54 protein-coding genes (2 of these 54 only partly in view) are annotated in these 56,068 nt (G+C 73.7%); 23 read left to right on the forward strand and 31 right to left on the reverse strand.

Annotated features, from left to right (window positions below):
- Window positions 1–261 carry the end of an alpha/beta hydrolase gene (locus FH608_RS14540; RefSeq protein WP_139631040.1) on the forward strand. 621 nt of this gene lie to the left of the window's left edge, so the window shows 261 of its 882 coding nt (coding positions 622–882); the start codon falls outside the window, past its left edge; its stop codon occupies window positions 259–261.
- A gap of 143 nt (window positions 262–404) precedes the next feature.
- Window positions 405–611 carry a hypothetical protein gene (locus FH608_RS14545; RefSeq protein WP_226899530.1) on the forward strand — a complete coding sequence of 69 codons (207 nt, stop codon included), beginning with the start codon at window positions 405–407 and terminating at the stop codon, window positions 609–611.
- Between the two features lie 232 nt (window positions 612–843).
- Here FH608_RS14545 and FH608_RS14550 read toward each other — a convergent pair whose 3' ends face one another.
- Window positions 844–1,653: a DUF4352 domain-containing protein gene (locus tag FH608_RS14550; protein ID WP_139631041.1), complete on the reverse strand. Its 810-nt coding sequence runs from the start codon at window positions 1,651–1,653 to the stop codon at window positions 844–846.
- A gap of 249 nt (window positions 1,654–1,902) precedes the next feature.
- Here FH608_RS14550 and FH608_RS51455 point away from each other — a divergent pair, with 249 nt between their 5' ends.
- The 8 genes from FH608_RS51455 to FH608_RS14585 all read left to right on the forward strand — a co-directional run bounded on the left by FH608_RS51455 (window position 1,903) and on the right by FH608_RS14585 (window position 13,305).
- Window positions 1,903–3,834 carry a S9 family peptidase gene (locus tag FH608_RS51455; protein WP_193318420.1) on the forward strand — a complete coding sequence of 644 codons (1,932 nt, stop codon included), beginning with the start codon at window positions 1,903–1,905 and terminating at the stop codon, window positions 3,832–3,834.
- Window positions 3,810–5,111, forward strand: coding sequence for a serine hydrolase (locus FH608_RS51460; protein ID WP_193318421.1), 1,302 nt, complete (start codon window positions 3,810–3,812; stop codon window positions 5,109–5,111). The genes FH608_RS51455 and FH608_RS51460 overlap by 25 nt, the downstream gene beginning before the upstream one ends.
- 82 nt (window positions 5,112–5,193) lie before the next feature.
- On the forward strand, window positions 5,194–6,501 hold the full coding sequence (locus FH608_RS14560; protein ID WP_139631042.1) for a serine hydrolase domain-containing protein: 1,308 nt from the start codon (window positions 5,194–5,196) through the stop codon (window positions 6,499–6,501).
- Window positions 6,502–6,592: 91 nt separating this feature from the next.
- Complete coding sequence (locus FH608_RS14565) at window positions 6,593–8,179, forward strand: PucR family transcriptional regulator (protein WP_139631043.1); 1,587 nt, start codon at window positions 6,593–6,595, stop codon at window positions 8,177–8,179.
- Window positions 8,180–8,276: 97 nt separating this feature from the next.
- Window positions 8,277–9,845: an ABC transporter substrate-binding protein gene (locus FH608_RS14570; protein WP_139631044.1), complete on the forward strand. Its 1,569-nt coding sequence runs from the start codon at window positions 8,277–8,279 to the stop codon at window positions 9,843–9,845.
- Window positions 9,846–10,790, forward strand: a complete 945-nt coding sequence (locus FH608_RS14575) for an ABC transporter permease (RefSeq protein ID WP_139631045.1) — start codon at window positions 9,846–9,848, stop codon at window positions 10,788–10,790.
- The gene (locus tag FH608_RS14580; RefSeq protein WP_139631046.1) at window positions 10,787–12,625 is read left to right on the forward strand and encodes a dipeptide/oligopeptide/nickel ABC transporter permease/ATP-binding protein; all 1,839 of its coding nucleotides are present in this window, start codon (window positions 10,787–10,789) and stop codon (window positions 12,623–12,625) included. Before FH608_RS14575 ends, FH608_RS14580 begins: the two co-directional genes overlap by 4 nt.
- Entirely contained in the window at window positions 12,622–13,305 is a 684-nt protein-coding gene (locus tag FH608_RS14585; protein ID WP_139631047.1) for an ABC transporter ATP-binding protein, read from the forward strand. The genes FH608_RS14580 and FH608_RS14585 overlap by 4 nt, the downstream gene beginning before the upstream one ends.
- On the opposite strand, the gene menC is transcribed toward FH608_RS14585, so the two are convergent.
- The 8 genes from menC to FH608_RS14625 form a co-directional block, all read right to left on the reverse strand.
- On the reverse strand, window positions 13,295–14,395 hold the full coding sequence (menC, locus tag FH608_RS14590; RefSeq protein ID WP_193318423.1) for an o-succinylbenzoate synthase: 1,101 nt from the start codon (window positions 14,393–14,395) through the stop codon (window positions 13,295–13,297). The genes FH608_RS14585 and menC overlap by 11 nt on opposite strands.
- A complete protein-coding gene (locus FH608_RS14595; protein WP_317135562.1) occupies window positions 14,392–15,189 on the reverse strand; it encodes a GNAT family N-acetyltransferase in 798 nt (265 codons plus the stop codon). The genes menC and FH608_RS14595 overlap by 4 nt, the downstream gene beginning before the upstream one ends.
- Before the next feature lie 105 nt (window positions 15,190–15,294).
- Entirely contained in the window at window positions 15,295–16,332 is a 1,038-nt protein-coding gene (locus FH608_RS14600) for a M24 family metallopeptidase (RefSeq protein ID WP_226899531.1), read from the reverse strand.
- Window positions 16,329–17,249, reverse strand: a complete 921-nt coding sequence (locus tag FH608_RS14605) for an ABC transporter ATP-binding protein (RefSeq protein WP_139631048.1) — start codon at window positions 17,247–17,249, stop codon at window positions 16,329–16,331. The genes FH608_RS14600 and FH608_RS14605 overlap by 4 nt, the downstream gene beginning before the upstream one ends.
- Window positions 17,246–18,022: an ABC transporter ATP-binding protein gene (locus FH608_RS14610; protein WP_139631049.1), complete on the reverse strand. Its 777-nt coding sequence runs from the start codon at window positions 18,020–18,022 to the stop codon at window positions 17,246–17,248. The genes FH608_RS14605 and FH608_RS14610 overlap by 4 nt, the downstream gene beginning before the upstream one ends.
- Window positions 18,019–18,867, reverse strand: a complete 849-nt coding sequence (locus FH608_RS14615) for an ABC transporter permease (RefSeq protein WP_139631050.1) — start codon at window positions 18,865–18,867, stop codon at window positions 18,019–18,021. Before FH608_RS14615 ends, FH608_RS14610 begins: the two co-directional genes overlap by 4 nt.
- Window positions 18,864–19,931 (reverse strand): ABC transporter permease, encoded by a 1,068-nt coding sequence (locus FH608_RS14620; RefSeq protein ID WP_139631051.1) that lies wholly within the window; start codon window positions 19,929–19,931, stop codon window positions 18,864–18,866. Before FH608_RS14620 ends, FH608_RS14615 begins: the two co-directional genes overlap by 4 nt.
- Window positions 19,932–19,944: 13 nt before the next feature.
- Window positions 19,945–21,522, reverse strand: a complete 1,578-nt coding sequence (locus FH608_RS14625) for an ABC transporter substrate-binding protein (RefSeq protein ID WP_139631052.1) — start codon at window positions 21,520–21,522, stop codon at window positions 19,945–19,947.
- A 110-nt stretch (window positions 21,523–21,632) separates the two neighbouring features.
- On the opposite strand from FH608_RS14625, the gene FH608_RS14630 reads away from it, so the two are divergent.
- Entirely contained in the window at window positions 21,633–22,280 is a 648-nt protein-coding gene (locus FH608_RS14630) for an Lrp/AsnC family transcriptional regulator (RefSeq protein WP_139631053.1), read from the forward strand.
- A gap of 67 nt (window positions 22,281–22,347) precedes the next feature.
- On the opposite strand, the gene FH608_RS14635 is transcribed toward FH608_RS14630, so the two are convergent.
- The gene (locus FH608_RS14635) at window positions 22,348–22,683 is read right to left on the reverse strand and encodes a hypothetical protein (protein ID WP_226899533.1); all 336 of its coding nucleotides are present in this window, start codon (window positions 22,681–22,683) and stop codon (window positions 22,348–22,350) included.
- A gap of 129 nt (window positions 22,684–22,812) precedes the next feature.
- Window positions 22,813–23,181, reverse strand: coding sequence for a YciI family protein (locus tag FH608_RS14640; RefSeq protein WP_139631054.1), 369 nt, complete (start codon window positions 23,179–23,181; stop codon window positions 22,813–22,815).
- Window positions 23,182–23,448: 267 nt separating this feature from the next.
- Between FH608_RS14640 and FH608_RS14645 the strand changes: the two genes are divergently transcribed.
- The 5 genes from FH608_RS14645 (at window position 23,449) to FH608_RS14665 (ending at window position 28,681) form a co-directional block, all read left to right on the forward strand.
- On the forward strand, window positions 23,449–24,216 hold the full coding sequence (locus FH608_RS14645) for a bestrophin-like domain (protein ID WP_139631055.1): 768 nt from the start codon (window positions 23,449–23,451) through the stop codon (window positions 24,214–24,216).
- 2 nt (window positions 24,217–24,218) lie between these two features.
- Window positions 24,219–24,779: a hypothetical protein gene (locus tag FH608_RS14650; RefSeq protein WP_139631056.1), complete on the forward strand. Its 561-nt coding sequence runs from the start codon at window positions 24,219–24,221 to the stop codon at window positions 24,777–24,779.
- Window positions 24,780–24,991: 212 nt separating this feature from the next.
- Complete coding sequence (locus FH608_RS14655; RefSeq protein ID WP_139631057.1) at window positions 24,992–25,777, forward strand: phosphotransferase; 786 nt, start codon at window positions 24,992–24,994, stop codon at window positions 25,775–25,777.
- A gap of 51 nt (window positions 25,778–25,828) precedes the next feature.
- Window positions 25,829–26,920: an NAD(P)-binding domain-containing protein gene (locus FH608_RS14660; RefSeq protein WP_226899534.1), complete on the forward strand. Its 1,092-nt coding sequence runs from the start codon at window positions 25,829–25,831 to the stop codon at window positions 26,918–26,920.
- Between the two features lie 111 nt (window positions 26,921–27,031).
- Window positions 27,032–28,681, forward strand: a complete 1,650-nt coding sequence (locus tag FH608_RS14665; RefSeq protein WP_139631059.1) for a serine/threonine-protein kinase — start codon at window positions 27,032–27,034, stop codon at window positions 28,679–28,681.
- Window positions 28,682–28,825: 144 nt separating this feature from the next.
- On the opposite strand, the gene FH608_RS14670 is transcribed toward FH608_RS14665, so the two are convergent.
- Together FH608_RS14670 and FH608_RS14675 are read right to left on the reverse strand one after the other, a co-directional pair.
- On the reverse strand, window positions 28,826–29,947 hold the full coding sequence (locus FH608_RS14670) for an MBL fold metallo-hydrolase (RefSeq protein ID WP_193318424.1): 1,122 nt from the start codon (window positions 29,945–29,947) through the stop codon (window positions 28,826–28,828).
- Window positions 29,948–30,310: 363 nt separating this feature from the next.
- A complete protein-coding gene (locus tag FH608_RS14675; protein ID WP_139631060.1) occupies window positions 30,311–31,753 on the reverse strand; it encodes an NAD(P)/FAD-dependent oxidoreductase in 1,443 nt (480 codons plus the stop codon).
- A gap of 139 nt (window positions 31,754–31,892) precedes the next feature.
- Between FH608_RS14675 and FH608_RS14680 the strand changes: the two genes are divergently transcribed.
- Window positions 31,893–32,963 (forward strand): hypothetical protein, encoded by a 1,071-nt coding sequence (locus FH608_RS14680; protein ID WP_139631061.1) that lies wholly within the window; start codon window positions 31,893–31,895, stop codon window positions 32,961–32,963.
- 96 nt (window positions 32,964–33,059) lie between these two features.
- The gene (locus FH608_RS14685; protein ID WP_139631062.1) at window positions 33,060–34,070 is read left to right on the forward strand and encodes a LacI family DNA-binding transcriptional regulator; all 1,011 of its coding nucleotides are present in this window, start codon (window positions 33,060–33,062) and stop codon (window positions 34,068–34,070) included.
- A gap of 39 nt (window positions 34,071–34,109) precedes the next feature.
- On the opposite strand, the gene FH608_RS14690 is transcribed toward FH608_RS14685, so the two are convergent.
- The 4 genes from FH608_RS14690 to FH608_RS14710 form a co-directional block, all read right to left on the reverse strand.
- Window positions 34,110–34,541, reverse strand: coding sequence for a type II toxin-antitoxin system PemK/MazF family toxin (locus tag FH608_RS14690; RefSeq protein WP_139631063.1), 432 nt, complete (start codon window positions 34,539–34,541; stop codon window positions 34,110–34,112).
- Window positions 34,542–34,583: 42 nt separating this feature from the next.
- Entirely contained in the window at window positions 34,584–35,888 is a 1,305-nt protein-coding gene (locus FH608_RS52675; RefSeq protein ID WP_226899535.1) for a helix-turn-helix domain-containing protein, read from the reverse strand.
- A 118-nt stretch (window positions 35,889–36,006) separates the two neighbouring features.
- Window positions 36,007–36,777 (reverse strand): acyl-CoA thioesterase domain-containing protein, encoded by a 771-nt coding sequence (locus FH608_RS14705; RefSeq protein WP_226899536.1) that lies wholly within the window; start codon window positions 36,775–36,777, stop codon window positions 36,007–36,009.
- 4 nt (window positions 36,778–36,781) lie between these two features.
- Window positions 36,782–37,726: a helix-turn-helix transcriptional regulator gene (locus FH608_RS14710; RefSeq protein WP_139631064.1), complete on the reverse strand. Its 945-nt coding sequence runs from the start codon at window positions 37,724–37,726 to the stop codon at window positions 36,782–36,784.
- Between the two features lie 50 nt (window positions 37,727–37,776).
- Here FH608_RS14710 and FH608_RS14715 point away from each other — a divergent pair, with 50 nt between their 5' ends.
- Window positions 37,777–38,856, forward strand: coding sequence for an epoxide hydrolase family protein (locus FH608_RS14715; protein WP_139631065.1), 1,080 nt, complete (start codon window positions 37,777–37,779; stop codon window positions 38,854–38,856).
- Here the strand turns inward: FH608_RS14715 and FH608_RS14720 are convergent.
- Together FH608_RS14720 and gndA are read right to left on the reverse strand one after the other, a co-directional pair.
- The gene (locus FH608_RS14720; RefSeq protein WP_226899537.1) at window positions 38,843–39,340 is read right to left on the reverse strand and encodes a VOC family protein; all 498 of its coding nucleotides are present in this window, start codon (window positions 39,338–39,340) and stop codon (window positions 38,843–38,845) included. The two genes, FH608_RS14715 and FH608_RS14720, sit on opposite strands and share 14 nt — an antisense overlap.
- A 49-nt stretch (window positions 39,341–39,389) precedes the next feature.
- On the reverse strand, window positions 39,390–40,814 hold the full coding sequence (gene gndA / locus FH608_RS14725) for an NADP-dependent phosphogluconate dehydrogenase (protein WP_139631066.1): 1,425 nt from the start codon (window positions 40,812–40,814) through the stop codon (window positions 39,390–39,392).
- A 136-nt stretch (window positions 40,815–40,950) separates the two neighbouring features.
- Here gndA and FH608_RS14730 point away from each other — a divergent pair, with 136 nt between their 5' ends.
- From FH608_RS14730 to FH608_RS14740, 3 genes are all read left to right on the forward strand, one after another.
- On the forward strand, window positions 40,951–41,592 hold the full coding sequence (locus tag FH608_RS14730; RefSeq protein ID WP_139631067.1) for an SDR family oxidoreductase: 642 nt from the start codon (window positions 40,951–40,953) through the stop codon (window positions 41,590–41,592).
- A gap of 5 nt (window positions 41,593–41,597) precedes the next feature.
- Window positions 41,598–42,632: an aldo/keto reductase gene (locus FH608_RS14735; protein ID WP_226899538.1), complete on the forward strand. Its 1,035-nt coding sequence runs from the start codon at window positions 41,598–41,600 to the stop codon at window positions 42,630–42,632.
- 90 nt (window positions 42,633–42,722) lie between these two features.
- Window positions 42,723–45,212 (forward strand): ATP-dependent Clp protease ATP-binding subunit, encoded by a 2,490-nt coding sequence (locus FH608_RS14740; protein ID WP_139631068.1) that lies wholly within the window; start codon window positions 42,723–42,725, stop codon window positions 45,210–45,212.
- A 58-nt stretch (window positions 45,213–45,270) separates the two neighbouring features.
- On the opposite strand, the gene ptsP is transcribed toward FH608_RS14740, so the two are convergent.
- Genes ptsP through FH608_RS14775 form a run of 8 tightly spaced genes read right to left on the reverse strand, consistent with a single transcriptional unit; the run spans window position 45,271 to window position 52,117 of the window.
- Window positions 45,271–47,211, reverse strand: coding sequence for a phosphoenolpyruvate--protein phosphotransferase (gene ptsP / locus FH608_RS14745; protein ID WP_226899539.1), 1,941 nt, complete (start codon window positions 47,209–47,211; stop codon window positions 45,271–45,273).
- Complete coding sequence (locus FH608_RS14750; protein WP_139631069.1) at window positions 47,204–47,485, reverse strand: HPr family phosphocarrier protein; 282 nt, start codon at window positions 47,483–47,485, stop codon at window positions 47,204–47,206. The genes ptsP and FH608_RS14750 overlap by 8 nt, the downstream gene beginning before the upstream one ends.
- 12 nt (window positions 47,486–47,497) lie before the next feature.
- Complete coding sequence (locus FH608_RS14755) at window positions 47,498–48,502, reverse strand: zinc-dependent dehydrogenase (RefSeq protein ID WP_139631070.1); 1,005 nt, start codon at window positions 48,500–48,502, stop codon at window positions 47,498–47,500.
- On the reverse strand, window positions 48,499–48,924 hold the full coding sequence (locus tag FH608_RS14760) for a PTS sugar transporter subunit IIA (RefSeq protein ID WP_139631071.1): 426 nt from the start codon (window positions 48,922–48,924) through the stop codon (window positions 48,499–48,501). The genes FH608_RS14755 and FH608_RS14760 overlap by 4 nt, the downstream gene beginning before the upstream one ends.
- The gene (locus tag FH608_RS52680; RefSeq protein WP_226899540.1) at window positions 48,917–49,225 is read right to left on the reverse strand and encodes a PTS lactose transporter subunit IIB; all 309 of its coding nucleotides are present in this window, start codon (window positions 49,223–49,225) and stop codon (window positions 48,917–48,919) included. The genes FH608_RS14760 and FH608_RS52680 overlap by 8 nt, the downstream gene beginning before the upstream one ends.
- 3 nt (window positions 49,226–49,228) lie before the next feature.
- Window positions 49,229–50,350, reverse strand: coding sequence for a PTS mannitol transporter subunit IICB (gene mtlA, locus FH608_RS14765; protein ID WP_226899541.1), 1,122 nt, complete (start codon window positions 50,348–50,350; stop codon window positions 49,229–49,231).
- Between the two features lie 31 nt (window positions 50,351–50,381).
- Entirely contained in the window at window positions 50,382–51,359 is a 978-nt protein-coding gene (gene pfkB, locus FH608_RS14770; RefSeq protein WP_139631072.1) for a 1-phosphofructokinase, read from the reverse strand.
- Entirely contained in the window at window positions 51,356–52,117 is a 762-nt protein-coding gene (locus FH608_RS14775) for a DeoR/GlpR family DNA-binding transcription regulator (RefSeq protein ID WP_139631073.1), read from the reverse strand. Before FH608_RS14775 ends, pfkB begins: the two co-directional genes overlap by 4 nt.
- A gap of 88 nt (window positions 52,118–52,205) precedes the next feature.
- Here FH608_RS14775 and FH608_RS14780 point away from each other — a divergent pair, with 88 nt between their 5' ends.
- Complete coding sequence (locus FH608_RS14780; RefSeq protein ID WP_139631074.1) at window positions 52,206–53,084, forward strand: D-alanyl-D-alanine carboxypeptidase family protein; 879 nt, start codon at window positions 52,206–52,208, stop codon at window positions 53,082–53,084.
- Between the two features lie 129 nt (window positions 53,085–53,213).
- Here FH608_RS14780 and FH608_RS14785 read toward each other — a convergent pair whose 3' ends face one another.
- The 4 genes from FH608_RS14785 to FH608_RS14800 all read right to left on the reverse strand — a co-directional run.
- Window positions 53,214–53,816: an SAM-dependent methyltransferase gene (locus FH608_RS14785; protein WP_139631075.1), complete on the reverse strand. Its 603-nt coding sequence runs from the start codon at window positions 53,814–53,816 to the stop codon at window positions 53,214–53,216.
- 43 nt (window positions 53,817–53,859) lie between these two features.
- Window positions 53,860–54,207, reverse strand: coding sequence for an MmcQ/YjbR family DNA-binding protein (locus FH608_RS14790; RefSeq protein WP_139631076.1), 348 nt, complete (start codon window positions 54,205–54,207; stop codon window positions 53,860–53,862).
- Window positions 54,208–54,229: 22 nt separating this feature from the next.
- Window positions 54,230–54,646, reverse strand: coding sequence for a CBS domain-containing protein (locus FH608_RS14795; RefSeq protein ID WP_139631077.1), 417 nt, complete (start codon window positions 54,644–54,646; stop codon window positions 54,230–54,232).
- A gap of 87 nt (window positions 54,647–54,733) precedes the next feature.
- A protein-coding gene (locus tag FH608_RS14800) for a pyridoxal phosphate-dependent decarboxylase family protein (RefSeq protein ID WP_139631078.1) crosses the window boundary here: on the reverse strand, window positions 54,734–56,068 show its 3' portion. The gene runs 111 nt beyond the window's last position; only the last 1,335 of its 1,446 coding nucleotides appear in the window; its start codon lies beyond the right edge, outside the window — the gene reads right to left on this strand; the stop codon is at window positions 54,734–54,736.

Genomic DNA, 56,068 nt, shown 5'->3' on the forward strand with positions numbered 1-56,068 from the left:
ACCGCGCTGTCGGTGCTCCAGGAACTGACCCTCGACGTCGACGCCTACTTGCCGCTCGTCGGCGCGCCGACGCTCATCGTGCACGGCCGCGGCGACCAGGCGATCCCCGTGACAGACGCCAAGGCCGCCTTCGAGAAGCTGCCAGGACACAAGGAACTGCTCCTCCTCGACACCACCGACCACATCGAGCTGTACGACGACGACCGCTACGTGACCCCCGCCGTCGACCGCGCTGTCGCTTTCTTCACGGCACACACGTAGGAGCCGAGCGAGGCCGGCCGGGTGGCAACGAACACGCCGACCACCGGTCGGCTTCCCTGCGCACGTACGGCCGGGGACGCGCCGACCGCCTTGCCGATCGCCGCCGCAACAGCGAGATCCGGTACGGCGATGAGCACATCGTCATGAGCGTGTTCCGGTTCGACACGGAGATGCTCGTCACGCCCCATCTGGCCAAGTTCGTCGGTCATGATTCGCCGATGCCGCACCTGCGTCGGTACCAGGATGACGAGCTGTTCGATCGGTTCGCGTACCACGCCTCTGAGCTGTGGGGCAACGGCCGTGACGTGTGGCAGCAGCCCCAGCCCGCCGGCCAGATGCTGGGTGACTGACCGGGGGCACTGATCGGCCCGTACGAACCCGGACTTCAGAACGCCGCCACCTCAGGCGGCGGTGGTGGTTCCGTGGCCGGTGCATCCGGCATGACGTCCGCGCTTCGCCTGCCGCGGCACGGGCCGGCCACTCGCGATTCAAGGGCTGCGTTGTGGATCAATCGGCTGCGTGTGTTCCACTTGCTGGAGAGGTTCGCCATGCCACGATCAAGGAGCGTCTGAGCGCGCGGCGTCACCTAAGCGACCACTCGCCCTTCTGGTCGGCGAACCCGCTGTTCAGGCCGAACTGGAACTTGGCCGGCCGCATCGACTCCGGCACCTCGAACACGATCATCCCCTTGCGGGTGTCCCCGGTGTTGACCGTCGCGCTCCCGCCGAACGACGGGCCTTCCCGCACGTCGAAGACGGTGGAGCGGTACTGCTGGCCCTCCCGGTCGATCAGCCAGGCCCCGTTCGTCGGGGAGTCGCTGTAGACGGCCCGGCCCGCGTTGGCGAGCGTGACCTGCACGGCGACGAGCTTGTTACCGGTCTTCGGCTTGAGATACTCCGAGGCCGGCTGGGCGGGGTCGACCAGCCGGTTCACCGTCACGGTCATCTTCAGGCCGGGATCCATGCCCTCGAGGGTGATGGCGCCGCCGATCGCCGCGACGGACTGCTCCGCGGGCGGGTTTCCGGTCGGCTCGGCGCTCGGCTCGTCGGACGGCCCGTCGGACGGCCCGTCGGACGGCTGGGTGGTCGGCTCATCCGCGGGCTGGGCGCTCGACGCGGGCTCGCGGGTGGGGAGGACCAGGTTCGGCGAGTCGGCCCCGGTGACGACGGCGTCCCTGCCGGCGTCGGCCAGGACCAGGACGATCGCGGAGCAGCCGCCCAGGAGCAGCAGCGGAATGCCGACCGCGAGCAGCACGATCAGGGTGACGTTGCGGCGCGGGGGAGGCGGCGGCCCGGTGGGCGGCTGGTATCCGTACTGGGGTGGCTGGGCGTTGTAGCCGTGGGGCGGGGGTTGCCTGCCGTACGGGTCTTGCGGCTGGGACGGATAGCCCATGGAGCGGCTCCTGAGACTCGGGACGCGACGCTGTGGGACGTTCCGATCGTCCTCCAGGTTGGCCCGGATCGGGTGTCCAGATGCGGACACGTGGACACCACCGCCGGGCCGGCGTTCGGGCGTAGGGACCTTGTCCGCGCCTGCGAGGGCGGCCGGGGCGGCTCCGTGTTGGTGGCGAGCACAACGGAAGGGGCCGTGTTCGTCGTGACGACCGAAGAGGGCCGGGTGAGGGTGGCTTACGGTGCCGGTATGGCGCGTCTCACCCTGGATGATCTCTACCGCTTCGCCGTGCCCTCCGATCCGCACTTACGTCCCGACGGCGGCGCTGTCGCGTACACGCTGACGACCGTCGACCGGGACGCCGACGAGAACCGTACGGAGGTCTGGCTGGCCGAGCCGGGCGGGTCGCCGCGGCGGCTGGCGGCCGGCAGCGCGGCACGGTGGTCGCCGGACGGGCTGACGCTGGCGTTCGTGCGGCCCGTGGAGGGCACGCCGCAGATCCACCTGCTGCCGATGGACGGCGGGGAGCCGTCGGCGCTCACGTCGGCGCCGCTGGGGGCGGGGGCGCCCGTGTGGTCCCCGGACGGGACCCGCATCGCCTTCACCGCTCCCGTCGCGCCCCCGAAGGCCGGCTCCCCGACGTCTCCGAGTGCCGGTCCCGGAGCGTCCGGAGCCCCCGGAATCCCCGAGGCCGGGGGGCTGGATCCGCATGCGCCCGTCGTCGCCGACCGTCTCGACTACAAGGCCGACGGCGCCGGGCTGCTGCGCGGCCTGACCACCCACCTCTTCGTCACGGACGTACGGACCGGCGAGACGGTCCAGGTCACGCGGGGCGACTTCCACGCGGGCGACCCGGCGTGGTCCCCCGACGGCTCGCGGCTGGCGTTCGTGTCGGACATGGAGCCCGACCGCGACCTCGTGGTGGGCGGCGCCGTCCACACCGTCCCGGCGGCGGGCGGGGCGCCGGAGCGGCTGACCGGCCCGGAGATCATCTGCGGCGGGGTGTGGTGGCTGGGGGAGCGGCTGGTCGTCGCGGGGTTCAAGGGCGAGCCGGTCGGCCATGTGCGGCTGTTCGAGCTGGGCCCCGGCGGCCTCGCCGAGGTGGAGACGGGGCTCGACCGGAACGTCATGACCGGCCACCCCGGCTACCCGGGCGCCACGCCCGCGCTGCTCGGTGACGACCTGCTGTTCTGCGTGCGCGACCGCGGCTGCACGCACCTCTACCGCGCCCCGGCCGAGCGGCTGGTGCCGGAGGAGGTGAGCGTGGCGGGGGCGAGTACGGCGGCGGGACGGATCGCGTACGTGGCCGCGACACCCCACAGCGCCGGAGACGTCTATCTCATGGAGCCGGGGAAGCCGGATCCGCTGCGGCTGACGGACTACGCGCTCGGCGACGTCGAGCTGTTCGTGCCGGGCCGCCGCACGTTCACCGCCCCCGACGGCACCCAGGTCGAGGGCTTCGTCCTGCGGGACGATACCGGGGCGGCCGGCGCGGGACCGCTGCTGCTGGACATCCACGGCGGCCCGCACAACGCCTGGGCGCCCGTGCTGGACGGCTTCCACCTCTACCACCAGGTTCTCGCCGCCCGCGGCTGGACCGTGCTGGCCCTGAACCCGCGCGCCAGCGACGGCTACGGCGAGGACTTCTACACCGCCGCCCTCGGGAAGTGGGGCCTGGCCGACACCCAGGACTTCATGGCGGCGGTGGACGCGCTGGTGGCGGACGGCACGGCCGACCCGGACCGGCTGGCGGTGACCGGCTACAGCTACGGCGGCTACATGACGTGCTGGCTGACGACCAGGACGGACAGGTTCAGGGCCGCGATCCCGGGCGGCTGCGTGAGCGACCTGACCAGCGTGTCCGGCACCTCGGACCTGGGCTACTTCCTGAAGACGTACGAGAACCAGGGCGACCTGGCCGCGCAGTCCCCGATGGAGGGCGTCGGCGAGGTCGCCACGCCCACCCTCCTCCTGCACGGCGAGAACGACGACCGCTGTCCCGTGGGCCAGGCCGAGCAGTGGTTCGCCGCGCTGCGCGAGCGGCGGGTGCCCGTGCGCCTGGTGCGCTATCCCGGCGCGAGCCACCTGTTCATCCTGAACGGCAGCCCCTCGCACCGGCACGACTACAACGAAAGGATCATCGCGTGGCTGGAGCAATGGATCGGCGACTCCCCGAACTGATCGCCGAGTACGAGGTGCCGGGCTCGGCGCTGGCGTACCTGCACCGGGGCGAGCTGCACGAGTTCGCCGCGGGCACCCTCAACGCCGCGACCGGTGTCGAGGCGACCGCGGACGCGCTCTACCAGATCGGCTCGATCACCAAGGTGTGGACGGCCACCCTGCTCATGCAGCAGATCGAGAAGGGCCGACTCACGCTGGACACCCCGGTGGCGGAGGTGCTGCCGGAGTTCAGGGTGGCCGATCCCGAGGTCACCAAGACCGTCACGATCAGGCACCTGCTCTCCCACACCAGCGGCATCGACGGCGACCTGTTCCTGGAGACGGGCCGTGGCGACGACTGCGTGGAGAAGTACGTGGCCGCCTGCGCCGACCTGGCCCAGAACCACCCGCTGGGCGTCACCCAGTCGTACTGCAACTCCGGGTTCATCATCGCCGGCCGGGTGCTGGAGCGGCTGGCCGGCAAGCGGTGGGACGACGTGCTCAGGGAGGGCATCGTCGAGCCGCTCGGCCTCACCCACACCTGGACGCTGCCCGAGGACGTGCTGCGGTTCCGGGCCGCGATGGGCCACATCGAGGGCGCGCCCGCTCCGCAGTGGGGGCTCATGCGCTCGGCGGGCCCGGCCGGGCTGATCTGCGCCCGGCCGGCCGACGTGGTGGCCTTCGCCCGCGCCCACCTGGAGGGCGGGCTGCTCGACGACCCGCGGGCCATGTGGGAGCCGCAGATCGACATCCCGAACCCGTACACGCTGGGCCGGCAGTGGGGTATCGGCTGGATCCTGGACGAGTGGGACGGGCACCGCGTCATCTCCCACGGCGGCAACACCATCGGGCAGCACGCCATGCTCTGGGCCGTGCCGGACACCGGCACCATCGCCTGCGTGACCGCGAACGGCGGCCACAGCGGCGCCTTCACCCGCGCCGTGGCCACCGAGCTGTTCGCCGAGCTCGACGCGATCACCGTGCCGGCCCCGCTCGGCCCGCCCGAGACCCCGGTCGAGGTGGACGCCTCCCGCTACGCCGGCGTCTACGAGCGGGCGGGGGCGCGGCTGACGGTGTCGCTGCGCGACGGGCGGGCGTGGCTGCGGCACGAGGCCACGGGAGAGCTGGCCGCCCTGCACGAGGAGCCGGTCGAGGCCGCGCTGGAGCCGGTGGACGACGTCACGTTCATCTGGCGGCCGGACGGCGAGCCCCAGGGGACGGCCGTCGTGTTCTACGAGCTGTCCGACGGCTCCCCGTACGTGCACCTGGGCGCCCGCGCGACCCCGAAGACGGCCTGAGGAGCCGGCGTGGACCTGAGGACCCGGCTGGACGGGGAGCCGGCGTGGACCTGAAAGACCGGCTCGACGAGGAGGAGGCCGCATGGACCTGAAGGACCGGCTCGACGAGGCGGCGCGCAGGCACGGCGTGCCCGGCGCGGCCATCGCCGTGTGGACGGACGGCGAGCTGCGCGAGGCCGCCACCGGCGTGGTCAACCGGGCGACCGGGGTGGAGACGACCCCGGACAGCGTGTTCCAGGTCGGCTCCACCACCAAGGTGTGGACGGCCGCCCTGGTCATGCAGCTCGTGGAGGACGGACTGGTCGGCCTGGACCGGCCGGTCGGCGACCACCTCCCCGGGTTCGCGTACGGCGAGGTCACCGTGCGGCAGCTGCTCACGCACACCGGCGGGTTCGACGGCGACGTGTTCGAGGACACCGGACGCGGCGACGGCTGCCTCGACCGGTACGTCGAGCACCTGCGCACCGTCGCCCGGGTGCACGAGCCCGGCGCGCTGTTCTCGTACTGCAACGCCGGGTTCTGCGTGCTCGGCGCGCTCGTCGCCCGGCTGCGCGGCACCACCTGGGAGCAGGCGATGCGCGATCGCCTGCTCGGCCCGCTCGGCGCCACGCAGGCGGCGCTGTTCGGGGAGGAGGCCGTGCTGTTCCGGGCCTCGGCGGGGCACGTCGGGCCGGGCAACGACGTCTACCGCCAGTGGCAGATGCCCCGCTCGAACGCCCCGGCCGGGTCCACCATGTGCCTGGCGCCGCGCGAGCTGGTCGCGTTCGGGCGGGCGCTGGCCGCGGGCGGCGCCGCTCCCGGCGGCGCCCGGCTGCTGTCTGCCGAGTCCGTGGCCGCCATGCTCACGCCGCAGGTGGACGTGCCGGGGCCGCCTCCAGGCGAGCGCTGGGGGCTGGGCGTGACCCTGCACGACTGGGGCGCGTTCGGGCACGACGGCGGCACGCCGGGGCAGAGCACGTACTGGCACATGCTGCCCGAGCACGACTTCGGCATCGCGATCAGCGCGAACGGCGGCGCGTTCGACGGCCTCCTCGCCGACGTGGTGCGGCCGGTCATCGAGGAGGCCACCGGCGTCGCGGTCCCGCCGCCGCCCGTGCCGCCGGGCGACCCGCGCTCCGTGGACGGTTCGCCGTACGCCGGGCGGTACGAGGGGCCGCAGATGGCCTACGAGGTGACCCCCGCCGGCGGCGGGCTGGACATCGCGCTCCTGCCGGGCGAGCTCATGGCCGGCATGGGGGTGGCCCCCAGGACGGCCAGGTACGTCCCGCTCGCCGGTGACACGTTCATCGCCACAGAGTCGCAGGACGGCAGGCACGAGACGGTCACGTTCGTCATGCGCGACGGCCGGGCCGCGTACCTGCACAACGGCCGGGCCGTCCCGCGCGTCTGACCGCCCCAGTAGTGAGACGCAGTAATGAGACGCAGTAGTGAGACGCCGTAATGAGACGCTGTGATCAGACGCCGTGGACTATCGTGACCAGATGAGGAACCGCCCGCGCACCAGTCTCGGGCGGATCCTCGACGACCTCGGCACCACGGTCCTCGACGTGGCAGCCTCGCCCGGTGACCTCGACGCCGAGGTCACCGGGGTGCACATCTACGACCCGCTCGACGAGCTGATCATCCCGGCGGGCGCCCTCCTGCTCGGCGTCGGCGTGCAGGGCGCCGCCGACATCTGCGCCCTGCTCGCGCAGGCGCCGCACGCGGCCGGCGTCGTGGTCAAGCTGCCCGTGGACGTCGACGAGCGGGTGCGCGCCGCGGTGCTGGAGACCGGCGTGGCCGTGCTCGGCCTGACCAGGGCCGCGTCCTGGTCGCAGGTCGCGGCGCTGCTGCGCTCCCTGCTGGCCGAGGGCGAGCTGGCCGAGCCGGGGGAGGATCCGCAGGGCGACCTGTTCTCCCTGGCCAACGCCGTGTGCGCGCTGCTCGACGCGCCCGTCACGATCGAGGACAGGTCCTCGCGGGTGCTGGCCTTCTCGGGGCGGCAGGAGGAGGCCGACCAGGGCCGCATCGAGACGGTGCTCGGCCGCCAGGTGCCCGAGCGCTACCAGCGGCTCCAGGACGAGCAGGGCGTCTTCAAGCGGCTCTACCAGAGCCGCGAGCCCATCCACATCGACTTCGACGACGAGACGCTCATCAGCCGGGCCGCCGTGGCGGTGCGCTCGGGCGACGAGATCCTCGGCTCCATCTGGGCGGCCGTGCGCGAGCCGCTCAGCGCGCAGCGGGAGCGGGCGCTCGCCGACGCCGCCAAGATCGTGGCGCTGCGCCTGCTGCGCGAGCGGGCCGGCGCCGACACGCAGCGGCGGCTCCGCGCCGACCTGCTGTCCACGGTGCTGGCCGGCGGCGCGGACGCGGCCGAGGCGGCCGGGCGGCTCGGCATCGCCACCACCCGGCTGTGCGTGCTGGCCGCCCAGCTCTCCGGCGCCCCGTTCGCGGATCCCGCGCGGGGCGAGAGCGACCGGCAGCGCTTCTGCGACGCGCTCGCCCTGCACGTCGGCGCCATCCACCCGAAGGCCGCGGCGGCGCTCGTCGGCTCGGTCGCGTACGCCGTGCTGCCGCTGCACTCCAGCGGCGACGAGGAGGCGCGGGCGGTGCGCGTGGCCGAGAGCTTCCTGGCCAGGGTCGGCCCCCGGCACGCCGCCAACATCGGCGTCGGCCGCCTCGCGCCGAGCCTCGCCCAGGTCGCGAGGTCCAGGGCCGACGCCGACCGCGCCCTGCGCGTGCTGCGCACCCGCGGCATCAGCGGCCAGGCCGCCGGCTACACCGACGTGCACTTCGAGTCGCTGCTGCTCCAGGTCGCCGACGTGGCGGCGGCGGAGGAGCAGGCGCCCACCGGCCCCTACCAGCGGCTGCTCGACCACGACGCCGAGCACGGCACCGAGCTGGCCGCCACCCTGCGGGCCTACCTCGACGCGTTCGGCGACGTGAACCTGGCCGCCGCCCGCGTCCACGTGCACGCCAACACCTTCCGCTACCGCCTCAAGCGGCTCGTCGAGATCAGCGGGCTCGATCTGGCCGACCCCGACGCCCGGCTCACCGTCATGCTCCAGATGCGGATCTTCGGCCGCTAGCACGAGCCGCCCCGGCTTTTTCGTCTCCATGCACGAAGAACCGGCCCGCGCCAGCGGCGAAGGTGGTGCTCACCTCCCACGCTCGCCTGGAGTTCCCATGAGAAGACAGCATGCGGCGGCTCTGACCGCGCTCGCCCTGCTCGCCGCCGCGTGCGGAGGCGCGACGAACGAGCAGGCCGCGGGCGGCGGCACCTTCACCTACGCGATCTCGGCCGACCCGGGCGTGCTCGACCCCGCCATGGGCGTGCTGAGCGTCACCAACACCGTGCTGTCCTTCGCGTACGACACCCTGGTCGCGACCGGCGCCGACGGCAAGCTCGTGCCCGCGCTGGCCGAGAAGTGGACGGTCGAGCCCGACAACGTCACCTTCACCCTGCGCAAGAACGTCACCTGCTCCGACGGCTCCCCGCTGACCCCCTCCGACGTCGCCGAGAACGTCAACCACATCGCCGACCCCGCCACCAAGTCGCCCATCTACGGCGTCCTGCTGCCCACCGGCATGAAGGCCGAGGCGGACGACGCGGCGGGCACCGTGACGCTGTCCATGCCCGAGCCGTTCAGCTTCATCCTGGAGACCACCCGCGACCTGTTCATCGTGTGCGGCAAGGGCGTCAAGGACCGCTCGCTGCTGGCCCACGCCACCTCCGGCAGCGGCCCGTACCAGCTCACGGAGGCGGCGCCGAGCGACCACTACACCTTCAAGGTCCGCAGGGACTACACCTGGGGCCCGGAGGGCTCCACCGCCAAGGATCTGCCCGAGACGGTCGTGTTGAAGGTCGTGCCGAACGAGCAGACCGCCGCCAACCTGCTCGTGGCCGGCTCGCTCAACGGCGGCTCCTTCGTCGGCCCCGACCGCTCCCGCCTGGAGGCCGACCCCCGCATCGTCAAGCAGGCGATCCCGCAGGGCAACGGCCAGTTCTTCTACCACCAGGGCGACGACAGGCCCGCCCACGACCCCGCCGTGCGCAAGGCGCTCACCCAGGCCGTCGATCTCAAGGAGCTGGCCGGGATCGCCTCCAGCGGCACCGGTAAGCCGCCCACCGGTCTCGTCCTCGATCCGGCTCCCTGCCCGGGCGACACCATCACCGGCCACGTGCCCGCCTACGACGCGGCCGCCGCCGCCGCCGCGCTGGACGCCGCGGGCTGGCGCAAGGGCGCCGACGGCGTCCGCGTCAAGGACGGGGAACGGCTGACGCTGCGCCTGCTGTACGCCACCACCAGGGGCGCCGGCGTGCAGGCCGCCGCCGAGTACCTGGCCAAGGCCTGGCACGAGGCCGGGGCCGAGGTGAAGCTGAACGGCCAGATCGACACCAAGCTCTCGGAGTCGCTCACCGCGACCCAGGACTGGGACGTCGCCTGGGTGCCCATCACGGTCACGCTGCCCACCCAGCTCGTCGGCTTCCTGTCGGGCCCGGCCGCGCCGAAGGGCGCCAACTTCGCGCACCTGGACAACAAGCGGTACGAGTCGCTCGTCGCCAAGGCGGGCAAGCTGCCCTCGGAGCAGGGCTGCCCGCTCTGGCTGCAGGCCGAGTCGGCGCTGTTCGAGGACGCCGACCTGGTGCCCGTCGTGGCGAACACCGTGCTGCAGGCCGGCAAGGGCGCCACGTACGAGCTGCGGGGCGGGCTGTTCGCGCCCACCACGATCCGGCTCACCGAGGGAGGCTGAATGCGTGCGCGGGCCTGGGTCCGGCGCCTCGTGCGGTTCGTGGTGTCGCTGGCCGTGCTGGTGGTCGCCTCGTTCGCGATGATCCACCTCATCCCCGGCGACCCCGTGCGCGCCTCCCTGGGCCCGGCCGCGCCCATCGAGCTGGTGCAGGCCCGTACGGCGGCGCTCGGGCTGGACCGGCCGCTGCCCGAGCAGCTGGTCACCTACGTCACCCACGTGCTGTCCGGCGACTTCGGGACCTCGTTCCTCACGGGCGAGCCGGTCGGCGAGGTCATCCTGACCCGCCTGCCCAACACCCTCACCCTCGCCCTGCTCGCCACCGCCGCGGCCCTGCTGGTGGCCGTGCCGCTCGGCATGTGGGCGGCCGTCCGCACCGAGAACGGCCGGCGGCGCGGCACCGAGCTGGCCTTCAGCGCCACGACCGGCACCGCCGTGGCCGTGCCCGAGTTCCTGTACGCCATCGCGCTGGTGGCCGCCTTCGCCATCGGGCTCGGCTGGTTCCCGCCCGCGGGCCGGGCCGGGCCGATCACGTACGTGCTGCCCGTCGCGGCGCTGGCGGCCGGTCCCGCCGCCATGATCGCCCGCATCTCCCGCGTGGAGACGCTGCGCGAGCTCGGCAAGGACTACGTCCGCCTCGCCAGGGCCAAGCGCCTGCCGGGTGCCCGGCTGCACCTGCGGCACGTGCTGCCCAACACGCTCACGGCCACCCTGACCGTCGGCGGGCTGCTGCTGACCTCGCTGATCGCCGGCGGCGTGCTCGTGGAGTACGTCTTCGCCTGGCCGGGACTCGGCATGAAGATCGTCGAGTCGATCACGCAGAAGGACTACCCGGTCGCCCAGGGCGTGATCCTCGTCTACGGCGCGATCGTCCTCGTCGTGAACCTCGCCGTCGACCTCGTGCTCGGCGCGCTCGACCCCACCTCCGAGATCAGAGAGCGCACATGACCCAGTCCGGACGCCCGGGACCGCGCGTGAAGTCCGTCCGCTGGAGCGCCCCTGCCGTGGCGGGCGCCGTGATCGTGGGGCTGATGGCGGTCCTGGCCGTGGTGGGCCCCATGGTCTGGGGCGCCGCCGCCGACCGCATCGACGCCGCGGCCATCCTCCAGGGCGCCTCGTCCGAGCACCCGCTCGGCACCGACAACCTGGGCCGCGACCTGCTGGCCCGGGTCCTGGTCGCCGGCCGCTACTCGCTCCTGCTGGCCCTCGCCGCCACCCTCATCGGCGCCTTCGCCGGCGTCGTGCTCGGGACGCTGCCCTCCGTGCTGCCCGCGCGCGGCGCCCGGCTGGTCACCGGGACGGTCAACGCCCTGGTCGCCTTCCCCGGGCTGCTGCTGGCCATGTTCACGGCCGTCGTCGCCGGGCTCGGGGCGCGCGGCGCCGTGCTCGGCATCGGCGCGGCCATCGCGCCCGGCTTCGCCCGGCTCACCCAGACGCTGGCCGCCACCGTCGCCGGCTCCGACTACGTGGCCGCCGCCCGCATGCTCGGTGTGCCCCGCCGCCGCATCCTGACCAGGCACGTGCTGCCCAACATCGCCGAGCCGCTCATCCTCAACCTCGCCCAGTCGCTCGGCGGCGCGCTGCTCGGCCTGGCCGGGATGTCGTTCCTCGGGCTCGGCGTGCAGCCGCCGGACTTCGACTGGGGGCGGCTGCTGTTCGACGGCTTCCCCCGGATCTACGTCACGCCGGAGGTGGCGCTCGGCCCGGCCGCCGCCATCGCGCTCGCCGGCATCGGCTTCAACCTGCTCGGCGACGCCCTGGCCAGGGCCGCCGCGCGCACCCCGGCCGTCCGCCGGCCGCCCGCCGCGCCGCCGGGCGAGGCCGCCGGCGAGCCCGACGCCGGCGCGGTGCTGGAGGTCGAGGACCTGACCGTGACCTTCCCCGGCGGCGCCACCCCGGTGCGCGGGCTGTCGCTGAGCGTGGCGCCCGGCGAGATCGTCGGCCTGGTGGGGGAGTCCGGCAGCGGCAAGAGCCTGACGGCGGCCGCGATCGGCGGGCTCGTGCCCTACCCGGGGACCGTCGGGTACGCGCGGCTGCGCCTGGCCGGCCAGGACGTCGCCACCATGACCGGCAAGGAGCTCGGCACCGCGCTCGCCATGGTGTTCCAGGACCCGCTGGCCGCGCTCAACCCGGCGCTCAAGGTCGGCGGCCAGCTCGCCGAGGTGGCCGTCGTGCACGAAGGGACGGGCCGGGCCGAGGCCCGCCGCCGCGCCGTCGCCCGGCTGGGCCAGGTCCACCTGCCCGACCCGGAAGCGCGGTCCCGGCAGCACCCGCACGAGCTGTCCGGCGGCATGCGGCAGCGCGCGGTGATCGCCATGGGGCTCATGGGCACGCCGCGCCTGATCGTCGCCGACGAGCCCACCACCGCACTCGACGTGACCGTGCAGCGGCAGATCCTGCGGCTGCTGCGCGAGGTCGTGGACGGCAGCGGCGCGGCCGGCCTGTTCATCTCGCACGACATCGCCGTCGTGGGCGAGCTGTGCGACCGGGTCGTGGTCATGTACGCCGGGCGCGTCGTGGAGGAGCTGCCCGCCGACCGGCTCGCCGAGGGCGCCGCCCACCCCTACACCAGGGCGCTCATCGCCTCGCTGCCCGACCTGGACACCGACCGGTCCAGGCCGCTGGCCGGCATCCCCGGCGTCCAGCCCGCCCCCGCGCAGGTCGGCCCCGGCTGCGCCTTCGCGCCCCGATGCGCCCTGGCCTCCGAGCGGTGCTCGGCCGAGCGCCCCGAACTCGTCGCGCACGGCCCCGCCCAGCGGGTCGCCTGCTGGGAGGTCTCGTGATCATCAGGAACCTGAGCGTGCGCTTCGGCGCCTTCACCGCGGTGGACGACGTCACGCTGGAGATCCCGGACGGCACGATCGTCGGGCTCGTCGGCGAGTCGGGATCGGGCAAGTCGTCGCTGGCCAGGGCGGTCTGCGGGCTCGTCCCGCACACCGGCGCCGTCGAGGGCGCGCGCCGGGTCCAGATGGTCTTCCAGGACCCGTACGCGTCGCTGAACCCCCGCATGACCGTCGCCCAGACCATCGCGGAGGGCGCCGGGCGCAAGGAGGTGGAGCGGCTGCTCGGCCTCGTGCAGCTGCCGGTCGAGTTCGCCGGCCGCTACCCGCGCGAGCTGTCGGGCGGGCAGCGGCAGCGCGTCGCCATCGCCCGCGCCCTGGGCGGCGACCCCGGGCTGCTGGTCGCCGACGAGATCACCAGCTCGCTCGACGTGTCGGTGCAGGGCGCGGTGCTCAACCTGGTGCGCGGGCTCCGCGACGAGCTGGGCCTGGCGATGCTGTTCATCTCGCACAACCTGGCCGTCGTGAGGTACGTGGCCGACGTGGTGGCCGTCATGCACCGGGGCCGCCTCGTCGAGGTCGGGCCCGCCGAGCAGGTCGTCGGCGAGCCCGCGCACGACTACACCAGGACCCTGCTGGCCGCGGTGCCCCGGCTCAAGGGGCGCACGGGGCTCAGAGAGTGATCCACTCCGTGCCGGTGGTCACCTCGTCGAGCACCTCGCGGATCGGCTCCACGCCCAGGCCCGGCTTGACCGGCACCTCCAGGTGGCCGTCGGCCAGCTCGAACGGCTCGGTGATGTCGGTGGCGTAGTAGCGCCGCGACCCCGACGTGTCGCCGGGCAGCGTGAAGCCCGGCAGCGCGGCCAGCGCCACGTTCGCGGCCCGGCCGAGCCCGGTCTCCAGCATGCCGCCGCACCACACCGCGACCCCGTTGGCCCGGCACAGGTCGTGGATGCGCCTGGCCTCGAGGTAGCCGCCGATCCGTCCCGGCTTGATGTTGATGATCGAGCAGGAGCCGAGCGCGATCGCGGCGGCGGCGTGCTCGGCCGACTCGATCGACTCGTCCAGGCAGACCGGCGTGCGCAGCTGCCGGGCCAGCGCGGCGTGCTGCACCAGGTCGTCGTTGGCCAGGGGCTGCTCGATCAGCAGCAGGTCGAACGCGTCCAGCCGGGCCAGGCGGCGGGCGTCGGTGAGGGAGTAGGCGGCGTTCGCGTCGACCTGGAGCAGGAGGTCGTCGCCGAACCGCTCGCGCACGGCACGGACCGGCTCGACGTCCCAGCCCGGCTCGATCTTGAGCTTGATGCGGACGTACCCCTCGTCCAGGTAGCCCGCCACGGCGTCGAGCAGCTGCGGGATCGAGTCCATGATGCCGACCGACACCCCGCACGGCACCCGGGTGCGGGCCGCGCCGAGGAAGCGGCCGAACGACTCGCCCGACGCCCGCAGCTGCGCGTCCAGCACGGCGGTCTCCAGCGCCGCCTTGGCCATGCGGTGGCCCCTGACCGGCTCCAGCGCGCGGCCGACGTCGTGCACGTCCAGGGTCCTCGGCAGCGCGGGCAGCAGGAAACGGCGGATCACCTCGGCCGCGCCGTCGACGTACTCCGAGGAGTAGTACGGCCCGGCCATCGCCACGCACTCGCCCCAGCCCTCGGCCTCCGGCGTCACCACCCGCACCAGCAGCACGTCACGAGCCGTCTCGGTGCCGAACGACGTGCGGAACGGCGCCACCAGCGGCATCGCGATCCGGCGCAGCTCCACTCCAGTGATCTTCACGCTCTCTCCACAAGGTAGTAGGACTTCCCGCAGAACCCCGTCACCGGGCGGCCCTCGGCCATCAGGCCCCCGAGCACGTCGCGTACGGCGTGCCGCCACGCCTTGGCCGCGCCCGGGTCGGCCTTCCGCAGCCCCTCGACGTCGGCGGGCACGGCCACCAGCACCGCGTCCGCGTCCGCCGGGCCCGCCACCGGCCGCCCGCCCTCGTCGGCCAGAGCCACCACGGCGCCGTCCGGCACCGGCGTGACGTGCGGCTCCCGCCGCGCCAGCGCCTCCACGTGCGGGGCTGCCAGCGACCACTCGGCGAGCAGGCGGTCGGACTCGTCACCCTGGTTGATCGCGTCGTCCATGACCCCGTAGAAGCACGGCAGGTACTCCCGCGGCCGAGCGCCCAGCTTGGCCAGGTTGAAGTGGGCGTTGCGGCGGACCAGCGGGTCGTAGGTCCACGTGATCCGCTCCAGCCCGCGTTCCAGCGCCCAGCGGCGCTGGTGCAGCTTCAGCTCGCACCCGATGCCGCGCCCCGCCACCGTCCCGGTGACGTGGGAGTGCAGCGCGCCGCCCGCCGCGAGGAACCCGACCGACCCGCCGACCAGCCTGCCGCCGTCGAAGGCGCCCGCCACGTAGCCGCCCGCGTGCGAGATGGCGCGCATCAGCTCGATCGTGACGGGCGGGTTGCCGGGCCCGAAGTGCCAGATGTCGTCGAACAGGGCATCGACCCGTTCGAACTCCGCCATCTCGTGGAGCTCCCTGACCTCGACCAACCCCTGCCGCCTCTCCTCCTGCCGGACGTTCACTCTGGACGGTATGCGATGGGACGGGCCTGGGGATTCGTACGGGACCACCAAGCGAGGGCCCGGCTTTGGTGGCAGCGGCTAACGAGGCGTGCCGCCGAGGGTGGGTCAGCGTTCGAGGACGTGCGGCTCGCCCGGGTACGTGCCCAGCGGCACCGGCCCGTCCGGCGTGCAGGCCACCACGTCCGCCACCCGCGCCCCGAACAGGTCGGGCACGTAGATGGCCGGCTCCAGGCAGAACGTCATCCCCGGCGCGAACACGCCGTCCTCGCCGGGCCACGGCCCCTCGTCGTGCCCGAGCCCGACGCCCCGGCCCACGTGGGCGGCGGCGAAGTGCCCGTACCCGCTGCCGTCGATCACCTCGGCGACGGCCCCGGCCACCTGGCGGACCGCCCCGCCGGGCCGCACGGCGGCGAGGCCGGCGCGGTGGGCGGCCAGCACCACCGAGTACATGGCCTCGAAGTCCTCCGGCGGCTCGGCCACCACGAACACCCGCGCCACCTCGGCGCAGTAGCCGCCCCACCGCCCGCACACCGACACCGCCAGCGCGTCGCCCGGGTTGATGACGCGCTCCCCGGGCACGTGCGCGGGGAGCGCCGAGTGCTCGCCCGCCGCGACCCGCAGCGACAGCAGCTCCTCGCAGCCCGACTCGGCCATCAGCACCCGCAGCCGGCCCGCCATCGCCCGCTCGGTCGCCCCGAACCACGCCAGCTCCCGCGCCTGCTCCAGCACCCCCTCCGCCGCGGCCACCGCGCGCCGGACGGCCTCCAGCTCGTGCGGCTCCTTGCGCAGCCGCAGCGGCCACAGCACGTTGGACGCCGGCACCAGCTCGGCCTCGATCGTCAGCCCGAACAGCTCCCGCACCCGCATCTCCGGGTCCACGCCCACCCGCCGCGCCCCGCCGGGCACGGCCCGGGCCGGATCGGCGCTCTCGGCGACGTCCTGCTCCGTCACCACGAGGAACGGCCCCTCGCCGCCCCCGAGGAAGCGGAAGTCCGGCGAGGAGCGCAGCACCAGCGCGTCCACCCCGGCCGCGCGCATCGCCGCCCGCACCGCCGCCAGCCGTCCCGCACCCGTAGCCGGGCCGTCCGCGCCCGGCGTCAGGCGTTCCGCACCCGCCGCCACGTGTTCCGCGCCCGGCGTCACCGCGGCTCGTGCAGCCAGCAGGCGACCGGCCCGAACTCCGGCTCCTTCTCGCGGCACACGTCCATCACGAACGGGCACCGCGGGCTGAACCTGCATCCTCCCGGCGGATCCGCCGGATCGGGCACGTCGCCCGGCAGCTCCTCGGGCAGCGTCCCCATCCCGTCCGGCCTGGGCACCGCCCGCAGCAGGGCCTGCGTGTACGGGTGCCGCGGCGAGGCCCACACCTCGGCCGTGTCGCCCACCTCGACGATCCTCCCGAGGTACATGACGGCGATTCGGTCGGCGATGAGCCGCACCACGGACAGGTCGTGGCTGATGAACAGCAGCCCCGCGCCGGAGTCCACCGCCAGGTCCCGCATCAGCCGGGCCACCTGCGACTGCGCGGAGGCGTCCAGTGCCGAGATGGGCTCGTCCCCGATCAGCAGCCGCGGCCGGGCGGCCAGCGCCCGGGCGATGGCGATGCGCTGCCGCTGCCCGCCGGAGAACTCGTGCGGGTGCCGCCCGGCGAAGTCGCGCGGCAGGCCGACCCGTTCGAGCAGGTCCGCGGGCGAGGTGGCGGTGTCGCCGGAGGTGCGCAGCCCGTCGGCGATCTGGTCGCCCACCCGCCGCCGGGGATTGAGCGACGCGTACGGGTCCTGGAACACCATCTGGATGCCGGTCAGCTTCCTGCGCCGCAGCCCGAGCGGCGTGACGGGCTGCCCGTCGAACGCGATCGAGCCGGCGGTGATGGGGTTCAGCCCGCAGACGGCGCGGGCCAGCGTCGACTTGCCGCAGCCCGACTCGCCGACCAGCCCCACCACCTCGCCGGGGCTCACGGACAGGCTGGCGCCCGCCACGCCCCGCACGGCGGGACGCCCGGGGGAGCGGTGCTCGACCACCAGATCGTCAATGGCCAGCAGTGTTGTGGGCAGCGTCATCGTGCCTCCGCATCGGGCAGGGATTCCAGCAGGGAGCGCGTGTAGGGGTGCTCGGGTTCGCGCAGCACCCGCCCGCGCGGCCCCGACTCGACGACCAGGCCGTCCCTCATCACGCTCACCTCGTCCGCCACCGCCGACATCACGCCCAGGTCGTGCGTGACCAGCAGCACGGCCAGCCCCAGCTCGTCGCAGAGCCCGCGCAGCAGCCGCAGCACGCCCGCCTGCACGGTCACGTCCAGCGCGGTGGTCGGCTCGTCGGCGATCAGCACCTTCGGCGAGCAGGCCAGCGCGATGGCGATGGCGATGCGCTGCCGCATCCCGCCGGAGAACTGGTGCGGATACCGCCCGTACGCCTCGGCGGGCCCGGGGATGCGCACCTTGCCCAGCAGCTCCACGGCGCGGGCCCGCGCCTCGGCCTTGCCCAGCCCCAGGTGGTGGCGCATGTGCTCGGTGAGCTGCCGTCCGACCGTCAGCATCGGGTGCAGGCTCGTCGCCGGGTCCTGGAAGACCATGGCGACCTCGCCGCCGCGCACCCGGTTCAGCTCCTTGAGCGGCAGCGCCAGCAGGTCGCGCCCGCCGAGCCGGACCGCGCCCGACACGCGGGCGCCGTGGGGCAGCAGGCCCAGCACGGCGAGGCCCGTCATCGTCTTGCCCGACCCGCTCTCCCCGGCCAGGCCGTGCACCCGGCCCGCCTCCAGCGCCAGGTCGACGCCGCGCAGGATCTCCTTGCCGCCGATCGACACCTTCAGCGCGGCGATCTCCAAGGTCGTCATAGGGCACGCTCCTTGATCGCGCGGGCCGTACGGGGGTCGAGGGCGTCCCGCAGCGTGTCGCCCAGGAAGTTGAACGCCAGCACCACCGTCAGGATCGCCAGCCCCGGGAACGTCGCGACCCACCAGCTGTCGAACACCTCCACCCCCGAGGCCACCATCGCGCCCCACTCCGGCGACGGCGGCTTGGCCCCCAGCCCCAGGAACGACAGTCCCGACAGCAGCAGCAGCGCGGTGCCGATGTCCAGGGTGGCCAGCACGAGGACGGGACCGACCACGTTCGGCAGCACGTCCACGCGCAGCGAGCGCCACACCGAGAAGCCCAGCAGCCGCCCGCTCAGCACGAACTCCCGCTCCCGCACGCCCAGCACCAGCCCGCGCGTGACCCGCGCGTAGGCGGGCCAGGCGACCACCAGCACGGCCAGCACGGCGTTGGTGAGGCTCGCGCCCAGCGCCGCGGCCACCACCATGGCCAGGATCACCGTCGGGAACGCGAACACCAGGTCCGCCACCCGCATGATCGTCTCGTCGACCCACCTGCCGAAGTACCCGGCGCACGCGCCGAGCAGCCCGCCGATCAGCACCGACAGCACGACCAGCAGCAGCGTCAGCGGGATCGACACCCGCGCCCCGTACATGACGCGGCTGAGGATGTCGCGGCCCAGCTGGTCGGTGCCGAACCAGTGCCCGGGACCGGGCGCCGCCAGCCGCGGCAGGTCCTGGGCCAGCGGATCGTGCGGGGCCAGCACGGGCGCGGCCAGCGCGACGACCACCCAGGCCAGCGCCAGCACGCCGCCCGCCACGGCCAGGGGCTGCCGCCACGCCTCGGGCAGCCGCTTCGCGATCATTGCAGCCTCACTCGGGGGTCGATGACGCCGTACAGGACGTCCACGATCAGGTTGATGACCAGGTAGACGACGCCGACGACCAGGCCGACGCCCATGACGGCGGGCAGGTCGAGGGTGGTGGCGCTCTTGTAGGCGTACTGGCCGACGCCCGGCCAGGCGAAGATCGCCTCTACCAGCACGGTGCCGGACAGCAGGCTGCCGAACGCCAGGCCCGCCACGGTGATCACCGGCACCAGCGCCGAGCGCAGCACGTACGTGAACAGGATCGTCCGGCCCGGCAGGCCCTTGGCCCGCGCGGCGCGCACGTAGTCCTGTCCCAGCACCTCCAGCACCGCCGAGCGCGTGAAGCGGGTGAGCAGGCCGATCGTGTAGAGCGCCAGCACCAGCGCGGGCGTGACCAGGTGCCCGACCGCCGAGGTGAACACGTCCCAGCGGCCGGCGAGCAGCGCGTCCACCGTCTGCAGCCCGGTCACGCCGGGGACCGCGCCGCCGAGCGCCGCGTCCACCCGGCCACTGCCCGGCGTCAGCTGCAGGCGGTAGAAGAACACGTAGAACGCGAGCAGGGCCAGCCAGAACGTCGGCACCGAGATGCCGATGAGGCTCAGCAGCCGCAGCACGTGGTCGGAGACCCGGTCCCTGCGCAGCGCGGCCACCACCCCGAACGCCACGCCCAGCACCAGCGACACGAGGATCGCCGCCCCGGCCAGCTCCAGCGTGGCCGGGACGTACTCGGCCAGGTCCTGGCTGACCGGGCGGTGACTCTGCTGGCTGGTGCCGAGGTCGCCGTGGACCAGCCCCTGGAGGTGGATCACGTACTGCTGCCAGAGCGGCTTGTCCAGGCCGTGCTCGGCCCGCCACTGCGCCACGATCGCCGGGTCGCCGAGCGCCCGCTGGCCGAGGTTCGCCGCCACGGGGTCGCCGGGGACGAGATTCGTCAGTACGAACGTGACGAGCGTGATGCCCCAGGCCATGAGCACGGCGAGCAGGACGCGCCGGACCAGGAACCGCACCAGCGGGGGCACCCGCCCGGCCCGGCCCCGGCGGGCGCCCGGGATGTCGGACACGTGCGTGTCCCCCTTACTTCACGCCGAGGTCGGCGACGTCCACCGTCCACACCGGGTGGTACTCGAGCCCGGTCACCGACGCGGCCGTCACGATGTTCTGGCCGGGCTGGATCAGCGGGACGAACGGGCCGGAGGCGTTCAGCTTGTTCTGCAGGTCCACGTAGGCGGCCGTGCGGGCGTCGTCGCCGACCGCCGCGGCGGCCTCGTCACCGGCGGCCTCGATGTCCTTGGCCGCCCCCGCCTTCCAGCCGGCCCGCAGGCCCACCGTCTTGCCGGGCAGGAACAGCAGGTAGTCGCTCGGGTCGGGGTAGTCGGGGCCCCAGTACCACAGGCCCATCTCCTCCTTGCCGTTGCGGTAGTTGTCCAGGGCCGTCGTGACCGGCGCCGGCTGCAGGTCCACCGTGATGCCGACCTCCTTGAGGTTGGCCTGGATCCGCTCGGCCAGCGGCTGGAAGGACAGGCCGTTCACGGTCAGCTCGCTCGGGTACTCCAGCTTGACGGTCGGGTTCGCCAGGCCGCTGGCCGCCAGCGCGGCCTTGGCGCCCTCGACGTCCCGCTTCGGCGCGGCGGAGGCGGGCAGAGCGCCGAGCAGCTGCGACGGGATGACGCCCGGCGCCTGCGTGGAACCCTCGCCGGCCAGCTCCAGCAGGCCCGCGTAGTCGACGCCCTTGCGCACCGCCTCCACGAACTTCGGGTTCGTCGTGGTCTTGCTGACCCCGGAGTCCTGGTTGGCGAGCAGGAAGATGACGTTCGCCGAGGCGGTCTTCTTGACCTGGAGGGTCGCGGGCATGCCGGTGACCTGGTCGCCCGACAGGTTGAGCGCGATCTGGCTGTCGCCGCGCTGCACGTTCAGCTTCTGCGTGGCGGCCTCGACGTTGCGGATGACGACCTTGTCGTAGGCGGGCTTGGTTCCGTAGTACTTGGGGTTGGCCTTGAGCGTGACCTGGCTGCTCACGTTGAACGACTCGATCTGGTACGGCCCCGAGCCGGCGGAGGAGGAGTTCAGGTACTGCTCGGCCTTGTCCTGGGCGTCGGCGGTGGCGCCGTGCTGCTTGGCGAGCTTGCTGTTTATGATGCCGAGCGCCGGGTTCGGCAGGATGTAGGGCAGCGCCGGGTTGGGCGCCTTCGACGTCAGCGTGACCGTCGAGTCGTCGGTCTTCTCCACCTCGACGCCGTCCAGCAGGAACGACGGCGTACCCTTCATGTCGCGCACGCGCGTCAGCGAGAACACCACGTCGTCCGCCGTCACCGGCGACCCGTCGGCGAACGTCGCGCCCGACTTCAGCTTGAGCGTCAGCGTCTTGCCGTCCTCGCTCAGCTCGTACGACTCCGCCAGCGCCGGCACCGGCTTGGTCACGTCAGAGCCGTCGAACGTCAGCAGCGTCTCGTAGACGGCCTTGTCGATGATGAGCCCCGTCGGCTCGTACGTGCGGCCGGGGTCGGCCGTCTTCAGGTCGAAGGACGTGTCGATGACGAGGGTCTTGCCGCCGCCGCCGGACGCGGCGGGGGACTGGGAGCCGCCGCTTCCGCAGGCGGCGAGGGCGAGTGCACCGGCGAGCAGCACAGCCGCCGTCTGCGAGCGGGTCGCCATGTAGGTCCTCCAAATTTGGACGTTCCGCAGAAAGATGTCGAGGATTGTCCGGCAGAACGTCCAGGCGCTGCGCGGTCCGCAAGACGTATATAAAGGTCGATGAGGTAATGATGAGTGATATTTCTAGGAATGGTGCTGGCGGCGGCGGTCAGGCTGGACGGATCGGCATCGGTCTCGAACTGGACGACATCCACATGAAGATCCTCGAGGTCCTGCGCGAGAACGGCAGGATCTCGGTCGCCGCGCTGGCCGAGCGGGTCGGCATCTCCCGGGCCAACGCCTACACCCGCTTCGAGGCGCTGCGCGCCGACGGGGCGATCAAGCGCTTCACCGCGGAGATCGACCACGTCCGGGCCGGTCTCGGAATCACCGCGCTGATCTTCGTGACCGTACGCCAGCAGATGTGGAAGCAGTTCAGGGCCGAGCTGGCCCGGATGCCCGAGGTGGAGTACTGCGCGATCACCACCGGGCAGCACGACGCCATGATCCAGGTACGCGTGTCCGACGTGGCCGCCGTGCACAGCATGGTGACCGACCGGCTGGCCAACATCCCGGCGGTCAAGGCCACCGAGACCGTGTTCATCCTGGACGAGGTGCTCAGGCGCCCGTACGTGCTGCCCAGCGACCGCGACCGCGACAGGGACCGCTCCCGGCAGGCGCGGCGGCCCGCCCAGGACGCGGAGGGCGGGGTGCCGCTCGGCAAGATGCGCTTCGTCGGCGCCGCCGAGGGCCGCGCCGCCCTCCGCAAGGACTCCTGATCCCCCGGCGGCCGGTGCCGTCAGCCGGCCTCCGCAAGGGCTCCTGCGCCCCCGGCGGCCGGTGCCGTCAGCCGACCTCCCGGCACACGCTCACGTGCACCGTGTCGTCCCCGTCGAAGCTGAACTCCTCGACCAGTCGCAGCAGCCCGTCGTCGGCCGTCTCGATCCGGCTGCTGCTCTGGCCGCCGGCCGTGCCCCCGGCCTTCAGCGCGTGCACGTACGAGATCGACACCAGCTCGCCGTCGCGCGTGCCGACGAAGCGCCCCTGGGTGACGGTGTCGCCGGTGTAACTGCCCCACACCACCCCGTCCTCCTCGCGGTAACGGAACTCCGTAGGGCTGTCCTGGTCCACTGCGCTCGCGGTCGAGCTCACCATCACGAAGGTGCGGCCGTTGAGATTCACGCCCCCCATGGTCGCCACATTTCCCGAAATGTCATCCCGTGGCTGGACGGATGGTGAGGATCACCGGTCAATGACCACCAATCCGTCCAGCCGGACGCCCGGCGGCGGGCCGTACGGGAGAAGCTCGGCTCAGTCCGCGGGCCCGGCGGCGAACACCACGGGCCGCACCTCGATGCCGAGCCCCTCCACCCCGGCGTCCGGGATGAGCGCGGCCAGCTCCAGGGCGCGCTCCCTGCTCTCGCATTCGACCAGGTAGTAGCCGCCGAAGAACTCCTTGGCCTCCAGGTAGGGCCCGTCGGTCACCACGCGGGCACCGCCCCGCACCCTGACCACGGCGCTCTCCGACGGGTCGGCCAGCGCCGCCGTGCCGCGCATCTCCCCGGACTTCCCGATGGTCTCCATGAACGCGCCGTGGCCGTTCATCACCGCCTGGCGCTGCTCCTCGGTCAGGTTGTCCCAGACCTGCGGGTTCATATGCATGATCAAAAGGAATTTCACGTCGTCTCCTTCGTGGTGCGGACGGCGCGCCGTCGGCGCCGTTCGGGAAGGGGTCGGAGCCGGCGTCGCGGTCTCGACATCCGCCCGGCGCCGGAGCGCGGAGAGATGCTGCCCGATGCCCCGGCGTCCCGAACCCCGGCGGGGGCGCCCACCCGAGGGCATGGAGGTTGCTTGCCCGGGACTTTACCTTTCCGTGCCTGACGCCATCATTGCGCTGTGTGATAGTAATGTGACGTTGCGTATACAGGAAGGTTCGGGAGATTCTTCATGGTGGCGTACACACTCTCGATCTTGGCGGCGGTGGGCGCGGTGGCGCTCGCCGCGCTGGTGTTCAGGAAGGTCAAGAGGGCGGGGGAGGACCGCGACCCCAACGGCCCGTCCGCCGCGCACGCGGGAGCGATGCTCTCGGCCATGTTCCTGCTGGTGTTCGCCATCGCGATCATCGTGCCCTGGACCACGGCCGACGCCGCCCGCCTCAACACCCATGCCGAGAGCCAGGCGGCGGTCGACGCCTACTGGGCGGCCGACGCCCTGCCGGGCACCGCGGCGCAGGACGTGCGCAGGGCGCTGCGCGACTACGTGACCTTCGTGGTCAGGGACGAATGGGCGCTCATGGCCGAGGGCCGGATGGACCCGGTCGGCGCAGCCAGGATGGACGAGCTGCGCGGCCGGGTCACCGCCCTGCAGGTGAGCGGCGACCAGCAGGAGGACGCCAAGAGCACCGTGCTGCAGCACCTCGGCACCCTGTCCACCGCCCGCGCCCAGCGCACCGCCGACGCCGCCGCCACCCCGCCCGAGGGGCTGCTGATCCTCACCGTCCTCACCGGCGTGCTCGTCATCGTCTTCCCGTTCCTCGCCGGGGCCAGGCCGAAGGGGCTGGCGATGCTGCCGCTGGTGGCGATGGCGGGGCTGCTGGGCTTCGGCACCTACCTGACCTGGGACATCTCCCACGCCTTCGCCGGGCCGCTCGCCGTCGGGCCGGACGCGTTCCAGGGGGCGCTGCAGGAGTTCGCGCGCATCGGCGGAGGGATGTGAGGGTGGGCATCAGGCGCGTGCCGCTCCTCCCGGCCGCCGCTCTCGCCCTGGTGGCGATCGCGGTGGCGGGGCCCGCGGCGGCCGACCGCGACCCCTGGCCCCGCCCCGTTCCCCAGGTGTCCGTACGCCCGCCCGCACCCCCCAAGAACGTCACTGTTGGGCCCCGCGTGTCGGTGCCCCGGGTGCGGACCTGGCGGTCGCCGTCGCCCCACGTGTCGATCAAGGTGCGGGGCGGCAAGCGGCCCGCCAAGCCCGCGATCACGCTGCCGCACGTCACCGTCTATCGGGGCGGGGTGTGCACCGGCGGGGTGCAGGTGGGCGAGTGCCCGCGCAAGCGTCCGCACCGGGCACACCGGCCGCCGCCCCCGCCCCGTGCGACGCCCGTCCGCATCCCCACCCCCAGCCCCACGCCGTCTCCCAAGGCGACCCCGGGGTCGCGGTTCCAGCGGGCCATGGCCGAACCGGCGCGGCGCAAGAGCCCGATGGCGACCGTGCTGGTGATGGCGGTGGTGGTGACGGCCATCACCTCGACGACGGCAGTGGCCTTCCGCTCCCGCCGCTGATCGCACGGCTCGGATCCCGCGGGCGCCGCCCCGCGGGCCTTGGCGGCGGGGCACCGATGCGCGTACGGTCGCCTGTCGCCTGTCGCCCGCCGCCTGGATGGGGTCACTGACTTGGATCGGCTTTATTCGCGTGCGCCGGGCGCGGGGGGCGTGGCACACTTCGCGCCGGGCCCGTACGGCGGGTCCGGCGGTGACCGGAGAAAGGGGCGGGTGTGCCCGGCGAGGAAGTGCTGACCGGCGGCGGCGTCAACCATGTGGTCAGGAGCGGCGACACGGTACGCCGCCCCGTGGGCGCCTGGACGCCGGCCGTGCACGCGCTGCTCGGTCACCTGGAGGCGCGCGGGTTCGCCGGGGCGCCCCGCGCGCACGGGGTCGACGCCGAGGGGCGGGAGATCCTCGACTTCGTGCCCGGCGACGTCCCCGACTTCCCGCTGCCGGAGTGGGCGCTGACCGACGAGGCGCTGGTGGGGGCCGGCGAGCTGCTGCGGGCGTATCACGACGCCACCACCGACTTCCCGGCTTCTCCTGATTTTTCGTGGTATTTCCCATCGCCGGCCGGGCCGGCGGAGGTGATCTGCCACGGGGACGTCGCCACGTACAACTGCGTCTTCCGGGACGGGCGGCCGGTAGCGTTCATCGACTTCGACACCGCCCACCCCGGCCCGCGCGTCTGGGACGTCTCCTACGCGGCCTACCGGTTCGTCTCGCTCGGCGACCCCTCGCACGAGGGGGTCGGCTCGTGGCCGGTGGAGGAGCAGGCGCGGCGGCTGCGGCTGTTCGCCGACGCGTACGGGCTCGATGAGGCGGACCGGCACGCGCTCGTGCGGACCGCGCGCGAGCGGCTGGAGCACCTGGTACGCCACATGTACGACCAGGCCGCCGCCGGTCACGAGGCCTTCGCCGCCCACATCGCCCGCGGCGACGACCGCTTCTACCGCACCGACGTGGCACACCTCGCCCGGCACGAGCACACCCTGCGCTCCGCTCTCACGGCCTGACCCGCGCCCGGCGAGGGAAGAGAGTCGTGAGCGCGGTGGTTTCACATCACCGTGGAAGAGAGCGACGTCGTGGTGATCGGGGCCGGGCAGGCGGGGCTGTCCAGCGCGTACTTCCTGCGCCGGTTCGGGTTCGAGCCGGTCGTGCTGGACGCGGCCGGCGGGCCGGGGGGAGCCTGGCGCCACCGGTCGCCCTCGCTGACCATGGACAAGGTCCACGGCATCTTCGACCTGCCCGGCATGCCCCGCCGTCCCGGCGTCGACGGCGACCGGCCGGTCGCCGAGGTGGTTCCCGCCTACTACGCCGCCTACGAGGACGAGCTGGGCCTGGACGTCGTACGGCCGGTCAAGGTCACCTCCGTCCGGCACGGGCGGGACGGTCACCTGCTGGTCAGGACCGACGCGGGGGAGTGGTCGGCGCGGGCCGTGGTCAACGCGACGGGCACCTGGACCCGCCCCCACTGGCCGTACTATCCGGGCGCGGCCGACTTCGCGGGCCGCCAGCTCCACTACGCGAGCTATCGGGGGCCGGAGGAGTTCAGGGGCCGCCGGGTGATCGTCGTGGGCGGGGGAGCGTCGGCGATGCACGTCCTGTCGGAGATCTCCGGCGTCGCCGCCGCCACGGCCTGGGTCACCCGCCGCCCGCCCGTCTTCCGGGACGACGACTTCGGGGAGGACGCCAGGCGCGAGGCCGTCGCGATGGTGGAGGAGCGCGTACGCGCCGGGCTGCCGCCGCAGAGCGTCGTGAGCGTCACCGGCATCGGCTACAGCGCGGTCGTACGGGACGCGCTCGCGAAAGGCGCGCTGAGACGTCTGCCCATGTTCGACCGCGTCATCCCGGACGGCGTCACCTGGCGGCCCGGCACCCTGGAAGCCGATGTCCTTGAGGCCGGCACCCTGGAAGCCGACACGATCATCTGGGCCACCGGCTTCCGCTCGGCCCTCGACCACCTCGCCCCCCTGCGCCTCAGGGAGCCGAGCGGCGGCGTGCGGGTGGACGGCACGCAGGTGGTCAGGGAGCCGGCGCTGCAACTGGTCGGGTACGGCCCCTCCGCCAGCACCATCGGCGCGAACCGCGCGGGACGGATGGCCGCGCGGAACGTACGCGGATATCTGACGGCCCGTCCGGCCCGCCCCGCCGCCTGATCCGCTCGCCGTCCGCCGTAATGGTCACTCCGGTGAAAAGGGTCGACACGGGGCGTGACAACGGGTTAGCGTCCTGACATAAGGATCTTTATCCGGTCAGGAGGACCCAGAATGCAGGTTCCCGGCTACACCGAGATCCGGGAACTCGGACAGGGCGGGACAGGCCGGGTGATGCTCGCCGTACGCGACGCCGACGGGGAAGCCGTCGCGATCAAGCACCTGTCCGAGCAGCTCCGCGCGGACGAGGAGTTCGTCGCGAGGTTCCGTGCGGAGGCCGAGGTCATCCGGGAGATCGACAGCCCGCACACCGCCCGCCTGCTGGAGTACGTCGAGGGCGAGGACGACGCCGTCATCGTGATGGAGCTGGTCGACGGAGTCACGTTACGTCGGCTGCTGGCGCACGAGGGCGCGACCGGCGCGGAGGCGGCGCTCGTGGTGCTGAAAGGGGCGCTGCTCGGGCTCGCCGAGGCCCATCAGCGGGGCGTCGTGCACCGGGACTTCAAACCCGAGAACGTCATCATCACCGAGGAGGGCGAGAGCAAGCTCGTCGACTTCGGCGTGGCCGCGCACTCGGGGGAGACGGCCGCCCTCGTCGGCACCCCCTCCTACATGGCCCCCGAGCAGTGGGACGACGCCCCGGCCAGCCCCGCGACCGACGTGTACGCCGCCACGCTGGTGTTCTTCGAGTGCCTGACCGGCCACCGCGCCTTCCAGGGCGACAACGTGGCCGCGCTCGCCTATCAGCACCAGCACGCGCCGCCCCCGGTCGAGGACGTCGACGAGCCGCTGCGCCCGCTGGTCGAGCACGGCCTGGCCAAGGACCCGGTCGAGCGGCCCGCGTCCGCGCAGGCGTTCCTGGCCGAACTGGAGGACGTGGCCCTCGCCGCCTACGGGGCGGACTGGGAGCGAACCGGACGAGCGGGGCTCGGCCTGCTGACCGTGCCCATGACCGGACTGCTGCCGACGGCGCAGGCGGCGGCCGAGAGCACCACCAGCCTCTTCAGGACGACACTGTCACCGCCGGGCAAGCTGGCGCTGACGGGCGGGCTGGTGCTGGCCACCGCCGCCGCGGTGACCTCGGCGTTCGTGATCTGGAGCGACTCGACCGGGCCGGGGCCGGGCATCGCGCTGCCGCCCGGCACGCCGTCCCAGGCGCGCACCCAGGTGCCCGCCTCGCCCACCCCCGAGCCGACCTCGGCGGCGCCCACCTCCGAGCCCACCCCGGGAGAAACCCTCTCCGGTACGCCGCCCGTCACGCACGCCGGTGAGCCGAGCGTCGCCCCGCCCCCGGTCCGGCCCACCGCCGGCAGGCCCGAGCGGCCCCCGATCACCCGGGAACCGACGCGTTCCAGCAGGCCCACCACCCGGCCGACCCGTCCGACCACCCGCCCGACCACCCGACCGACCATGCGGCCGACCACCCGTCCGCCGACCACCGAGCCGCCGACGGTGAGGCCCCCGACCACCCGGCCGCCCGACCCGACCACCCCGCCGGTCACCCGTCCGCCGACCACGAGCCCGCCCGACCCCGGCACGCCGCCGGCCAGGAACCCGAGGCCGCTCCTGTCCGTCTCGGTCAAGGTGTCGGTCAACGTGCCGATCCTCAGCGGCGAGGGTGACGGGCTGCTGGACGCCGACGTCGGCCTGGGTCTCGGGTCGAGCCTCCTCGGGCTGGTGCTCGTACCGGGCGGCTCTGCGCTGGTCGGGCGGCAGATCGTGGCACGCAGGGCACGACGGCGGCGCGAGGCCGGCAAGCCCTGAGCGGTGGGTGCTCGCGGCCGGGTGCGGCAGTCCCCGGCCAGGGGGGTCCTCGGTGACCTCGGGTACGGCTCTGCGCCGTCATCGTGGCGGTGGCGGGAGGGGCCGTCATGGGTGCCGCCGGCTGTACCCGTCAGCCGTCAGCCCTCAGGCGAGGGTCTCCCACCAGCCCTCCACCACCTGGGAGGCGGACGGGTCGACGGCCTCGCCGGGCCGCGGCACGGCGATCTCGACGTCGCGGGCCTTGGCCTCCCGCCACAGGCGTTCGACCGGCTCCGCCCACGGGTGCAGCGCCAGCGTGAACGTCGCCCAGTGCACCGGCAGCAGCAGCCGACCGCCCAGGTCGAGGTGGGCGTTGACCGCCTCCTCCGGGTTCATGTGGATGTCCGGCCAGGCTGGGCTGTAGGCGCCGATCGGCATCAGCGTCAGGTCGAACGGCCCGTGCGCCGACCCGATGCCCCGATAGCCCTCGAAGTAGCCGGAATCGCCCGCGTAGAAGACCCGCTTCGCGGCCCCGGCCACCACCCAGGACCCCCACAGCGTGTCATTACGGGAGAAGGTCCGGCCGGAGAAGTGCCGGGCCGCCGTCGCGACGAAGCGCAGCCCCGCCACCTGGGCCTCCTCCTCCCAGTCGAGCTCGATGATCCGGTACGCCGGCACGCCCCACCGCTCCAGGTGCGCCCCGATGCCCAGCGGCACCAGGAACGGGGCCTTCTGCGTCCGCAGCAGCGAGCGCACGGTCGCCAGGTCGAGGTGGTCGTAGTGGTCGTGCGAGATCGCGACCGCGTCGAGCGGCGGCAGCTGGCCGATCTCCAGAGGCATCGGGTGGTGCCGCTTCGGGCCGGCCAGCTGCGAGGGCGAGGGCCGCTTGCTCCACACCGGGTCGAACAGCACCCGCCTGCCCTCGATCTCCACCAGCGTCGAGGCGTGGCCGTACCAGGTAGCGCGCAGGCCGTCGGCGGGCGGCGCGTCGGACGGCGGGATGCGCAGCGGGATGGGGCCCGCCGGGCGGCGCTGCTCCTTGTTCCTGGCCAGCTCGCCGAGGAGGCCCGCGGGCGGGGTGGTCATCACGTGGGTCGGCTCGGGCATCGAGTTGAAGAAAGCGCCGTCCCTGAATTGCGGCGAGCGCCGTATCCTCGCCGCCCGGTCCGGCCCCGATGTCAGAGGCCGCACGCCCAGCTCGGCGGGGACATCGCGCAACGCCCAGCCCGCCGCTGCCAGGGCCGCACCGCCCACGAGGATCCGCCGTGCCGTCCGCATTCCTGCCATCGCCCACACTCCCCTGGAAGGTCTGTCCATCCCGCTCAACCGTTCGGGACTCCCCGGTGGTTCCCGATCTACGATATATCGCGATAAGTCAGACCGCGTTGAATTGCTTCGGCCGCCCGATGGCGTCGCCGGCGCCCCCTGCTCCGCGTACGGTGGTGCCGGTCGGGTCACCAGAGCGGCGACTGTTCCGGTCCGACGAACCTACCGGTCCCCGCTTCCGTCCCCGACGGCAGCCCCACCGGCATGACGGCTCCTCCCTTTCCGGGCGTAGGGGGCGATGCCGGCTCACGCGGGCGGGCTGAGGGCGGCGCCGCTCTCGCTCGGCTCACGCGGGCGGACCTGAAGCGACGCCGCTCTTTCGGTTCAGGCGGGTGCGTACGGGGTGATGTCGATCGGGGGTTCCTCGCCGAGGGCGAGCGCGGCGGCGAGCTCGCCGGTGAACGGGCCCGCCGTGAGCCCGTACGCGCTGAGGCCCGTCGCCACCACCACGCGCCCGGTCACCGGGCCGATGAGCGCCCGGCCGGGGGCGTACACAGGGCGCAGGCCCACCCTGGCCTCCGTCACCGTCGCCGCGAACAACCCCGGCGCCACCCGCAGCCCCGCCTCGATCACCTCGGCCAGGCCGCCCATCGTGACGCGCGGCGAGAACCCCACGTCCTCCACCGTCGCGCCGACGACGACGCGCGAGTCGGGGAAGCCCAGCAGGTACGGGCCGACCCGCGGCAGCACCATCGGCCACCACGCGGTGTCGACGCCCTCCAGCGTGGCGTGCACGATCTGCCCGCGCCTGGGGAAGACCGGCAGCTCCACGCCCAGAGGCCGGCACACCTCACCCGTCCATGCCCCGGCGGCCACGATGACACGGTCGGCCTCGATCGGCTCGCCGTCGCCTTCGGGGCGAGGGGCCCGCGTGGCGGTCGAGGACGGGGGTGCGGCGGGGACAAGGGGCGCACCCTGCCGCCACGACCCACCCTGCTCCGCCATCCCGTCGCCCTGGCCCACCGGAGCGTCGCTCTGGCCCGCCGGCCCTTGGCTCTGCCCCACCGGCCCTTGGCGCAGGCCGGCCGGCTCTTCGCCCACGCTCGCAGGTCCCTCGTCCTGTACGCCGGCTTCATCCGCTCGGCCCACGGCTCCGACTCCGTGGCTCGCCGGCCCCTGGCCCGCAGCCTCGCGGCTCCGTTGCTCGTCCACGTCCTGCGGGCTCCAGCGTTCCTCCTCCGTGGCCTCGGGGTTCCAGCGCTCGTCCACCGCCTTTCGCGCGAGCGGGTGCAAAACCACCTGGCCGCCGGGCGTCAGGGTCGCGACGCCCCTCCGGACCCGCGCGCCCTGGGCGACGGCCGCACGCAGCAGCGCGTCGCGTACCGAGCAGCCGTCCACCCGGGCCGCGCCCGGCACGAGCAGCGCGCTGAGAGTGTCGGACAGCGGCGGGAACAGCTCCGACGGAGTGGCAACGTCGGTGATCTCCCCCATTTCCGGCGCGTCGGGATGGCGGCGGCGCAGCAGCGCGCGCACCGGCTCCAGGTCCACCGGGTCCTCGGCAACCAGCAGGGCGCCCACCTTGGCGTACCCGATGTCCTCGCCCAGTTCCTCCACCAGACCTGGGTAGTGGCGCGCGCCCTCGCGGGTCAGCCGGTACCAGGCGTCGTCCTCGGGGTGGTCCACCCACGGGCACACGATGCCCGCCCCCGCACCCGTCGCCTCGCCCGGGTAACCGCCGTCCACCACGGTCACCTCCGCGCCCTTCCGGGCCAGGTAGTAGGCCGCGCCGGCGCCGACGATGCCGCTCCCGATCACCACAACATGCATAAAACAATGATCCCAGCATCGCCTGCCTCGGCTGATGCCGGGATCGCGCGCTTAGCCATGCGGATACCCGCGCACGGTGTTCTCCGTGCCTGGGTGGGCGCCTGATGGCGTACCGGGCGGGGGCGGTTATGGTCGGCGCATGGACGTCGGCGTCACCATGATCGAGCTGCCGGGCCCCGTGCGGGCGGCCGCGTCGGACGGCACCACCGTCTGGTGCGCGGTGGCCGGCGGGATTCATGCCTACACGGCCTCCGGCACGCCCCTGCCCACCGAGGCGGGGCCGGGCATGCCACTCCCAGGAGCCGGGGCAATGCATGACGTTCCCTTCGTCACCAGGGACAGGCCGGGAGATGCTGAGGGTGACGTCCCGTTTCCCGTCAGGGACAGGCCGGGTGGGGCCGAGCATGGCGCGCCGTTTCCTCCCGCGGCCGAGCCGGGCGCGCGGGTACGTGCCGGGGAGGGCCCTGGCGGGCTGCCGGAGTTACGCTCCCTGGCGGCGGTGCCGGGCACCGTGGCGGGGACCGGCGCCCTGCCGGGGGCGTTGGCGGGGACGGTGGTGGTGCCCAGGACGTTCGCCGCGGCCCCGCCCATGGACTCCCTGCCCCAGAGCTGCCTGGCGGGCACCTCCGACGGCCGGGTGCACTGGCTCGACCAGGACGGCGTGCCGGTCGCCGACGCGCGGTTCACGGGCCGGGTGCTCGCCGGCGGTGGGGAGATCTGGGCCGTCGGATCCTCCCACGCGCGCCGGCTGACCGGCCCCGGCCACTTCGGCGAGCCGGTGGAGTTACCCGGGCTCGACCGGTGCGCGGTGGAGGGGGAGCGTCTGTGGTGGACGTCGACACGCGACACCCTCCTGCGCGGCGGCCCCAGGGAGATCGACCTCGGCACACGCGAGCGCGGCGGGATGGTCGTGTGCGCGGGTTCCTTGTGGATCAGCGTGGCAGGCGGGCTGCTGCGGGTCTCCGCCTGGTCGGGCGAGCCCCGGCGGCTCGTGCCCGCTCCCGAGGGGCCGGTGCCGTTCCTGGTCTGCGCGAACGGCGTGCTCGCCGGCGGGGGACGTGACCTGTTCACGCTCGACCCGGCCACGGGCGGCGCCGCCCGGCTGATCGGGCTCGGCCTGGACGCGCCGGCCGGGCTGGTGATCGCGGCCGGCAAACACCTCTGGGTGTTCCCCACGGACCGTCCTCACGCCCTGATCGTGGCGTTGTGACCCGGGCCGCCATCGGGCGGCGCCGGGGACCGGGATGCCGAGGCCCTGGTCGAAAGCGTTATGATCATACCGACGACATGCCTGCGACGAGGAACGATGTCGAGCATCAAAGAAGTCGCCCGGCTCGCCGGGGTCTCGGTCGGCACCGTGAGCAATGTGCTCAACCGGCCGGAGACGGTGGCCCCCGACACCCGGTTGCGGGTACGGGCGGCGATCGCCCGGCTCGGCTATGTCCGTAACGGCTCGGCGCGCCAGTTACGCGCCGGGCGCAGCCGTACGATCGGCGTGGTCGCGCTCGACCTGGCCAACCCGTTCTTCATCGACGTGCTGCGCGGCGTCGAGACGGCCGCGCAGCAGGCGGGGCTCACCGTGATGGTGTTCAACAGCAACAAGGACGCGGCCCGCGAGGCCGGGCTGCTGGACACGTTCGAGGAGCAGCGCCCGCTGGGCGTCCTGATCACCCCGGTCAACGACCTCGGCGAGGAGGAGCGGCTGAGCAAGCTCATCGCCCGGGGCATCCCGGTGGTGCGGTTCGACAGCTCGGCCCCGCACAGTCGCGGCTGCGCCGTCGCGGTCGACGACGTGCTCGGCGGGCGGCTGGCCGGGCGGCACCTGCTCGATCAGGGGCATCGCCACATCGCCTTCGCCGGCGGCCCGTTCACCGTCCGCCAGGTGCGGCAGCGCCACGACGGGCTGGCCGCCGCGCTCGGCACCGCCGGGCGGCTGACGGTCATCCCGCTGCCCGACCTCACCGTCGCCACCGGCCGCGCGGCCGGCGAGGAGATCGCGACCCTGCCGCCGGCCGACCGGCCCACTGCGGTCTTCTGCGCCAACGACCTGGTCGCGATCGGGGTGCTGCAGGAGATGACGCAGCGCGGCCTGCGGGTCCCGGACGACCTGGCCATCCTCGGCTACGACGACATCGACTTCGCGGCGGCGGCCGCGGTGCCGCTGTCGTCCATCAGGCAGCCGCGCGAGCAGCTCGGCCACACCGCCGCCCTGATGGTGCTGGAGGAGGCGAACAACCCGGTCGGCCACGAGCACCGCCAGGTGATCTTCCAGCCGGACCTGGTCGAACGCGCCTCTACCCGCCGCATCGACGCCTGACGGGTCCCACCCGGCCTCCGTGGGCCGGTGCGGGGAGGTCTAGCGGGCGGTGTCCCAGCCGTGGGCCGCCATGAGCCGGGCGGCCACCCTGGCGAACCGCTCGCCGTCGAGCACCGCGCCCTCGCGCCGGATGTCGTCCTCGTCCAGCACGAAGACGCGGTCCAGCCGCACGTACGACACCCGGTCGTCGCGGCCCCACGTGCCGAGCTCCAGCCAGTCGGGCCCGTCGTCGCCCTTGCTGGACAGCATCAGGCCCAGCAGCCGCCGCCCCGTCCGGCCCACCACCAGCAGCGGGCGGTCCTTGCCGCGGGAGGGGTCCTCCTCGTACGGGACCCACGCCCAGACGATCTCCCCGGGGTCGGCCAGGCCGTCGAGGTCGGGGGAGTAGGCCAGCGTGGCGGGGCCTCTGAGGGAGTGGATCTCGCGTACCGCGCCCCGTGCCGGCCGGGGGTCCTCACCTTGATCGCGCATTGGTCGAGCTTACGGTGACGGAGCGGTGGACAGTCATCCGGGTCAGGGCTCAGGGGGGACGGCGAGCAGGCGGCGCAGGGCGGTGGGCGTGTGGCCGACGTGGCGGCGGATCGTCCGGGTGAGGTGTGCCTGATCGGAGAATCCCAGGTCGGCGGCCAGCCCGGCCAGGCTGGTCGCGCCGTCCTCCAGCCGGTCGAGCGCCCGGCCCACCCGCACGCGGTTGCGGTAGTGGGTCAGGGAGACGCCCAGCTCCCGGGTGAACGCCCTGCTCAGCTGGTACGGCGAGACGGCCAGGAGCTCGGCCAGCGACATCAGGCCGCCGGCCGCCGGATCGTCGGTGGCGATGGCCTCACGAGCGGCGTCGGCGATCGCCGCGCTCGACCTCATGGTCGTGCCGGAGCTCACGCCGACGCCGGACTTCACGCCGGCGCCCGATGTCGCGGCCCGGTGCGGCGGGGCGCCCGGCCTCGGACGTCGCCGTGACGCGACGCTTGGCTCCGAGCCGTGATGGGGTGCGGCGCTCGGGCCTTTCCGGGGTGTGATGTCCGGGTTCTGTTGTGGCGCGGCGCTCGGGCCTTTCCGGGGCGTGATGTCCACGTTCTGTTGTGGTGCGGCGTTCGGGCTGCGCCAGGGTGGGGTGTCCGGGCTCTGCTCTGCTGTGGTGCTCGGGCTTCGCCGGAGTGCCGGGTGCTGCGGTGGTGCGATGGTCCGGCTTTTCCGGGGTGCGGTGTCCGGGCTCCGGAGTGTGGTGGAGCTCGGCTTCGGGAATGGGAGCGCGGGTGTTTCGGCGGCCCTGCCCGTGGAGTTGCCGGGCGCGGGGACGCGGGCCTGCGGGGCGGGTGTCCTGATGGTGCGCGCTGCCCCGTCGATCACGCGGGCATCGCGTGCGGTGGACGCGTCGGTGAGCTGGGGGAGCGCGGACCAGATCAGGGACAGCAAGGACTCGGCCAGCGCGAAGGCCGCGTCGCCGGTGCGGGCGGCCGCGAGGAAGCGCCGGTGGGCCAGGTCCAGGCGGGCGTCCACGTACAGGAAGGGCCGGGACGGGCGCGAGCCGTCGCCGGCGAGCGTGCGCCACAGCTCGGGGGACAGGGACACCGAGGTGCACACGTCGCCGCCCGCCGGGTGAGCGAAATGCTCCTCCTCGCCCGGCATCCCGAGGTAGGCCATCGTCGGGTCGATCAGGGCGGCCCGGCCGTCGGCCCTGCGCCGGAACAGGCCCCGGCGCACCAGCACCAGGTGGTGGCCGGACCCGACCTCGGCCGCCGACCACCCGCGGTGGTCGTCGACGCAGGTCACCGTGTCGAGGCGGAACCCCTCCCCGGAGGCGAGACACGAAGCTGAACGCACTCACCGGACGGTACGCCTCGGGTACGACAATCCCGCGCCGATGGCCGTACGCCCGCGCCTTGCCCGGCGCCGCGGCGGCGGGAGGGTGAGCGGTACGCAGGCGGCCGGGACGGCCGGGTCAGCCGCCGGCGAGGACCGGGTTGGCCACCGCCGTGACCACGCAGAACCCGATCGGCCCCGCGGCGTCGTGCATGGTGACCTGCCCGGTCGCCACCCCCTCCGCGCTGAGGTGCCCGGTCGTCTCGACGCCGATGAGCTCGGCCTGCGGGAGCCGGGCGAGCGTCAGCGTGTAGTCGGCGTTGATGAAGCGCAGCCCGTCGACCCCCGAGTTGCTCAGCGGGCTGGCGAAGTCGGCAGCCAGCGCCGCGCGTACGAACGGGGTCAGCGGCTCGCCCTCCACCAGCGGGTGCGCCTCTCGCAGCCACACCCGCCCGGCGCCGCGCTCGCCCCACCCCGTCACCTGCCACCAGTCGAACGGCGGGGTCCAGGACCCGTGCCCGGCGACGGGCGGGCCTTCGGGCGGCGGCGCGTCCCAGGCCGGCGTGACGAACGTCTGCTCCCCGCCGGGCTGCTCCCCCTGCCGCAGCAGCACGGCGCCGGCCCGCCCGATCACGCCCTGGTCGGTGGAGATGACGGCGTCGGCCACCAGGATGCGGCGCCCCGACCTGACGAGCGAGGTCTCCACCGTGACGGGCAGCAGCGGGCTGTTGCGGAACAGGTCCACGGTCAGCCGGGCGAAGTGCAGCCCCGGCTGGGCGTAGCGCCGCTCGATGGCGTGGGCGGCCAGCCCGCCGAGCAGGCGGCCGTGGAGCATGTCGGGGGACCAGGGGCCTCGGGCGTGCGGCGCGGGCACCAGCTCGCCCTGCTTCCGCGTGAAGAACGCTGTCACAGAATCAGATTCTAGAGGAGAGCAGCCGCTCGCCGAGGGCCCGAAGATGGTCTTTCAGCTCCGCCGGCTCCAGCACCTCGACGTCCACGTCCAGGAACGCCACCGCCAGCGCCATCAGCCGCAGGTCGTCGCCGCGCAGCGTGAGCAGGCAGGTGCGGTCGTCCACCGGCTCCACCACGCCCGCCGTCCGTCCCGCCAGCCGCTCGGCGGGGGCGTGCACGCGGAAGCGGGCCTCGTACGGCCACATCTCGTGGGCCAGGCGGTGCCGCACCCAGGCCGCCACGTCGGGCTCGGGCGGCTCGCGCGGCGTGAAGCGGGGCCCGTTCGGGGTCCTCAGCAGGATCCGGTCGGCGCGGTACGTGCGCCAGTCGCGCCGGTCGGCGTCCCAGCCGACGAGGTACCAGCGGTTGCCCATGGTGACCAGGCTGTGCGGCTCGGCCCTCCGGAGCGTGACCTCGCCCCCGTGGCCGGTGTAGTCGAAGCGGAGCTGCTCGTGGTCGCGGCAGGCGGCGGCGACGCGGGTGAGCACGCCGGCGTCCACGGTGGGCCCCTCGCGGCCGACCCGCACCGTGTGCCGCTGGAGCGTGTTGACGCGGTGGCGCAGCCGGTCGGGCAGGACCTGTTCGAGCTTGGCCAGCGCGCGCAGGGAGATCTCCTCGATGCCCGTCACGGTGCCGTTGGCGGCGGTGCGCAGACCGATCGCGACCGCCACCGCCTCCTCGTCGTCGAGCAGCAGCGGCGGCAGCTCCGCGCCCGCGCCCAGCCGGTAGCCGCCGGCGACGCCTGGCGTCGAGTGGACGGGATAGCCGAGCTCGCGCAGCCGCTCGACGTCGCGGCGCACGGTCCTGGGGGCGACGCCCAGCCGCTCCGCCAGGTCGGCGCCCGGCCAGTCGCGCCGGGCCTGAAGGAGCGACAGCAGGCGCAGCAGTCTCGCCGAGGTGTCCAGCATGCTCACATTGTGGCCCGATCCTGGCCGCAATGCCGCCTAGCGTCGCGTCCATGGACGAATTCGTCATCGACATATCCCAGGACCGGCTCGACGACCTGCGCGAACGGCTGGAGCGCACCCGCTGGCCCGACGCTCTCGACGGCGTCGGCTGGTCGTACGGCGTCCCGCCCGAGGCGGTGCGCGAGCTGGCCGGCCACTGGCTGGACGGCTACTCCTGGCGCGCGCACGAGGCGCGGCTCAACGCGCTCCCGCAGTACACGACCGTGATCGACGGGCAGCGGGTGCACTTCGCCCACGTGCGCTCGCCCCGGGAGGACGCGCTGCCGCTGCTGCTGACGCACGGGTGGCCCAGCACGTTCGCGGACTTCTCGCGGGTCGCCGGGCCGCTCAGCCGCGACTTCCACCTGGTCATCCCGTCCGTCCCGGGGTTCGCGTTCTCGGGCCCCGCCACGGAGCCGGGCTGGGGCGCGCGGCGGGTCGCCGCCGCCTGGGTGGAGCTGATGTCGCGGCTCGGCTACGCGCGCTACGGCACGCAGGGCGGCGACCTGGGGGCACTGGTGTCGCCCGCCGTCGCGCGGCTGGCTCCCGAGCGGGTGGTGGGCGTGCACCTGAACGCGCTCACCGCGTTCGTCACCGACGACATGTCAGGGCTGACGGACGCGGAGGTGGAACGGGCGCGCGGGGTGGAGCGGTGGCGGCGGGAGTTCTCCGGGTACGCGGCCGTCCAGGGAACCAGGCCGCAGACGCTCGCGTACGCGCTGGCCGACTCGCCGGCCGGGCTGCTGGCCTGGACGCTCGACGCGTTCGCCTCCTGGGGGCAGGACGTGGGCGGGGTGCCCGCCGACGACCTCCTCACCGACGTCACCATCCTCTGGCTCACCGGTACGGCCGGCTCGTCCACCCGGATCTACCGGGAGAGCGCCGGCGACTGGGAGCCGCCGGACGCGCCGGGGAAAACGCCGACGGGCGTGGCCGTCTTCCCCGGCGACAGCACGGTCAGGCGGTACGCCGAGCGCGTGCACAACGTGGTGCGCTGGTCGGAGTTCGCCTCCGGCGGCCACTACGCCGCCCTTCAGGCCCCCGACCTGCTGGTGTCCGACGTCCGGGAGTTCTTCGCTAGCTGCTCATGACGCAGAAGGGGTGGCCTTCCGGGTCGAGCAGCACCGTCCAGTCGCCGCCGCCCGGCTGGAACTCCGGCACGGTGGCGCCGAGCGCGGCCAGGTCCTTCGTGGCGGTCTCGACGTCGGCCACTTTGAGGTCGAGGTGCGCGTGCTTGGCGTCGTCCGGCCAGCCGGGGCCGCGGTAGCCCTCGACCCGCTGGAACGCGACCGAGACGGGGCCGCCTTCGAGCACGGCGAAGTCGGCGTCGCCCGAGCCGACCCGCCAGCCGGTCGCCTTCGCGTAGAAGGCGGCCAGCGCGGCCGGGTCGGCGCAGTCGAAGACGACGGAGGCAAGAGTTGTCGTTGTCATGCGCCCAGCCTGGCTGCGGCGGGGCCGCCCGGTCTTGAACATCCTTGCAGGGCGCCGCCCCGGTGACGGCAGGGTGACCGGCAGGGTGACCGGCAGGGTGACCGGCAGGGTGACCGGCAGGGTGACCGGCAGGGTGACCGGCACGGTGACGGCCCCGCGACGGCAGGGTGACGGCGCCCCGTCGTGGCGCGGGTTACGCGGGGCGTTCCGTGCGGTCGCCCGACCAGTCGGTGTGGAAGACGCCCTCCTTGTCGACCCGGTGGTAGGTATGCGCGCCGAAGAAGTCGCGCAGCCCCTGCACCAGCGCCGCGGGGAGCCGGTCGCGGCGCAGGCCGTCGTAGTAGGCCAGGGCCGAGGAGAAGCCGGGCGTGGGCACGCCGATCTCGACCGCGGTCGTCACCACCCGCCGCCACGCCTCCTGCGCCGCGTCGAGGGCGCCGGCGAAGGTCGGGTCGGCCAGCAGCGTCGGCAGCGCCGGGTTGGCGTCGTACGCGGCCCTGATGCGGTCGAGGAACTTGGCGCGGATGATGCACCCGCCGCGCCAGATCGTGGCCATCGCCCCCAGGTCCAGGTCCCAGCCGTACTCGCGGGAGGCGGCGGCCATCTGGTCGAAGCCCTGCGCGTACGCGACGATCTTGGAGGCGTAGAGGGCCTGGCGGACCTGCTCCACCAGCTCCCGGCCCCCGGTGCCGGACAGGGCGGGGCCGCGCAGGGGCGCGGCGGCGGCGCGCTGCTCGGGGTGGCCGGACAGGGCGCGGGCGAAGACCGCCTCGGCGATGCCCGTCACCGGCACGCCCAGGTCGAGCGCGCTCTGCACGGTCCACCGGCCGGTGCCCTTCTGCTCGGCCTGGTCGACCACGACGTCCACGAACGGCTTGCCCGTCTCGGCGTCCACCTGGTCGAGCACCTCGGCGGTGATCTCGATCAGGTACGAGTCCAGTTCGCCCTGGTTCCACTCCCGGAACACCGAGGCCAGCTCGGCCGGCGTCGCGCCCAGGGCCTGGCGCAGCAGGTCGTACGACTCGGCGATGAGCTGCATGTCCGAGTATTCGATGCCGTTGTGAACCATTTTTACGAAATGTCCGGCACCGTCAGGGCCGACGTGCACGCAGCACGGCACCCCGTCCACCGTGGCCGCGATGTCCTGCAGGATCGGCCCGAGCGCCTGCCACGACTCCTTGGACCCGCCGGGCATGATGCTGGGCCCGTTCAGCGCGCCCTCCTCGCCGCCCGAGATGCCGGTGCCGACGAAGTGCAGCCCCCGCTCGCGCAGCGCCGCCTCGCGCCTGCGGGTGTCCTCGAAGTGCGCGTTGCCGCCGTCGACGATCATGTCGCCCGGCTCCATCAGCTCGGCGAGCTGCTCGATCACCGCGTCGGTGCCCGCCCCGGCCTTCACCATGATGACGGCGCGCCGCGGCCGCTTGAGCGAGGCGACGAACGCGGCCAGGTCCTCCGACGGGACGAACGTGCCCTCGCCGCCGAACTCCTTGACCAGTTGCTGCGTGCGGACGTAGGTCCGGTTGTGCACGGCCACGGCGTAACCGTGCCTGGCCAGGTTGCGGGCCAGGTTGCGGCCCATGGTGGCCAGGCCGGTGACGCCGATGTCTGCCAAGTCCATCTCAAACTCCTTTGTGGAGGATACGCATGATCCAGTCCCGTGGTTCCGCGTGATGTCTCGCCGGAGCCGGGCCGGGACGGAACGCCCGGCGGGGCTCGCGGCAGTCGCCCACGGCTCCATGACACCATGGACGACTATGCGGATCATCATCGCGGGTGGCCACGGGAAGATCGGGCTCCGGCTGGCCGCACGCCTCAAGTCGGGCGCGGTCGGCATCGTGCGCAACCCCGCGCACGTGGCCGACGTCGAGGCCACCGGGGCCGAGGCCGTGGTGTGCGACCTGGAGCGGGCGGGCGCCGACGAGGTGACGGCGATCCTCCAGGGCGCCGACGCCGTGGTCTTCACGGCGGGCGCCGGGCCCGGCAGCGGCGCGGCCCGCAAGGACACCGTCGACCGGGCCGCCTCCGTGCTGCTCGCCGACGCGGCGGAACGAGCGGGCGTGCGCAGGTTCATCCAGATCTCGTCCATGGGCGTGGGCAAGCCGCCCGCTCCGGGCCGCGACGAGGTGTGGGCCGCGTACATCAGGGCCAAGACCGAGGCCGAGGAGGACCTGCGGGCCCGCGACCTCGACTGGACGATCCTGCGGCCGGGGCGGCTGACCGACGAGCCGGGCACGGGCCTGGTGCGGCTGGCCCCGGAGGTCCCGCCGGGGTCGGTGCCGCGCGACGACGTGGCCGCCGTCGTCATGGCCCTGCTCGAGGCCCCCGGCACGGCCCGCAGGACCCTCGAACTCGTCTCCGGCGACACGCCCGTGATCGACCTCGTTGCGACAGAGTGAGTGATGTGACGGAATATCGCGTACTTGGACGTACTGGACTGAAGGTCAGCCCGCTCTGCCTAGGGGCGATGATGTTCGGCGGCTGGGGCGAGTCCGACCCCGGCGAGTCGGCCCGGATCATCGGCCGCGCGCTCGACGCGGGCATCAACTTCATCGACACCGCCGACGTCTACTCCCAGGGCCAGTCCGAGGAGTTCGTCGGCCAGGCGCTGGCCAAGTCGGGCAGGCGCGACGACGTGGTGCTGGCCACCAAGGTCCACGGCGTCATGGGAGAGGGCCCCAACCAGCGGGGCAACTCCCGCCGCTGGATCATCCAGGAGGTCGAGAACAGCCTGCGCCGCCTCGGCACCGACTGGATCGACCTCTACCAGATCCACCGCCCCGACCCCGGCACCGACATCGAGGAGACCCTCGGCGCGCTCACCGACCTCGTACGCCAGGGCAAGGTCCGCTACATCGGCAGCTCCACCTTCCCCGCGCACCAGATCGTCGAGGCGCAGTGGGCGTCGGAGCGGCGCTCGCTGGAGCGGTTCGTGTGCGAGCAGCCCCCCTACTCCCTGCTCGTGCGCGGCATCGAGGCCGACGTGCTGCCCGTCATCGAGAAGTACGGGATGGGCGCCATCGTGTGGAGCCCGCTGGCCGGCGGCTGGCTGAGCGGCCGCTACCGCAAGGGCCGCGACCTGCCGCGGACGCCCCGGGCCCAGCGCCTGCCCGAGCGCTACGACCTGACGCGCGAGGTCAACCAGCGCAAGCTGGACGCCGTCGAGCAGCTCGCCGTGCTGGCCGAGCAGGCGGGGCTCACGCTGGTCGAGCTGGCGCTGGCGTTCACGATCAGGCACCGGGCGGTCACCTCCGCCATCATCGGGCCGCGCACCATGGAGCACCTGGAGGGCCAGCTGACAGCGGCCGACGTGCGCCTGAGCGACGACGTGCTGGAGCGGATCGACGAGATCGTCCCGCCCGGCGTCACGCTCAACCCCGCCGACCGGGGCTGGCAGCCGCCGGAGCTGGCCGACGCGAGCCTGCGCAGGCGTCCGTGACGGGAGGCTTTGCCCATCCCTTGCCATGAGCCCTGCTATGAGCACGGCATATCCGGCTAGGGGTCCCCTGAGGGTGAGGGGGGACATGCGATGTCGTTCTTCGGCGGGGACCCGTTCAGGGGGTTCGAGGAGCTCACGGGCCGGGTGTTCGGCGGCATGGAGTCGTGGCCGCCCGCCCGGCCCAGCGTGCAGCGCGTGGACGTGGGCCGGCTCCTGTCGGCCTCCGCGCGGGAGGTCCTGCGCCGGGCGCTGGACCTGGCGGGCGAACGCGGCGCGCCCGACCTGGACGTCCTGGACATCCTGGACGCGCTGATCGACGACGACGCGATCTCCACGACGCTGCGCACCGCCGGCGTCGACCCGGGGAGGCTGCGCGACCGCATCGACGAGGTGGCCGGTCCCGGCGAGGCCGGGGAGCCGCCCACGACGCTCTCGCCCGCCGCCAAGCGGGCCATCCTGGACGCCCAGCGGGTCTCGCGCGCGCTGGGCTCGTCGTACATCGGGCCCGAGCACCTGCTGCTCGCGATCGCCGCGAACCCCGACACCGCCGCCGCCCGCCTCCTGATCGAGCAGGGCGTCTCCGCGAACGAGCTGCAGGAGGCCGCGATGGCCGGCCCCCGGCGGCAGGACGGCCGCCGGCCCTCGGCCGGCGCGAGCGGCACGCCCACGCTCGACGAGTACGGCCGCGACATCACCGAACAGGCGAGGAAGGGCGAGATCGACCCGGTCGTCGGCCGTGAGGACGAGATCGAGCAGGCCATCGAGGTGCTCTCCCGCCGTACCAAGAACAACCCCTGCCTGATCGGCGAGCCGGGCGTCGGCAAGACCGCGATCGTCGAGGGCATCGCCCAGCGCATCGTGAACGACAGCGTCCCCGACACGCTGAAGGACCGGCGCGTCGTCGGGCTCGACCTGACCGGGATGGTGGCGGGCACGAAGTACCGCGGCGAGTTCGAGGAGCGCGTCAAGAAGGTCATCGACGAGGTACGCGAGCACTCCGACGAGATCATCGTGTTCATCGACGAGGTGCACAACCTGGTCGGCGCGGGCGCCGCCGAGGGCAGCATGGACGCCGCCAACATCCTCAAGCCCGCGCTCGCCCGCGGCGAGCTGCACGTCGTCGCGGCCACCACGATCGACGAGTACCGCAAGAACATCGAGAAGGACGCGGCGCTCGAACGGCGCTTCCAGCCCATCCTGGTCGCCGAGCCGACCGTGGCGGAGACCGTCGAGATCCTCGCCGGGCTGCGGGACGCGTACGAGGCGCACCACCAGGTGCGCATGACCGACGAGGCGCTCGACGCGGCCGCCACCCTGTCCGACCGCTACATCTCCGACCGGTTCCTGCCCGACAAGGCCATCGACCTCATGGACCAGGCCGGCGCGCGGGTGCGGCTGCGTTCGCGCACGCCCGGCGCCGACGTGCGGGAGCTGGAGGAACGGCTGAACGCGCTGCGCCGGGACAAGGACCAGGCCGTCGCGGCCGACGACTTCGACCGCGCCAAGGACCTCACGACCCAGATCGACAAGATCAGGCCGGAGATCCAGCGCGCCAGGCAGGGCACGGACACGGTGCCGCTCGTCACCGTGGAGGACATCGCCGAGGTCGTCTCCCGCCGCACCGGCATCCCCGTCACCCAGCTCACCCAGCAGGAACGCGAGCGCCTGATGCGCCTGGAGGAGCACCTGCACGAGCGCGTGATCGGCCAGGACGAGGCCGTCACCGCCATCGCCGAGGCCGTGCGCCGGGCCAGGGCCGGGCTGAAGGACCCGAACCGCCCGATCGGCAGCTTCCTGTTCCTCGGCCCGACGGGCGTCGGCAAGACGGAGCTGGCCAGGGCGCTGGCCGCGGCGCTGTTCGGCGGCGAGGACCACATGGTGCGCATCGACATGAGCGAGTTCCAGGAGCGGCACACGGTCTCGCGCCTCATCGGCGCGCCGCCCGGATATGTCGGCTACGAGGAGGCGGGCCAGCTCACCGAGGCCGTCCGCCGCCGCCCGCACGGCGTGATCCTCATGGACGAGATCGAGAAGGCCCACCCCGACGTCATGAACATCCTGCTGCAGCTGCTCGACGACGGCCGCCTCACCGACGGCCAGGGCCGCACCGTCGACTTCAGCAACACCATCGTCATCATGACCAGCAACATCGGCGCCCAGCTCATCCTGGAGGGCCCGCAGGACGTCGGGCAGCTGGAGGGGCGGCTGCTGGACCTGCTGCGCCACTCGCTCCGGCCCGAGCTGCTCAACCGCATCGACGAGACGATCATCTTCAAGCGGCTGGAACGCGAGCAGCTGCGCCAGATCGTCGACCTCATGCTGGAGCGCACCCGCCAGCGGCTGCGCGGCCAGGCCGTCACGCTGGAGGTCGCCGACGCGGCCAAGGACTGGCTCGCGGAGCGCGGCTACCAGCCCGAGTTCGGCGCCCGGCCGCTGCGCCGCACGGTGCAGCGGGAGGTGGACAACCGGCTGTCGACCATGCTGCTGACCGGCGAGGTCGCGGAGGGCGGCCGGGTCACGGTGGACGTCGAGGGCGACGGGCTGGCCTTCCGCGCCCACAGCCCGGAGCCCGTCACCTGACACCGGCGGCTCGCGGGGGGCAGGCTTCGGCGGCCCCAGTCCCGCGTCGGTCCCGGCGTCAGGCGAGGGCTTGGGCGGCCCGCTCCTGGCACTGCGCCAGGGTGAGGTCCGCCAGCGCCTCCCGTACGGCCGGCACGCACACGGCGGCCATCGACAGGCTCGTCACGCCCAGCCCCACCAGCAGCGGCGCGAGCAGCGGATCGCCCGCCGCCTCCCCGCACACCCCGACCGGCTTGCCCGCCTCCCGCCCGGCCGCCGCGCACATCGCCACCAGCTCCAGCAGCGCGGGCTGGCGCGGGTCGAGCAGGTCGGCCAGGGCCGAGTGCTGGCGGTCGGCGGCGAAGGTGTACTGGGCCAGGTCGTTCGTGCCGATGCTGAGGAAGTCCACCTCCCGCAGCAGCCGCCCGGCCCGCAGCGCAGCCGCCGGGACCTCGACCATCGCGCCCACCCTCGTGACGCCGCGCGCCCGCGCCCGCCGCGCGAACGCCGCCGCCTCCGCCTCGGTGGTCACCATGGGCGCCATCACCCACGCCTCGGCGCCCGTCTTGCGGGCCGCCTCCGCGATCGCGTCGAGCTGGGTGTCGAGGACGTCCGGCAGCAGGCGGTCCACGCGCAGGCCGCGCACGCCGAGCGCCGGGTTCGGCTCGGCGGGCAGGCCGAGGAAGGGCAGCGGCTTGTCGGTGCCCGCGTCGAGCGTGCGCACGATCACCGTCTCCGCCCGGGAGAACACCTCGGCGTACGCGTCCACCTGCTCGCCGTACGACGGCGCCGTCGTGCGGTCGAGGAACAGGAACTCCGTCCTGAACAGCCCCACGCCCTCCGCGCCCGGCCGCAGGTCATCGGCGGAGCCGATGTTCAGCAGCAGCTTGACCGGATGGCCGTCCTTCGTCCTGCCGGGGCCGCTGCTCGCCGCCAGCCGCGCCCGCTCGGCCCGCTCGCCCGCCCTGACCTCGTGCGCCTGCTCCTCGGTGAGGCCGATGGCCACCTCGCCCGTGCCGCCGTCCACGCGGACGACCGTGCCGTCGGGCACGTCCAGGATCCCGGGGCACGCCACCACGGCGGGCAGGCCCCTGCCGCGGGCCAGGATCGCGGTGTGGCTCGTCGGGCCGCCCCGCTCGGTCACCAGCGCCAGCACGTCGGGGCCCAGCCCTGCCGTGTCGGCGGGGGACAAGTCGGCGGCGACCAGGATGTACGGGTGGCCGGGGGCGGGCAGGCCGGGCATGGGCAGGCCCAGCGCGAACGCCACCGCCCGGTGCTTGAGGTCGTCGAGGTCGGCCGCCCGCTCGGCCAGGTAACCGCCGAGCGCCGCCAGCGCCTCGCGGTGCTGGGTGAAGGCGGCGTCCAGGGCGTGGGGGGCGCCCATGCCCTCGCGCGCCCGGCTCTGGGCGTCCTCCAGGAGCATGGGGTCGTCGGCGATCATGGCCAGCGCCTCCAGGATCTCCGCGGCCTCGCTCCCCGCCGCCTCACGTCTCGCTGCCGTGGCGTCTCCTGCTGTGTCGCCTCCCGCCATGTCGCCCGCTGCCGTGGTGGGCCCTGCTGTATCGCCTTCTGCTGTGACGCTCCCTGCCGTGTCGCTCGCTTCTCCGGCACGCGGCGCCGGGCCGGGCGTGTCCGCGGCGTGCGCGGCGGCGGGCTCGGAGGTGGGGGAGCCGGTGGCGTGCGCGGCGGGCTCGGAAGTGAGCGGGGCCGGGCGCCTGGCGGCGGTGGCGCGGCGGGTGAGGTCGGCGGCGACGGCCGCCAGGGCCGCGGCGACCGTGGCCGCCTCCGCCTCGGGGTCGAAGGCGGGGCCGGTGGCCGGGCGTGGCGGGGGCAGCGTCGGAGGCGCGGCCATGCGGATCACCGGCCCCGCCGAACGCCCGTGGCTCACCCCGAGCCCGGCGAGCCGCCCCTGGCCGGCCTCCGGTCCCCGGCCGATCCCGGAGCCTTGGCCGATGTGGGGTCCTTCGCCGGCATCGGGTCCGGTGGGCCGGTCGTCAGAGGGCGGGGGCTGGTCAGGCATCGAGGGCCTCGTCCGCGTCCAGGTCGCGCGAGAGCAGCGCCACCAGCGAGTCCAGCGCCTCCTCGGCCCCCGGCCCGTCGGCCTCCAGCGTCACCTCCGTGCCGTGGACGGCGCCCAGCGACAGCACTCCCAGCATGCTCTTGGCCGGCACCGCCTTCTCCCCGAGCCGCACCGTCACCGGCACCCCCAGCCGCGCGGCCGCCTGCACGAACACCTTGGCCGGTCGCGCGTGCAGGCCGCTGGCAGAGGCCACGACCACCGTTCGATGTGCCATGAACGAACCTCCTCAGGGCTCGATTGTCACCTTGATGGCCTCGCCCCTGCTGACGAGGTCCAGCCCGTCGAGCACCCGGGGCAGCGGCAGCCGGTGGGTGATGAGGTCGGAGACGACCACGTCGCCGGAGGCCACCAGCCGCAGGGCGGCGGCGTTGTCGGCGGGGCTGGAGCCGTTCGCGCCGACGATGGTCAGCTCGCGGTAGTGCACGAGGTTGGCGTCCAGCGTGACGTGCGGGTCGTCCTTGGGCAGCCCGCCGAAGAAGCTGATCCGCCCCTGCCGGGCCGCCATCCGCACGGCCTGCTCCTGCGCCGCGCCCGAGGCCGCCGCCGTGATCACCACGTCGGCGCCCCGCCCGCCGGTCAGCTTGAGCACCTGCTCGACCGGGTCCGCGTCGATCGCGGCGTCGGGGCGTACGAGCTCGGCGGCCATCGCCAGGCGCGCCGGGTTGACGTCCACCAGGAACACCCGGGCGGCGCCGCGTGCCCGCGCCAGCCGTACGTGCAGGCAGCCGATCGGCCCGGCGCCCATCACGACCACGTCGTCGCCCGCGCCGACGCGCGCCAGCGACTGGCCGTTCAGCACGCAGGCCAGGGGCTCGGCGACCGACGCCTCCGCGAAGCCGACGCCGGCCGGGATGGCGTTGACACCGTTGACGGCGAGCACCTTGGCCGGGACGATCATGTACTCGGCGAAGCCGCCGTCGTAGTGGTAGCCCATCGACTCCTGGTTCGGGCAGACCGTCTGCCGGCCGCGCGCGCACTCGGCGCACGTGCCGCACGGGATCGCGGCGATCACCTGGACCCGCGCGCCGGTGTCCACGACCTGGCCGGCGATCTCGTGGCCCATCACCCGGGGCGGCCTGATGTGGTGGTGCCCGAAAGCGCGGATCTTCGCGTCCGTGCCGCACGTCGAGCAGTTGCGTACGCGGATCTTCAGCTCGCCCGGCCCGGCCACGGGCTCGGGCGCGTCCTCGATCCTGATGTCGCCCGGTGCGTGGAATCTGGCGACCTTCATGTCAGCTCCTTCAGTACCTGCGAGACCTCCGTGGCCTCGCGCAGCGCCCTCGCGCGGTCGGGGTCGAGCAGGATCTCGGCCAGCGCCGCCAGCAGCGGCACGTGCCCGTCGTCCTTGGCGGCGATGCCGACGCAGAGCGTGACCCGCTCGCCGTCCCAGTCGATGCCGCCGGGGAAGCGCACCACGCAGATGGCGTCCCGCTTGACGTCCCCTTTGGAGGCGTTCGTCCCGTGCGGGATGGCGACGCCCTCGCCGACGTACGTGGAGATCGTCCGCTCCCGTTCGAGCATCGCCTCCACGTACGGCTCCGCGACCGCGCCCACCTCGACGAGCGCCCGCCCGCACCGGCGGATGGCCGCGGTGCGGTCGGGGGCGCTCTCGTGCAGCAGGACGGCCCGCGGGTCGAGCAGGCCGTCACGCATCGACCGTGCCGCCGTTCTTGATCGTGTTGACCAGCCGGGTCACGGCCGGGTCGCCGAGGAAGATCTGGAACGGCACCAGCACCTTCCCGGGGGCGGCGGCCCTGGCGCGGTCGGCCAGCCCGGCGTGGCACAGGACCACGTCGGCGTCGTCGGGGATGGAGTTCACCGGGGTGTGCTCCACGGTGACGCCGCTCTGCTTGAGCTGCTTGCGCAGCTGGGAGGCGAGCATCACGCTGCTGCCCATGCCCGCGTCGCAGGCCACGATGATCTTGTGAATGTCCTTGGCGTCGATGCCGGCCATGGCTCAGGCCTCCTTGGTCGCGGGTTGGGTGGCGGGTTCTGTGACGGTGTCCTGCGGGCCCTCCGGCTCGCTCTTCTTCTCGCCCCGGCCGAAGCCGAGCAGGATCGCGGCGACGGCGAACGAGACGCCCGTGGCCACGAGGATGCCGAGGCTGGAGCCGAGCCAGCCACCCTTCGGGGTGACCGCGATGTAGGCGAAGATGCTGCCGGGCGACGGCGTGGCGACCAGGCCGGCGCCGGTGACCATGAACGTGAACACCCCGGCCGCGCCGCCCGCGATGACGGCCAGGATGAGGCGGGGCTTCATGAGCACGTACGGGAAGTAGATCTCGTGGATGCCGCCGAAGAAGTGGATGATCGCCGCGGCCGGCACGCTCGGGCGCAGGTCGCGCGGGCCGAACAGCAGGTAGGCCAGCAGCAGGCCGAGGCCGGGCCCCGGGTTCGACTCCAGCATGAACAGGATCGACTTGCCGGTCTCGGCGGCCTCGGCGACGCCGAGCGGGCTGAGCACGCCGTGGTTGATGGCGTTGTTCAGGAACAGCACCTTGGCGGGCTCGATCAGCACGGAGGCGATCGGCAGCAGGTTGTGGCCGATCAGCCAGCTGACCGCGTCACCGGCCACCTTGGTGACCGCCTCGACGACCGGGCCGATGCCCAGCATCCCGACCACGGCCATCGCGCCGCCCACGATGCCGGCGGAGAAGTTGTCGACCAGCATCTCGAAGCCGGCCTTGGTCCGCTGCTCCGTGAACTTGTCCACATATTTCAGGATCAAGGCGGTGAGCGGGCCGATGATCATGGCGCCGAGGAACATCGGGGCGTCCGTGCCCACGACGACGCCCATCACCGCCACCGCGCCCACGACCGCGCCGCGCTGCCCGTGCACCATCCGGCCGCCGGTGTAGGCGATGAGCACCGGCAGCAGGATCTTGATGATCGGGTCGACCATCTTGGCCAGCGTCTCGTTGGGCAGCCAGCCGGTCGGGATGAACAGCGCGGTGATCAGGCCCCAGGCGATGAACGCGCCGATGTTCGGCATGATCATGCCGGCCAGGTGGCCGCCGATGCGCTGGATGGTGGCCTTGACTCCGGTTCCGGTGACCGGGGGTGTGTAACTGTCGGCCATGGGACGTGCTCCTTTGGGGGATGAGCAGTGATCAGCCGCTGTGCTGGACCAGGGGGAGGCTAGGGGAGGTGAGGGGTCGGGACGGGTCAGGGGGGCCCACGCTGACGGCGGCCCCGTCGATGGTCTGGTCGATGTCGGCCGGGCCCGGCATGCGGCTGCCGGGCAGGCCGACCGCGGCGGCGCCCCAGGCCAGCGCCTGGGCCAGCGCGGCGGGGCCGTGCCCGCCGCCGGCCAGGAACCCGGCCAGCATGGCGTCGCCCGCGCCGACCGGGCTGCGCGGCACCGCGACGGCGGCCTCGCCGTACCAGACGCCCCGCTCCTCGACGAGGACGGCGCCGTCGGCGCCGAGGCTCGCCAGCACGGCGCGCGCGCCCGCGGCCCGCAGCCGGCCCGCGGCCTCGACCACGTCGCCGAGGCGGCGGATCGGCAGGCCGGTGGCGTCGGACAGCTCCTCGAGGTTCGGCTTGACCAGCGCGGGGGCGGCACCGAGCGCGTGGGACAGGGCCGGGCCGCTGGTGTCGACGGCCACGTGGATGCCGGCCCCGGCGAACCTGCGGCACAGCGTGGCGTAGACGTCGGCCGGGACCTCGGGCGGCAGGCTGCCGGAGGCGACCACCCAGTCGGCCTCGTGGGCGGCGGCCAGCACGGCGTCGGCGATCGTGTCCAGCTCGCCGGCCGACAGGGCGGTGCCCGGCTCGTTGATCTTGGTGATGGTGCCGTCCGGCTCGGCCAGGGTGACGTTCGACCGGGTCGGGCCGGCCACGGGGACGGTGACCATGTCGAGGCCCTCGGCCGCGAGGAGCCGTACGAGCTGCCTGCCCTCGTCGCCGCCGAACGGCACCACGGCACGGCTCGCCACGGCGTTGGCCAGCAGCGCGCGCGAGACGTTCACGCCCTTGCCGCCGGGGTCGAGTCGGGCGGCGGCGGCGCGGATGACCGCGCCCCGGTCGAGCGAGGCCACCTCGATGGTCCGGTCGAGGCTCGGGTTGAGCGTCAGGGTGAGGATCACGCCCTGATCACCTCCGGGCCGGCCGCGGCCACGTCGGCGGCCAGGGCCGGGTCGAGCCCGGTGTCGGAGATCACCACGTCGATCTCGCCCAGGCCGGCGAACCTGGCCAGGTACGTGTTGGTGAACTTGGTGTGGTCGGCCAGCAGCACGCTGCGCTGCGCGGCCTCCACCATGGCGCGTTTGATCGCGGCCTCCGCGGGGTCGGGCGTGGTCAGGCCCCGGGTGAGCGAGCAGCCGTTGGCCGCCATGAACGCCACGTCGACGTTGAGGCCGGCCAGCGGGCGCAGCGCCCAGTCGTCGACCGTGGCCAGCGTCTTACCGCGCACCCGGCCGCCCAGCATGATCACGTGCAGGTTGGCGCGGGCGGCCAGCGCGGTGGCCAGCGGCGGCGAGTTGACCACGACGGTGAGCTCCCGGTCGGCCGGCAGCACCTTGACCAGCCGGCCCGTGGTCGTGCCCGCGTCGATGATCACCGAGCCGTCCTCGGGCAGCTCGGCCAGCGCCGCCTTGGCGATGCGCTCCTTCTCGGCGGTCATCACCTCGTCGCGGGCGGCCAGCGCGGGCTCGAACCCGAGCCGCTCCACCGGGATCGCGCCCCCGTGCACCCGGCGCAGCACCCCCGCCCGCTCCAGCGAGGTCAGGTCGCGGCGGATCGTCTCGGTGGTCACGTCGAGCTCGGCGGCCAGCGTCACCACGTCGACGCGGCCCGCGGCCCGCGCCCTCCGCAGGATCTCCTGCTGCCGCTCCTCGGCGTACATGATGTTGGTTCACCGCCGTTTCAGGTTGGATTCCTATTGGTTTATACCCGTTTCCGTTGGCGGGTCAAGGGCTGATAGGTATAGGCGGGTGTTGACCAAGCCTCTGGCCGCCGCCGCGGCCGCCGTCCCCCTCGTCGCCGGGCTCGCCGTGCCCGCCCAGGCAGGGCCCGCCCAGGCCGCGCCGAAGGTGCCCGCGGGCACGACGGCGGCGTGGGTGGTGTTCGACCGGCACGCCGGCAGGTTCGTCGCCACGCGCAACGCCCACCGGAAGTTCCGCTCGGCCTCGGTCGTCAAGATCCTCATCGCGATCGACTACCTGGAGCGGCGCAAGAGCGTGCCCGCCGCCGACGCCCGGCTGCTGAAGATCATGCTGCGCTCCAGCGACGACGACGCGGCCTCGGCGTTCTGGGACCGCGACGGTAAGGGGCGGATCATCACGCGCATGGCGCGCAAGCTCGGCCTGGCCGACACCGCGCCGCCGCCCGCCTCGAAGCCCGGGTTCTGGGGTTACACCTCGCTGAGCGCGTACGACATCGTCCGGACCTACCGCTACCTGCTCGACAGGGCCGACGCCCGGGTGCGCGACACCATCCTCGGCCACCTGCGCCGCTCCACGCCGTGCGGGACCGACGGCTTCGACCAGACGTTCGGCATCCCCGACGCGGTGCCGCGGCCGTGGGCGGTCAAGCAGGGCTGGTCCGGGTTCGGCACGACGCCGCCCACGCGCTGCTCCGACGCCAGGGCCGTCGGGGCGCCCGTCTCGTGGATCGCCCAGCGCGCCACCGGCTCGGGCGTGCCCGACTACGGCCGGCCGGTGCTCTACACGACGGGGCTGGTGGGCAAGGGCGAGCGGTACGTCATGGCGGTGCTGACGGCGCACCCGTCGGGCAGCACGTGGGGCTCCTCCGTCAAGCGCGTCACCACGCTGACCCGGCAGCTCTACAAGGGCGTCGTCAGCGGATCGTGAAGCCGCGCCCCGGGCGCGGCCGGCGTGCGGTGACGGCGTGAGGGAGCGCGGTCAGCGGGCGGCGTGCGGTGACGGCGTGAGGCAGCGTGGTCAGCGGGCGGCGTGCGGTGACGTGCTGAGGGAGCGCGGTCAGCGGAACGTGAACATGCGCTCGCCCGGTTCGAGCGCCGCCGGTGGGCCCGCGTAGCGGTGCACGCCGACGCCGAAGCCGTCGCCCTCCACCGTCACCCGCTCGAACCCGCCGCCCTCGAACCAGCCGCAGATCCGCGGCACCAGGTCGGGCTCGCGCCGGTGCCTGGTCCAGATGACGGTGGCCTCCGGGGCGCACAGCTGCGGCAGCAGCCCCACCGTGCGCCGGATGTCGTCGTCGCTCACGTTGCCGAACACGCCGCACGCCAGCACCAGGTCCGCGGGCACGGCCCCGTCGTACGCGCCGAGCGACGCGGCGTCCCCGCACACCACCTCCACGCCCGGCGGGGCGGCGCGCCGGGCGGCGGCGACGTTGCGCTCGTCCAGCTCGACCAGCCTGGCCCGCACCTGCTCGCGCCTGGGGTGCGCGGCGAGCACCGGCAGCAGGTCGCGGCCCTGGCCCGCGCACAGGCTCACCACCCGGGCGGCCCCGGAGTCGAGCGTGGCGGCGACCCACTTCTGCACGACGCGCAGCCGCCGCTCCAGGTACGAGCCCGGCACGTCGTACGCGTCGTGCCAGGACTCCCAATCACGATCACCCATGGTGACGATAGTGACGGAAGGTGCACAAGAGGGGCAAGAGCGGCTACCGCATGCGAGCGGCGTGCTCCAGGCGCACCTTCTTCGGCACGCACATCCGCCACGCCTCCAGGACGAGCTCGCGCGTCTCCGCGACATCGAGCGCGGCCATGCGCGCCTCCACCCAGTTGAAGCGCAGGTCCGACTCCCTGGGCAGGAGGAACTTCTCGGGCTCGGCGGCCACAAGCGCCGCCCGCTCCTCCTTCGGGAACCCGAAGCCCATCAGCGTCTCGTCACGCGAGAACGCCACGTAGACGATCTGTCCGACGCGGAACTTGACCCGGTCGTGGATCAGGTGCTCCGACGAGCGGGGCAGCGTGCGCGCGAACCGGCGTACGTCATCGACGGTGACCACCCGGCCTACGTTACCCGCAACGCTACCGGTTGCCCTCCGCGGCGGAGATGTCGGCGAGCGCCGAGTGGGGGTCGCGCTCCAGCGCCAGGTCGCCGAGGCTGACGATGCCGACCGCGCGGCCGTCCTCCATGACCGGCAGGCGGCGTACGGCGTGCGAGCGCATCACCCGGACCGCCTGGTCGATGCCGGTGTCGGGGCAGACGGCCTCGACGTACGGGCTGCACGCCTCGCGCACCGGGGTGTCGGGGGACTTGCCCGCGGCCACCACCCGCACGGTGATGTCGCGGTCGGTGATGATGCCCTGCATGCGGCCGTTGTCGTTGACGATCACGGCGCCCGCGTCGTTGTCGCGCATCAGCGCCGCCGCCACGGACACCGGCTGGCCGGCCTCGACCGTCGCGGGGCGGGACGTCATCACATCAGCCACCGTCTTCGCCATGGGATCCTCCTGCTTGGTCGGTCCACGCGACCCTCTACCCGAGCGGATGGGCGATTCACGGCACTTTGTCGTGTCTCTGCGTTCGGGCTAGAGGGTCTTGGCCGCCAGGCGGATCTCGTCGAGCAGGATGGCCAGGTCGTTCTCGGTCGTGTCGGGGTGCAGGAAGCACGCCCGCAGCGCCGCGCGCCCCCCGAGCCGGGTGCCGGTGATGAACGCGTTCCCGCGCGCCTGCACCGCGCCGGGGATCGCCCGGTTGACGTCGTCCGAGCCCGGGGCGTACCGGAAGGCGGTGATCGAGGTGACCACCGGGGCCAGCAGCTCGAAGTCGCCGGAGTCCGCCACCATGGCGGCGAGCGTGCGGGCCAGCCCCGCCGTGTGGTTCACCAGCCGCTCGACCCCCGACCTGCCCAGATGTGACAGCGTCGCCCACGTCTTCAGCGCGCGGAACGGGCGGGTCTGCTCGGGCCCGTACTCCGCGAACCACCCCAGGTCATCGGCGTTGTCGTCGATCAGGTACGACGGCACCAGGCTGAACGCGGCCCGCGCCGCTCCCGGGTCGCGCAGCAGCGCGCAGCCGCAGCCCACCGGGACGCCGAGCCACTTGTGCGGGTCGAGGGCGAGCGAGTCGGCCCGTTCCAGGCCCGCGTAATGCGGCGCCGCGCCGTCGGCCAGCACCCCGAGCGCGCCGTACGCGCCGTCCACGTGGAACCAGAGCCCGTGCTCGGCCGCCACGTCGGCGATCGCGCCGAGCGGGTCGACCGCGCCGGAGTTGACCGTGCCCGCGCTGCCCGCCACGCAGAACGGCCGCAGCCCCCGCCGGAGATCCTCCTCGATCATGGTGCGCAGCGCCGCCACGTCCATCCGGTACGCGCCGTCCACCGGCACCACGCGGACCTGCCGCGCGCCCAGGCCGAGCAGCTGCGCCGCCTTGTGCAGGCAGCTGTGGCCCTCCTCGGTCACGTACATGACCATGGGCGGCCGCCCCCACAGCCCCTCCTCACGGGCGTCCCACCCGTCGGCCAGCGCCGCCCGCTGGCGCGCGCTCGCCAGGCAGATCACGGTCGCCATGGACGCGCCGCTGGTCAGCAGCCCGCCGCCGGGCGGGTGCGGGAACCCGACCAGCTCGGCCAGCCACCGCACGACGGCCCGCTCCAGGTGCGGGCCAGCGTGGTCGCCGCCCGCGCAGCTCGGGTCGAGCGCGGCGGCCAGCGGCTCGACCAGCACGCCCGCCGGGTTGGGCGGGGAGTTGACCCAGCCGAAGAACCGGGGGTGGCCGTTGCCCATCGGGTACGGCAGCACGTGCGCGCGGGTGTCGTCGAGCAGCTCGCCGAGGGGCCGGCCGTGTGCGGGCAGTTCCTGGCCGGCCAGCCAGGCCCGCTCGGCGTCGGGCACGGGCCGCCAGACGGGCCGGTCGCCGAGGCC

It is taken from the genome of Nonomuraea phyllanthi, from assembly GCF_006334985.2.
GTDB lineage: Bacteria > Actinomycetota > Actinomycetes > Streptosporangiales > Streptosporangiaceae > Nonomuraea > Nonomuraea phyllanthi.

Excerpts from the sequence above, each read along its gene's own strand:
- FH608_RS14545 (WP_226899530.1), top strand. The coding sequence starts at position 405 with ATGAGCGTGTTCCGGTTCGACACGGAGATGCTCGTCACGCCCCATCTG.
- FH608_RS14550 (WP_139631041.1), bottom strand. The coding sequence starts at position 1,653 with ATGGGCTATCCGTCCCAGCCGCAAGACCCGTACGGCAGGCAACCCCCG.
- FH608_RS51455 (WP_193318420.1), top strand. The coding sequence starts at position 1,903 with ATGGCGCGTCTCACCCTGGATGATCTCTACCGCTTCGCCGTGCCCTCC.
- FH608_RS51460 (WP_193318421.1), top strand. The coding sequence starts at position 3,810 with ATGGATCGGCGACTCCCCGAACTGATCGCCGAGTACGAGGTGCCGGGC.
- FH608_RS14560 (WP_139631042.1), top strand. The coding sequence starts at position 5,194 with ATGGACCTGAAGGACCGGCTCGACGAGGCGGCGCGCAGGCACGGCGTG.
- FH608_RS14565 (WP_139631043.1), top strand. The coding sequence starts at position 6,593 with ATGAGGAACCGCCCGCGCACCAGTCTCGGGCGGATCCTCGACGACCTC.
- FH608_RS14570 (WP_139631044.1), top strand. The coding sequence starts at position 8,277 with ATGAGAAGACAGCATGCGGCGGCTCTGACCGCGCTCGCCCTGCTCGCC.
- FH608_RS14575 (WP_139631045.1), top strand. The coding sequence starts at position 9,846 with ATGCGTGCGCGGGCCTGGGTCCGGCGCCTCGTGCGGTTCGTGGTGTCG.
- FH608_RS14580 (WP_139631046.1), top strand. The coding sequence starts at position 10,787 with ATGACCCAGTCCGGACGCCCGGGACCGCGCGTGAAGTCCGTCCGCTGG.
- FH608_RS14605 (WP_139631048.1), bottom strand. The coding sequence starts at position 17,249 with ATGACGCTGCCCACAACACTGCTGGCCATTGACGATCTGGTGGTCGAG.
- FH608_RS14610 (WP_139631049.1), bottom strand. The coding sequence starts at position 18,022 with ATGACGACCTTGGAGATCGCCGCGCTGAAGGTGTCGATCGGCGGCAAG.
- FH608_RS14615 (WP_139631050.1), bottom strand. The coding sequence starts at position 18,867 with ATGATCGCGAAGCGGCTGCCCGAGGCGTGGCGGCAGCCCCTGGCCGTG.
- FH608_RS14625 (WP_139631052.1), bottom strand. The coding sequence starts at position 21,522 with ATGGCGACCCGCTCGCAGACGGCGGCTGTGCTGCTCGCCGGTGCACTC.
- FH608_RS14630 (WP_139631053.1), top strand. The coding sequence starts at position 21,633 with ATGAGTGATATTTCTAGGAATGGTGCTGGCGGCGGCGGTCAGGCTGGA.
- FH608_RS14645 (WP_139631055.1), top strand. The coding sequence starts at position 23,449 with ATGGTGGCGTACACACTCTCGATCTTGGCGGCGGTGGGCGCGGTGGCG.
- FH608_RS14665 (WP_139631059.1), top strand. The coding sequence starts at position 27,032 with ATGCAGGTTCCCGGCTACACCGAGATCCGGGAACTCGGACAGGGCGGG.
- FH608_RS14670 (WP_193318424.1), bottom strand. The coding sequence starts at position 29,947 with ATGGCAGGAATGCGGACGGCACGGCGGATCCTCGTGGGCGGTGCGGCC.
- FH608_RS14675 (WP_139631060.1), bottom strand. The coding sequence starts at position 31,753 with ATGCATGTTGTGGTGATCGGGAGCGGCATCGTCGGCGCCGGCGCGGCC.
- FH608_RS14680 (WP_139631061.1), top strand. The coding sequence starts at position 31,893 with ATGGACGTCGGCGTCACCATGATCGAGCTGCCGGGCCCCGTGCGGGCG.
- FH608_RS14685 (WP_139631062.1), top strand. The coding sequence starts at position 33,060 with ATGTCGAGCATCAAAGAAGTCGCCCGGCTCGCCGGGGTCTCGGTCGGC.
- FH608_RS14690 (WP_139631063.1), bottom strand. The coding sequence starts at position 34,541 with ATGCGCGATCAAGGTGAGGACCCCCGGCCGGCACGGGGCGCGGTACGC.
- FH608_RS14710 (WP_139631064.1), bottom strand. The coding sequence starts at position 37,726 with ATGCTGGACACCTCGGCGAGACTGCTGCGCCTGCTGTCGCTCCTTCAG.
- FH608_RS14715 (WP_139631065.1), top strand. The coding sequence starts at position 37,777 with ATGGACGAATTCGTCATCGACATATCCCAGGACCGGCTCGACGACCTG.
- gndA (WP_139631066.1), bottom strand. The coding sequence starts at position 40,814 with ATGGACTTGGCAGACATCGGCGTCACCGGCCTGGCCACCATGGGCCGC.
- FH608_RS14730 (WP_139631067.1), top strand. The coding sequence starts at position 40,951 with ATGCGGATCATCATCGCGGGTGGCCACGGGAAGATCGGGCTCCGGCTG.
- FH608_RS14740 (WP_139631068.1), top strand. The coding sequence starts at position 42,723 with ATGTCGTTCTTCGGCGGGGACCCGTTCAGGGGGTTCGAGGAGCTCACG.
- ptsP (WP_226899539.1), bottom strand. The coding sequence starts at position 47,211 with ATGCCTGACCAGCCCCCGCCCTCTGACGACCGGCCCACCGGACCCGAT.
- FH608_RS14750 (WP_139631069.1), bottom strand. The coding sequence starts at position 47,485 with ATGGCACATCGAACGGTGGTCGTGGCCTCTGCCAGCGGCCTGCACGCG.
- FH608_RS14755 (WP_139631070.1), bottom strand. The coding sequence starts at position 48,502 with ATGAAGGTCGCCAGATTCCACGCACCGGGCGACATCAGGATCGAGGAC.
- FH608_RS14760 (WP_139631071.1), bottom strand. The coding sequence starts at position 48,924 with ATGCGTGACGGCCTGCTCGACCCGCGGGCCGTCCTGCTGCACGAGAGC.
- FH608_RS52680 (WP_226899540.1), bottom strand. The coding sequence starts at position 49,225 with ATGGCCGGCATCGACGCCAAGGACATTCACAAGATCATCGTGGCCTGC.
- mtlA (WP_226899541.1), bottom strand. The coding sequence starts at position 50,350 with ATGGCCGACAGTTACACACCCCCGGTCACCGGAACCGGAGTCAAGGCC.
- FH608_RS14775 (WP_139631073.1), bottom strand. The coding sequence starts at position 52,117 with ATGTACGCCGAGGAGCGGCAGCAGGAGATCCTGCGGAGGGCGCGGGCC.
- FH608_RS14785 (WP_139631075.1), bottom strand. The coding sequence starts at position 53,816 with ATGGGTGATCGTGATTGGGAGTCCTGGCACGACGCGTACGACGTGCCG.
- FH608_RS14795 (WP_139631077.1), bottom strand. The coding sequence starts at position 54,646 with ATGGCGAAGACGGTGGCTGATGTGATGACGTCCCGCCCCGCGACGGTC.